40 protein-coding genes, 2 tRNA genes and 1 pseudogene (1 of these 43 only partly in view) are annotated in these 40,891 nt (G+C 68.0%); 19 read left to right on the top strand and 24 right to left on the bottom strand.

What is annotated here, in order from left to right; all coding sequences use genetic code 11:
* Nucleotides 1–120 precede the first annotated feature (120 nt).
* The gene (locus ACFTS5_RS11665; protein ID WP_378629989.1) at nt 121–1,194 is read right to left on the bottom strand and encodes a GNAT family N-acetyltransferase; all 1,074 of its coding nucleotides are present in this window, start codon (nt 1,192–1,194) and stop codon (nt 121–123) included.
* A gap of 180 nt (nt 1,195–1,374) precedes the next feature.
* Between ACFTS5_RS11665 and ACFTS5_RS11660 the strand changes: the two genes are divergently transcribed.
* Complete coding sequence (locus ACFTS5_RS11660; protein WP_378629987.1) at nt 1,375–2,589, top strand: FHA domain-containing protein; 1,215 nt, start codon at nt 1,375–1,377, stop codon at nt 2,587–2,589.
* 74 nt (nt 2,590–2,663) lie between these two features.
* On the opposite strand, the gene mihF is transcribed toward ACFTS5_RS11660, so the two are convergent.
* On the bottom strand, nt 2,664–2,978 hold the full coding sequence (mihF, locus tag ACFTS5_RS11655; protein ID WP_019045768.1) for an integration host factor, actinobacterial type: 315 nt from the start codon (nt 2,976–2,978) through the stop codon (nt 2,664–2,666).
* 474 nt (nt 2,979–3,452) lie between these two features.
* Here mihF and ACFTS5_RS11650 point away from each other — a divergent pair, with 474 nt between their 5' ends.
* The gene (locus ACFTS5_RS11650; RefSeq protein ID WP_378629985.1) at nt 3,453–4,268 is read left to right on the top strand and encodes a hypothetical protein; all 816 of its coding nucleotides are present in this window, start codon (nt 3,453–3,455) and stop codon (nt 4,266–4,268) included.
* A gap of 67 nt (nt 4,269–4,335) precedes the next feature.
* On the opposite strand, the gene clpX is transcribed toward ACFTS5_RS11650, so the two are convergent.
* From clpX to ACFTS5_RS11625, 5 genes are all read right to left on the bottom strand, one after another.
* Entirely contained in the window at nt 4,336–5,616 is a 1,281-nt protein-coding gene (gene clpX / locus ACFTS5_RS11645; RefSeq protein WP_378629984.1) for an ATP-dependent Clp protease ATP-binding subunit ClpX, read from the bottom strand.
* Between the two features lie 242 nt (nt 5,617–5,858).
* Nucleotides 5,859–6,524: an ATP-dependent Clp protease proteolytic subunit gene (locus ACFTS5_RS11640; protein ID WP_101463989.1), complete on the bottom strand. Its 666-nt coding sequence runs from the start codon at nt 6,522–6,524 to the stop codon at nt 5,859–5,861.
* Nucleotides 6,525–6,567: 43 nt separating this feature from the next.
* Nucleotides 6,568–7,143 carry an ATP-dependent Clp protease proteolytic subunit gene (locus ACFTS5_RS11635; RefSeq protein ID WP_056821854.1) on the bottom strand — a complete coding sequence of 192 codons (576 nt, stop codon included), beginning with the start codon at nt 7,141–7,143 and terminating at the stop codon, nt 6,568–6,570.
* Between the two features lie 167 nt (nt 7,144–7,310).
* Nucleotides 7,311–8,675, bottom strand: coding sequence for a trigger factor (gene tig, locus ACFTS5_RS11630; RefSeq protein WP_378629982.1), 1,365 nt, complete (start codon nt 8,673–8,675; stop codon nt 7,311–7,313).
* Between the two features lie 160 nt (nt 8,676–8,835).
* The gene (locus ACFTS5_RS11625) at nt 8,836–9,384 is read right to left on the bottom strand and encodes an FKBP-type peptidyl-prolyl cis-trans isomerase (protein ID WP_378629980.1); all 549 of its coding nucleotides are present in this window, start codon (nt 9,382–9,384) and stop codon (nt 8,836–8,838) included.
* 162 nt (nt 9,385–9,546) lie between these two features.
* Here ACFTS5_RS11625 and ACFTS5_RS11620 point away from each other — a divergent pair, with 162 nt between their 5' ends.
* From ACFTS5_RS11620 to ACFTS5_RS11610, 3 genes are all read left to right on the top strand, one after another.
* Nucleotides 9,547–12,015, top strand: coding sequence for a phosphoketolase (locus ACFTS5_RS11620; protein ID WP_378629978.1), 2,469 nt, complete (start codon nt 9,547–9,549; stop codon nt 12,013–12,015).
* 44 nt (nt 12,016–12,059) lie between these two features.
* Nucleotides 12,060–12,863 (top strand): metallophosphoesterase, encoded by an 804-nt coding sequence (locus tag ACFTS5_RS11615; protein WP_378629976.1) that lies wholly within the window; start codon nt 12,060–12,062, stop codon nt 12,861–12,863.
* Nucleotides 12,864–13,007: 144 nt separating this feature from the next.
* Complete coding sequence (locus ACFTS5_RS11610; protein ID WP_378629973.1) at nt 13,008–13,361, top strand: hypothetical protein; 354 nt, start codon at nt 13,008–13,010, stop codon at nt 13,359–13,361.
* Nucleotides 13,362–13,368: 7 nt separating this feature from the next.
* Here the strand turns inward: ACFTS5_RS11610 and fabG are convergent, their stop codons facing one another.
* From fabG to ACFTS5_RS11595, 3 genes are all read right to left on the bottom strand, one after another.
* On the bottom strand, nt 13,369–14,127 hold the full coding sequence (gene fabG / locus ACFTS5_RS11605) for a 3-oxoacyl-ACP reductase FabG (protein WP_378629972.1): 759 nt from the start codon (nt 14,125–14,127) through the stop codon (nt 13,369–13,371).
* A 35-nt stretch (nt 14,128–14,162) separates the two neighbouring features.
* A tRNA-Pro gene (locus tag ACFTS5_RS11600) sits at nt 14,163–14,239 on the bottom strand.
* A 42-nt stretch (nt 14,240–14,281) separates the two neighbouring features.
* A tRNA-Gly gene (locus ACFTS5_RS11595) sits at nt 14,282–14,352 on the bottom strand.
* Between the two features lie 683 nt (nt 14,353–15,035).
* Between ACFTS5_RS11595 and ACFTS5_RS11590 the strand changes: the two genes are divergently transcribed.
* Nucleotides 15,036–15,992: a diguanylate cyclase domain-containing protein gene (locus ACFTS5_RS11590; RefSeq protein WP_378629970.1), complete on the top strand. Its 957-nt coding sequence runs from the start codon at nt 15,036–15,038 to the stop codon at nt 15,990–15,992.
* Between the two features lie 328 nt (nt 15,993–16,320).
* On the opposite strand, the gene ACFTS5_RS11585 is transcribed toward ACFTS5_RS11590, so the two are convergent.
* Together ACFTS5_RS11585 and ACFTS5_RS11580 are read right to left on the bottom strand one after the other, a co-directional pair.
* Nucleotides 16,321–17,124, bottom strand: a complete 804-nt coding sequence (locus ACFTS5_RS11585) for an Fpg/Nei family DNA glycosylase (protein WP_378629967.1) — start codon at nt 17,122–17,124, stop codon at nt 16,321–16,323.
* Nucleotides 17,125–17,273: 149 nt separating this feature from the next.
* Nucleotides 17,274–17,747, bottom strand: a complete 474-nt coding sequence (locus ACFTS5_RS11580) for a ribose-5-phosphate isomerase (RefSeq protein ID WP_378629965.1) — start codon at nt 17,745–17,747, stop codon at nt 17,274–17,276.
* A 36-nt stretch (nt 17,748–17,783) separates the two neighbouring features.
* Between ACFTS5_RS11580 and ACFTS5_RS11575 the strand changes: the two genes are divergently transcribed.
* Complete coding sequence (locus ACFTS5_RS11575) at nt 17,784–18,986, top strand: M48 family metallopeptidase (RefSeq protein WP_378629964.1); 1,203 nt, start codon at nt 17,784–17,786, stop codon at nt 18,984–18,986.
* 40 nt (nt 18,987–19,026) lie between these two features.
* On the opposite strand, the gene ACFTS5_RS11570 is transcribed toward ACFTS5_RS11575, so the two are convergent.
* On the bottom strand, nt 19,027–19,671 hold the full coding sequence (locus ACFTS5_RS11570) for a DsbA family protein (protein WP_378629962.1): 645 nt from the start codon (nt 19,669–19,671) through the stop codon (nt 19,027–19,029).
* Between the two features lie 150 nt (nt 19,672–19,821).
* On the opposite strand from ACFTS5_RS11570, the gene ACFTS5_RS11565 reads away from it, so the two are divergent.
* The 5 genes from ACFTS5_RS11565 to ACFTS5_RS11545 all read left to right on the top strand — a co-directional run bounded on the left by ACFTS5_RS11565 (nt 19,822) and on the right by ACFTS5_RS11545 (nt 23,786).
* Complete coding sequence (locus ACFTS5_RS11565; protein WP_378629959.1) at nt 19,822–21,042, top strand: NAD(P)/FAD-dependent oxidoreductase; 1,221 nt, start codon at nt 19,822–19,824, stop codon at nt 21,040–21,042.
* Between the two features lie 94 nt (nt 21,043–21,136).
* Nucleotides 21,137–21,535 carry a YciI family protein gene (locus ACFTS5_RS11560; protein ID WP_266298409.1) on the top strand — a complete coding sequence of 133 codons (399 nt, stop codon included), beginning with the start codon at nt 21,137–21,139 and terminating at the stop codon, nt 21,533–21,535.
* 66 nt (nt 21,536–21,601) lie between these two features.
* Nucleotides 21,602–22,750, top strand: a complete 1,149-nt coding sequence (locus tag ACFTS5_RS11555; RefSeq protein WP_378629957.1) for an RNA polymerase sigma factor — start codon at nt 21,602–21,604, stop codon at nt 22,748–22,750.
* Nucleotides 22,751–22,857: 107 nt separating this feature from the next.
* A complete protein-coding gene (locus ACFTS5_RS11550) occupies nt 22,858–23,334 on the top strand; it encodes an NUDIX domain-containing protein (protein WP_378629955.1) in 477 nt (158 codons plus the stop codon).
* Nucleotides 23,335–23,354: 20 nt separating this feature from the next.
* On the top strand, nt 23,355–23,786 hold the full coding sequence (locus ACFTS5_RS11545) for a nitroreductase family deazaflavin-dependent oxidoreductase (protein ID WP_378629953.1): 432 nt from the start codon (nt 23,355–23,357) through the stop codon (nt 23,784–23,786).
* Between the two features lie 50 nt (nt 23,787–23,836).
* Here ACFTS5_RS11545 and ACFTS5_RS11540 read toward each other — a convergent pair whose 3' ends face one another.
* Nucleotides 23,837–24,784 carry an AraC family transcriptional regulator gene (locus ACFTS5_RS11540; protein WP_378629952.1) on the bottom strand — a complete coding sequence of 316 codons (948 nt, stop codon included), beginning with the start codon at nt 24,782–24,784 and terminating at the stop codon, nt 23,837–23,839.
* Nucleotides 24,785–24,852: 68 nt separating this feature from the next.
* Between ACFTS5_RS11540 and ACFTS5_RS11535 the strand changes: the two genes are divergently transcribed.
* Nucleotides 24,853–25,647 (top strand): NAD(P)H oxidoreductase, encoded by a 795-nt coding sequence (locus tag ACFTS5_RS11535; protein WP_378629950.1) that lies wholly within the window; start codon nt 24,853–24,855, stop codon nt 25,645–25,647.
* A gap of 104 nt (nt 25,648–25,751) precedes the next feature.
* Here ACFTS5_RS11535 and ACFTS5_RS11530 read toward each other — a convergent pair whose 3' ends face one another.
* Entirely contained in the window at nt 25,752–26,570 is an 819-nt protein-coding gene (locus ACFTS5_RS11530) for an NAD(P)-dependent oxidoreductase (protein WP_378629949.1), read from the bottom strand.
* A 126-nt stretch (nt 26,571–26,696) separates the two neighbouring features.
* Between ACFTS5_RS11530 and ACFTS5_RS11525 the strand changes: the two genes are divergently transcribed.
* Nucleotides 26,697–27,053: a winged helix-turn-helix transcriptional regulator gene (locus ACFTS5_RS11525; RefSeq protein WP_378629947.1), complete on the top strand. Its 357-nt coding sequence runs from the start codon at nt 26,697–26,699 to the stop codon at nt 27,051–27,053.
* 66 nt (nt 27,054–27,119) lie between these two features.
* On the opposite strand, the gene ACFTS5_RS11520 is transcribed toward ACFTS5_RS11525, so the two are convergent.
* Complete coding sequence (locus tag ACFTS5_RS11520) at nt 27,120–27,956, bottom strand: phosphoribosylaminoimidazolesuccinocarboxamide synthase (protein ID WP_378629945.1); 837 nt, start codon at nt 27,954–27,956, stop codon at nt 27,120–27,122.
* A 185-nt stretch (nt 27,957–28,141) separates the two neighbouring features.
* On the opposite strand from ACFTS5_RS11520, the gene pepN reads away from it, so the two are divergent.
* From pepN to ACFTS5_RS11505, 3 genes are all read left to right on the top strand, one after another.
* Nucleotides 28,142–30,733, top strand: a complete 2,592-nt coding sequence (gene pepN / locus ACFTS5_RS11515) for an aminopeptidase N (protein ID WP_378629944.1) — start codon at nt 28,142–28,144, stop codon at nt 30,731–30,733.
* A 174-nt stretch (nt 30,734–30,907) separates the two neighbouring features.
* Entirely contained in the window at nt 30,908–31,513 is a 606-nt protein-coding gene (locus tag ACFTS5_RS11510; RefSeq protein ID WP_378629942.1) for a ClpP family protease, read from the top strand.
* A gap of 58 nt (nt 31,514–31,571) precedes the next feature.
* Entirely contained in the window at nt 31,572–32,162 is a 591-nt protein-coding gene (locus ACFTS5_RS11505) for a ClpP family protease (RefSeq protein WP_378629940.1), read from the top strand.
* A gap of 129 nt (nt 32,163–32,291) precedes the next feature.
* Here the strand turns inward: ACFTS5_RS11505 and ACFTS5_RS11500 are convergent, their stop codons facing one another.
* The 3 genes and pseudogenes from ACFTS5_RS11500 to ACFTS5_RS11490 form a co-directional block, all read right to left on the bottom strand.
* Nucleotides 32,292–33,125, bottom strand: a complete 834-nt coding sequence (locus ACFTS5_RS11500) for an SDR family oxidoreductase (protein WP_378629938.1) — start codon at nt 33,123–33,125, stop codon at nt 32,292–32,294.
* A gap of 850 nt (nt 33,126–33,975) precedes the next feature.
* A pseudogene (locus ACFTS5_RS11495) lies at nt 33,976–34,635 on the bottom strand (flavin-containing monooxygenase); the annotation flags it as partial.
* A 40-nt stretch (nt 34,636–34,675) separates the two neighbouring features.
* The gene (locus ACFTS5_RS11490) at nt 34,676–35,668 is read right to left on the bottom strand and encodes a patatin-like phospholipase family protein (protein ID WP_378629937.1); all 993 of its coding nucleotides are present in this window, start codon (nt 35,666–35,668) and stop codon (nt 34,676–34,678) included.
* 60 nt (nt 35,669–35,728) lie between these two features.
* On the opposite strand from ACFTS5_RS11490, the gene ACFTS5_RS11485 reads away from it, so the two are divergent.
* Nucleotides 35,729–36,343: a TetR/AcrR family transcriptional regulator gene (locus ACFTS5_RS11485; protein WP_378629935.1), complete on the top strand. Its 615-nt coding sequence runs from the start codon at nt 35,729–35,731 to the stop codon at nt 36,341–36,343.
* 24 nt (nt 36,344–36,367) lie between these two features.
* Here ACFTS5_RS11485 and ACFTS5_RS11480 read toward each other — a convergent pair whose 3' ends face one another.
* The 4 genes from ACFTS5_RS11480 to ACFTS5_RS11465 form a co-directional block, all read right to left on the bottom strand.
* Nucleotides 36,368–36,769, bottom strand: coding sequence for a helix-turn-helix domain-containing protein (locus tag ACFTS5_RS11480; protein ID WP_378629934.1), 402 nt, complete (start codon nt 36,767–36,769; stop codon nt 36,368–36,370).
* 179 nt (nt 36,770–36,948) lie between these two features.
* The gene (locus tag ACFTS5_RS11475; RefSeq protein ID WP_378629932.1) at nt 36,949–38,127 is read right to left on the bottom strand and encodes an alpha/beta hydrolase family protein; all 1,179 of its coding nucleotides are present in this window, start codon (nt 38,125–38,127) and stop codon (nt 36,949–36,951) included.
* A gap of 132 nt (nt 38,128–38,259) precedes the next feature.
* Nucleotides 38,260–39,126 carry an alpha/beta fold hydrolase gene (locus ACFTS5_RS11470; protein ID WP_378630036.1) on the bottom strand — a complete coding sequence of 289 codons (867 nt, stop codon included), beginning with the start codon at nt 39,124–39,126 and terminating at the stop codon, nt 38,260–38,262.
* A 64-nt stretch (nt 39,127–39,190) separates the two neighbouring features.
* Nucleotides 39,191–40,336 (bottom strand): MFS transporter, encoded by a 1,146-nt coding sequence (locus ACFTS5_RS11465; RefSeq protein WP_378629931.1) that lies wholly within the window; start codon nt 40,334–40,336, stop codon nt 39,191–39,193.
* Between the two features lie 50 nt (nt 40,337–40,386).
* Between ACFTS5_RS11465 and ACFTS5_RS11460 the strand changes: the two genes are divergently transcribed.
* Nucleotides 40,387–40,554, top strand: coding sequence for a hypothetical protein (locus tag ACFTS5_RS11460; RefSeq protein ID WP_378629929.1), 168 nt, complete (start codon nt 40,387–40,389; stop codon nt 40,552–40,554).
* Nucleotides 40,555–40,608: 54 nt separating this feature from the next.
* Here ACFTS5_RS11460 and ACFTS5_RS11455 read toward each other — a convergent pair whose 3' ends face one another.
* Nucleotides 40,609–40,891: the 3' portion of a DUF5130 domain-containing protein gene (locus tag ACFTS5_RS11455; RefSeq protein ID WP_378629927.1), read on the bottom strand. 182 nt of this gene lie beyond the right edge of the window; only the last 283 of its 465 coding nucleotides appear in the window; its start codon lies off the right edge, out of view; its stop codon occupies nt 40,609–40,611.

The following is a 40,891-nucleotide window of genomic DNA, read 5'->3' as shown; positions in this document are numbered from 1 at the left end:
TGCGACGAAGGAGCGATTCCGCGGCGCCTGACCGGCGGCCCCTCAGGGCCGCGGACACGCGCGCGCCAGCGCGCCAACAAACACAGCCTCAAACCGTCCTGGGACTACCAGAACCCCTGATCAGTCACTTCTCCAAGCAGCCAGCTCAGCCCCCATACAAGCACGCGGCCATTCATCGAGCCCATGAGCGATCTCGCTGGCACGTATCGCCCGCAAGCCAGGAGTTTCGTCAGCGGGCGGGATGTAACTGAACCCGAGGCGCTCGTAGTACGGACCGTTCCACGGCACCTGCGTGAACGTGGTGAGCGTGATCTCCTCGAGTCCGTTGTCCCTGGCCCACGCGACCGCATGGTCGATCAGCCGCTTGCCGATCCGCGCCCCCGCGTGAGCCGGGTCGACGGAAACCTGATCGATATGAGGCTGCCCGTCGACCAGCCCGAGAACCAGGTAGCCGACCGGCTGATCGTTGTCGTCCGGCCACACCCACGCCCGCCCCTCGACGACGAAGGCCCGCAACACCTCTCGCGACGGCGGCTCGTCCTCGGCAATCGCGGTCATGCCCACCTCGGCGAACGGCGCACCGGCCCGCCGCTCGATCTCCTGCAGCGCCGCGATCTCGTCCTCGCGCGCGAGCCGGGCAGGTCCACCGGCCGTCGGGGTGGCGATGATCCCGTTGAGCAGCGCGCGCAATGCCCAGCGCGCACGCACGTCACCGGCGGTGCGCCGCACGGACTCGGCGGCGATATGCCGGCAGATCAGCTCGACGGCCCAGGTCGCGGTCGCGGGGTCGAGGCCGCCCTCTCGCAGAAGAGTCAGCAACTGCTCGATCAGACCGAGGGCGTGCTCGGTGGTCGGGAATCGGCCGAAGGCGACGAGCGCCAGACCGTCGTGGCGGCCGAGAGCCTCGATCGAGGACTCGACCAGCTGAGTCACCCGGGTACGCCAGGCACCCTCGGTGGGCGCCTGGACCTGGGACAGAACGTGGTCGAGCATGCCGGTCAGCAGGTCGTCGCGATGGGCGACGTAGACGTACAGCGACGCGGCGCCGGTGTCGAGTTCCTTGGCGACCCGGCGCATGGTGAGCGCGGCCGCGCCCTCGGTGTCGAGGATGCGCAGTCCGGTCTCGATCACGAGATCGCGGCTCAACGGGACTTTCGCCGGTCGGGCCCGGCGACTGACGGGTGCGGCGTTCATGCGCCGATCCTACGCGGCCGACGAACATCGTTTGGTACGAACGCCGTTCGAAATTTACCTTCGGACCTTATCCCCGGGCGTCCGTCCATCTATGCTGGCGGCGGAGACCAAGGTCGCGGTCTGCCGCACAGCGGGGTCGGCCGAGGCAGCGGTGAAGGCCAGTCCGACAAGGAGGCGTTGATGCACGCGCATTCGTCCACCGTGGCCATCGTGCCGGGGACCGGGATCGTCGCTCGATTCGGCGATGTCGTCGTCTATCTGGCCGGGGAGACACCGTCGACCGATCGGTTACTCGGTGCGGTGGAAACCGTCGCCAACAACACCGCGGCGAGCGCACCCGGTGCGGCCCTGGCGCAGCGCCTGGCGGGCGTGGTGTTCGGCGGAGCTTCTGCCCCACCGCCTTTCGGCGTGCTCGCCCCGACCGCCGACGGGATGCTGATCCTGTTGCGCGGCGCGGTGATCGCCGAGATCTCCGGCGCGGAGGGCAACCGCCGCCTCGCCGGCGACCGGGCCTTCACCTGGGTCGACGAGATCATCCGCGAACCTGTCCGCCGGATCGCGGTCGGCGCCGAGATGGCCGACCCCACCAGCGCCAATCCCCGCACCGACCTGCGCGCGGGCATCGTCACCGGCAACGGTTTCGTGCTCAACCTGGGCCGGCGCCGCAATCCCCCGCCGCGCCGGGTCGAATCCGTCGACGAGCCCGCACCGACGGAGGCCACCGGCTTCCAAGCCCTGCGCCCACCGACCGCGCGATCCACCGACACCAGCGACGCGCTCCCGGCCACCGCGGGATTCCCGGCGCCGACACCCGACCAGCCCGCGACCTCCGGTTTCCAGCCCGACGCCGGCCGACCCGACAGCGAGACGGTGAGCACGGGCAGCCGACCGGCCACCGGCGATGTCGCAGGCACCGGATCGAGCAACTCCGACGGCGTCACCGTGAGCACCGGTCCGCGCAGCTCACCCGCCGCCAACGCGCCCCGCGCCTGGTCCCAAGCACTCGATGCCGCCAAACGCGCCGAACCGGTCGCGTTGAGCAAGAGCGCGCCGCCCCACAGCGGTTCGCGCGGCGCCCTGGTCACCGAAGACGGGCTGAGCTACCCACTGGATCGGCCCTACGTCCTCGGCCGCAACCCCTCGGGGGAAGAATCGGTTCGCGCTTCCGCGGCGACGCCGATACTGATCGAACGCGATCGGCTCGTCTCGCGGGTCCATGCCTTCGTCGCCCCCGACCGTGGCAAGGTGTTCGTCCGCGAAGCCCCCGCGACCTCCGGAACTTTCTTCGCCGCCCCCGACAGCGAACGCTGGTCTCGCGTCGGCACCCTCCCGATCGAGTTGCAACCGGGATGGCGCCTGCGGATCAACGACTTCCTGCTGACCTACTGCGTGTAAATCACCTACTGCGAAACACAGACCATCCCGACGCCCGTGCATTCAGCTCCACGGGCGTCGGATCGCGAATCGGCTCAGGCCTCGAGGGCGTCGAGCAGGGCCGCGCGCTGACGAGCACCCAGGCCGCCGATACGGCGATCCTCGGGAATCTCGGCCTGGTCCATCAGCTTGGCGGCCTTGACCGGACCAACGCCCGGCAGTGCCTTGATCACGGCAGCGACCTTGGTCTTCTTCACCAGGTCGTCGCTGTCGGCTTTCTTGAGCAGATCGGCGACGGTGACCTTGCCCTCCTTCACCTTGCCGATCAGTTCCGAGCGCGCCTTGCGCACGGCAGCCGCTTTGGCCAACGCCTCGGTGCGCTGTTCGGCGGTCATCGTAGGCAGTGCCATGTCTCCTCCGCTTCCACTCGTCACTCGAACATCTGATTGACGGACCGAGTAAACAGCACGAAATCGGCAGCACCAGTCCGACACACCGCGAGGATACGCCGATGAGTTTTGCGTGCCGAACCCGTCGTATTCAGTGACGGCCCTGCAAGACGGACCAAACGGACGAAAGGACGGGCGGTTCAGGCCGGCGTAACACCGCGGTGACCAGCAGCGAAACATCATCAGAAGCACTTTTACGGGATGAAGGTTCAACGGCGAACCACGGAGGATCAACGACGCTCCTCGGCCCGGGCGCGACCCGTTCTCGAACGGTCGTCACCGTCTCCCGCATCGCTGCACAGACATCTACACAGTTGTGCGCCAGACATTTTCAGCGCCTGCGGGCCGAGCAATTCGGGCCCGCGGGTGTTCTCTCCCCGCTCGATGCGCAACAATGACGCGACCCGGCGAACCCTTTTGCTACCTGGAGTTGCGATGCGCGAGGAACACCCGCTCGACCACGAGGTCACCGCTCTGCCCGTGCGGGTGGAACGGGCCAGGCGTCGCATCGCCTATCAGTCCGACCCCGCACTGACCGACGCGCTGTCCGAAGACGAGTTGCGCGCCGAGCGCGAACTCGCCGAAAAGATCCGTACCTACGAGCGCGATCAGCGCTGGAAGCACATCAAGGCCGCCTCCTCGCACGCCGACCGCTTGCGTGACACCACCGCGGAGCTCGAGCGGGCCGAGATGTCGGACCTGATGCTGGCCCGCAAGGCCATCGCCGCGCAACGTCGCGAGTCCAACCCGCGCGCTCGCCTCGCCTCGCTCTATCAGCACCGCACCTGGTCGCTGCGGGCACTGGCCGGCGTGGTGATCACGGGCATGCTGTGGTCGGCGGTGAACGTCCAGCACAACATCGCCCCCGGCGGACCCACCGACCCGCTCTACTGGGCCAGCTTCGGCCTGGAGGCGATGATCAGCGTGTGCCTGATCATCATCATGATCGGCACCACACGGGTGGCCGAGTGGGGCGTGATGGGCAACCGCAACCAGGTGCTGATCGCCGAGCTGTTCCTGCTCACGCTGACCATCGCCCTCAACACCTATCCACACCTGAGCGCACAGCACTGGTACGACGCCGCTGTGCACGCGGTGGCCCCGGTGATGATCGGTGTCGCCCTGCTCATCCACAATGCCGCCAGCGCCCGCTACAGCACCGCGATCGTCCGTGCCAGCGCGGAGATCCCGGCCGACGACGCCGACGATCCCCTGGCCGCGCCGAGCCTGGGTAATCCGGCCGTCAGCTAGCTTCCACCGACACACAGCGAAGGGCCCCTCCGGATCAGATCCGAAGGGGCCCTTTGCCGTTGGTTTGTTACGCCGACTTCTCGCGACGCTCGGGACGCTGCGCCTTGCGCGGCACGATCGTCGGGAGGACGTTGTCGATGACGGTGTCGGCGTTCACGACCACCTTGGCGACGTCGTCACGGCCGGGGATGTCGTACATCACCGGCAGCAGGACCTCTTCCATGATGGCGCGCAGGCCGCGAGCACCGGTGCCGCGCAGGATCGCCTGATCGGCGATCGCTTCGAGGGCGTCGGCGGTGAACTCGAGGTCGACGCCGTCCATCTCGAACAGGCGAACGTACTGCTTGACCAGTGCGTTCTTCGGCTCGGAGAGAATAGTGACCAGCGATTCCTTGTCCAGGTTCGTCACCGAGGCGACGATGGGCAGGCGGCCGATGAACTCGGGGATCAGACCGAACTTGATCAGATCCTCGGGCATCACGTCGGCGAAGTGGTCGTCGGTGTCGACCTCGGCCTTGGAGCGCACCTCGGCGCCGAAGCCGATGCCGCGGTGACCGGTGCGGTCGGAGATGATCTTCTCCAGGCCCGCGAACGCGCCCGCCACGATGAACAGCACGTTGGTGGTGTCGATCTGGATGAACTCCTGGTGCGGGTGCTTGCGACCGCCCTGCGGCGGCACACTCGCCTGGGTGCCCTCCAGAATCTTCAGCAGCGCCTGCTGCACGCCCTCGCCCGACACATCGCGGGTGATCGACGGGTTCTCGCTCTTGCGGGCGATCTTGTCGACCTCGTCGATGTAGATGATGCCGGTCTCGGCGCGCTTGACGTCGTAGTCGGCGGCCTGGATCAGCTTCAGCAGGATGTTCTCGACATCCTCACCGACATAGCCCGCCTCGGTGAGCGCGGTGGCATCGGCGATGGCGAACGGCACGTTCAGCATCTTGGCCAGGGTCTGCGCGAGGTAGGTCTTGCCGCAACCGGTGGGGCCGAGCATCAGGATGTTCGACTTCATCAGCTCGACGGCCTCACCGCGGCTGTCGCGGCCCTTGTCACCCGCCTGGATGCGCTTGTAGTGGTTGTAGACCGCGACGGCGAGGGTCCGCTTGGCGGTGTCCTGGCCGATCACGTAGTTCTCGAGGAAATCCCGGATCTCCGAAGGCTTGGGCAACTCGTCGAGCTTCACTTCGCTCGACTCGGCCAGCTCTTCTTCGATGATCTCGTTGCACAGGTCGATGCACTCGTCGCAGATATACACCCCAGGGCCCGCGATGAGCTTCTTGACCTGCTTCTGGCTCTTTCCGCAGAACGAGCACTTCAGCAGATCGCCGCCGTCTCCGATGCGCGCCATCTCGTAGGTCCCTACTTCCTTGTCCGAGTGCGACCGTCGTCCCCCGATTGGGCCGGAAATACGTCTCGGTGCCGTCAATCAGAGCAATGGTCCCTGAGTCGACCGTACCTGGTGTGCGCGAGACAGGTCGACAACTCGCGCATGTTCGATGTGAAGGGTTGTGCGGGTCCTCACCATTGTGAGCCACCGCGGGTGAAAAAGCCGGGCCCGCCGCCCAGATCAGGACAGCGGGCCCGGGCGTGTCACTTCTGTCCGCTGAGCTTCCGGTAATCGAAGACCTGGTCGATGATGCCGTATTCCTTGGCTTCCTCGGCGGTCAGGATCTTGTCACGGTCGGTGTCCTTGCGCACCTGCTCTTCGGGCTTGCCGGTGTGGCGCGAGATGGTGACTTCCATCAGGCGACGCATCCGCTCGATCTCGGCCGCGGCGATCTCGAGGTCGGACACCTGACCCTGCACACCGCCGGAGGACGGCTGGTGGATCAGGATGCGCGCGTTGGGCAGCGCGGCACGCTTGCCAGGAGCGCCCGCGGCCAGCAGCACCGCGGCGGCCGAGGCCGCCTGACCCAGGCAGACCGTCACCACGTCGGGGCGCACGTACTGCATGGTGTCGTAGATCGCCATCAGCGCGGTGAACGAACCACCGGGCGAGTTGATGTACATGGTGATGTCGCGGTCGGGGTCCTGGGACTCCAGCACCAGCAGCTGCGCCATGATGTCGTTGGCCGAGACATCGTCGACCTGGTTGCCCAGGAAGATGATGCGCTCCTCGAACAGCTTGTTGTACGGGTCGGAGGTCTTGACGCCGAACGAAGTCTGCTCGGTGAACTGCGGCAGGATGTAGCGCGACTGGGGAAGGCCCGCTGCGGAGCCGCCGTGTCCAGCGCGCGGGTCGAAGAGGTTGGCCATCTTTATCTCCAAGCTTGTCTCGAGTGAGGGGGGACGGCGGCGGTTACTTCGCCTGGTTCGCGTGGGCGACCACGTGGTCGATGAAGCCGTATTCGAGGGCTTCCTTCGCCGTGAACCAGCGGTCGCGGTCCGCGTCCTCGGTCACCTGCTCCACCGACTTGCCGGTGTGCAGCGACTGCAGTTCGTTGAGCTCACGCTTGGTGTGGGCGAACTGCTCGGCCATGATCGCGATATCGGCCGCCGAACCACCGATGCCCGCCGACGGCTGGTGCATCATGATCCGGGTGTGCGGCAGCGCGAAACGCTTGCCCTTGGTACCCGCGGTGAGCAGGAACTGTCCCATCGATGCGGCCAGACCCATCGCGACGGTCTTGATGTCGCACTCGGCGAACTGCATCGTGTCGTAGATGGCCATGCCCGCGGTGACCGAGCCACCGGGCGAGTTGATGTAGAGCGCGATGTCCTTCGTCGCGTCCTCGGCCGAGAGCAGCAGGATCTGCGCGCAGATCTTGTTCGCGATCTCATCGTCGACCTGGGTGCCCAGGAAGATGATGCGCTCGCGAAGCAGCCGTTCGTATACGGAATCACTGAGGTTGAGTCCAGCGGTAGCGGCTGTCATGACCCCTGCCTGGTTGATCGTCACGGATACCTGCCTTCTCTTCTCACCGATTGCTACGGCCATACGAATACGGTTCGTCGTCACAAACACTAACGAAGCAGGGCGGCACCGAACTCCCGGTACCGCCCTTCTTCGCTCACAGCGCAATCAAATCACGCCGCCGAAACCTACTCAGCAGCGGCTTCGTCCAGCTCGATTTCAGCGGAATCCGCAGGGTCACCGAACATTTCGGTGGTGTCGACCACATTGCCGTCGGAATCGGTAACCTTCACCTGACCGACAACTCCGGCCAGCGCCTTGCCGCGTCGCACGTCGGCGAAGACCGCGCCGAGCTGACCCGCCTGCTGGACCTGCTGAATGAACTGCTCCGGCGACATGCCGTAACGCTGCGCCTGGAACAGGATTCGCTCGGTCAGCTCCTGCTGGCCGACCTGAGTGTTCTCGGCCTCGGCGATGGCGTCCAGCAGCAGCTGGGTCTTCACCGACTTCTCGGCGGCTTCCTGGGTGTCCTTGTCGAACTCCTCGCGGGAGGAGCCCTGCGCCTCGAGCGCCTCGGCCAGCTTGGCCTCGTCGTGGTCGAAACCGTGGACGGCGTCGTGGACCACGGCGTCGACCTCGGCCTTGACGACGGCCTCGGGCAGCGGGACCTCGACGGTCTCGAGCAGGGTGTCGAGCACCTTGTCCCGGATGGAACCGGCCTGCTCGACCTTCTTGACACGCTCGACGCGGCCCTTCAGGTCTTCCTTGAGCTCGTCGATGGTGTCGAACTCGCTGGCCAGCTGGGCGAACTCGTCGTCGGCCTCGGGCAGCTCGCGCTCCTTGACCGACTGCACGGTGACGGTGATCACGGCTTCCTTGCCCGCGTGGTCGCCCGCCACCAGGGTGGAGGTGAACTCGGCGGACTCGCCGGCCTTCAGGCCGATGACGGCCTCGTCGAGGCCCTCGATCAGCTGACCCGAACCGACCTCGTGCGACAGCCCGGTGGTGGCCGCCTCGGGGACGTCGTCACCGTCGACGGTGGCCGACAGGTCGATCGACACGAAGTCGCCATCGGCCACGGCACGCTCGACGCCGGTGAGGGTGCCGAAGCGCTGACGCAGCGAGGTGAGCTGCTCCTCGATGTCGTCGTCGGCGATGGTGAAGGAATCGACAGTCACCTCGATGCCCGAGTAGTCGGGCAGGGCGATCTCGGGGCGCACGTCGACCTCGGCGGTGAACGCCAGCTCTTCGCCGTCTTCGATCTTGGTGATCTCGATCTCGGGCTGACCGATGACCTTGACCTCGGTGGCCTGCACGGCCTCGGCGTAGCGGGCGGGCAGCGCGTCGTTGACGACCTGCTCCAGCACGGCGCCGCGGCCGACACGGGTCTCGATCAGCTTGGCCGGAGCCTTGCCGGGACGGAAGCCGGGGATCTTGACCTGCTGCGCCAGCGCCTTGTAGGCCTTGTCGAAGTCGGGCTTCAGCTCCTCGAAGGGCACCTCGACGTTGATCCGGACCCGGGTCGGGCTCAGCTGCTCGACGGTGCTCTTCACGGACATACTCCTTGGTTCGTAGTTCATGGTGGTGTCCCCACAGGGGGCGACGCGCCATAGTCAGGCACGGCTAAGCCAGGTGCGGCGCACAATGCGCATCCCGACCAGGGTAGTTGACCGCCCGCGCGGTCGCGCAATCGGTGTTTGGTTGAGGGTGCCGCTAGCGGCCGACCTGCACGGCGTCGGTCACGAAGACCAACGTCTCCTTCGGCGGCACACCGTTGCCGCCCTCGCCGTAGCCGAGGTTCGGCGGCACGATCAGCAGCCTGCGCGTGCCCTGCTGCACGCCGATCAGCCCCTCGTCCCAGCCCTGGATGACCTGGCCCGCGCCGAGGGTCAGCCCGAACGGCTTGCCGCGCTGGAAGGAGCTGTCGAGTACCTGCTTGTCCGACCAGGTGACCAGCTCGTAGTTCATCGTCAGCGGCTGTCCGGCCACCGCGCCCGGCCCCGTGCCCACCACCAGGTCCTTGGTGATCAGGGTCTTGGGCGGGTCACAGCTGTCGGGGATGGTGATCTTGGGCGCCTCGCCGTAACCACCGCTGACCTTCACGTCGTCGGCGGTGCATTCGCGACCCTTGCTCGCGGAGCTCCCGCCGGCCACGCTCGAGCTCGGCGCGCTGCTCGAATCCGTGTCGGAGCCGCAGGCCGCTGTCGTGATCGCGGCGGCCGCGACGAGTCCGATTCCGATGATCCTGCCGAGAGAATGCATGGCCCGCAGAGTAATCGACCGCCGTTGCGGCGTCGGGAACCGGCACGACGGTAGGCTCGGCGGTGCGTTTCTCCACCGGTGCCGCCGGTCCTCGATCGGCGCCCGTGCAGGCCCCCGCGGCGCGGACGGCGCCGTGACCTCATCGAGTTCGAGGAGTCCGCGATGACCGAAACCACCGTGGACGACACCGCGGCGGACAATGTGGGAGACGGTCAGGGCGAGACCATCGCCCCGAAGCCCTACGTCCTCACCGACGCGCCCGGTCCGCTCTCGCGCGAGGAACTCGTCGCCGTCGACGCGTGGTGGCGGGCGTCGAATTATCTCGCGGTCGGCCAGATCTATCTGATGAGCAATCCGCTGCTGCGCACCCCGCTGGTCCCCGACGACATCAAGCCGCGCCTGCTCGGCCACTTCGGCACCGTGCCCGGCCTGAATCTGGTGTGGGCCCACGCCAATCGGGTGATCCGGGACCGCGGCCTGAACGCGGTCTATGTCGCGGGCCCCGGTCACGGCGGCCCTGGTCCCAACGCCTGCGCGTGGCTGGAGGACGCCTACGCCCAGCTCGAACCGGACATCCCCCGCGACGTCGACGGCATGCGCACATTCTTCCACCGGTTCTCCTTCCCCGGCGGTGTGCCGAGCCACTGCGCGCCGGAGACGCCGGGGTCGTTCCACGAGGGCGGTGAGCTCGGCTACTCCCTGCTGCACGCCTACGGCGCCGCCCTGGACAACCCCGATCTCGTCGTGTTCTGCGTGGTCGGGGACGGCGAAGCCGAGACCGGTCCGCTGGCGGGCAGCTGGCACGCGAACAAATTCCTCAACGCGGGGCGCGACGGCGCGGTGGTGCCGATCCTCGCGCTCAACGAGTACAAGATCGCCAATCCGACGATCCTCGCCCGCATTCCCGAGGCAGAACTGATCGAGCTGCTCCGTGGCTACGGCTACGAACCGCTGATCGTCTCCGGCAACGACCCCGCACCGGTCCACCAGGCGATGGCCGCTGCCATGAACACCTGTATGGACCGGATCGCGCGGTTCCAGCGGGCGGCCCGCGAGGACGGGGACACGAAACGGCCGCGCTGGCCGATGATCGTGATGCACACGCCGAAGGGCTGGACCTGTCCCCCGGTGGTCGACGGCCAACGGGTCGAGGGCACGTTCCGCGCCCATCAGGTGCCGCTGCCGAACGCGCGCACCGACTCCGGGCACCGGCGGGTGCTGGAGCTGTGGTTGCGGTCGTACCGGCCGGAGGAACTGTTCGATCAGGACGGGTCGCCGGTGCGGGCCCTGCTCGAGCAGGTGCCGGCGAATCCGATGAGCCTGAACCCGGTTGCCAACGGCGGCTTGCTGATTCGCGATCTCGACCTACCCGACTGGCGCGACTACTGCGTGGACGTGATGTCGCCAGGTGCGGGTCAGCACGAGGCCACCAGGGTCCTCGGCGGCTGGCTGCGCGATGTCACCGCCCGCAATCCGCACAACTTCCTCACCTTCGCCCCCGACGAATTGGTCAGCAATCGGTTGCAGGACATTCTCGAGGTGACCGGCCGCGACTGGCAGGAAGAAGTCGGGCGCTGGGATGTGGATCTGTCGACGGTCGGGCGCGCGGTCGAAGTGCTGTCGGAGCACATGTGCGAGGGCCTGCTGGAGGGTTATCTGCTGACCGGCCGCCACGGCGTCTTCACCTGCTACGAGGCGTTCATCCACATCGTCGACGCCATGTTCAATCAGCACGCCAAGTGGCTCGATGCCAGCTCGGCGGTGCCGTGGCGGCGCAAGATCCCCAGCCTGAACTACCTGCTCACCTCGCACGTGTGGCGCCAGGACCACAACGGGTTCACCCATCAGGATCCCGGTTTTCTCGACGTGGTGGCGAACAAGAGCCCCGATATCGTCCGCGTGTATCTGCCGCCGGATGCCAACACCCTGCTGTCGACCTACGACCACTGCCTGCGATCGCTGCACTACGCGAACGTGGTGGTGGCGGGCAAACAGCCGGGGCCGGACTGGCTTTCGGCCGAGGAGGCGGGGCTGCACTGCACGCGCGGTCTCGGGATCTGGGAGTGGGCGTGTCACAACGACGACCCCGGCACCACCCCCGATGTCGTGCTCGGGTGCGCGGGCGACGTGCCGACCCTGGAAACGCTGGCCGCGGTGGCGATCCTCCGAGATCGGCTGCCCGACTTGCGGATTCGGTTCATCAATGTCGTCGACCTGATGCGCATGCTGCCCGCAGGCGAGCACCCGCACGGCCTGCCCGACGCCGAGTTCGACGCCCTGTTCACCACCGACCGCCCGGTGATCTTCGCCTTCCACGGCTACCCGTGGCTGGTGCACCGGCTCACCTACAGCCGCACCAACCACGCCAATCTGCACGTGCGCGGCTACAAGGAGAAGGGCACCACCACCACACCCTTCGACATGGTGATGCTCAACGATCTGGACCGCTTCCATCTGGTACTCGATGTGATCGACCGGGTACCCGGGCTGCGCGAGCGGGCGGCGGGTCTGCGCCAGGAGATCGTCGACGCCCGGTTGATCGCGCGCCGCTGGACCCGCGAGCAGGGCGCCGACATTCCGGTCGTGGCCGATTGGGTCTGGCCCGACTCGGCGATCCCCACCGCGCGGTAACGCGGTTGCGGCGCGGGCCCGCCCTGCACGACGATGGAAGGGATATGACCGAATCCCGCCGCACCGAGCTCCTCCCCCGCGATCGCCGCGATCTGACCGGACCGTTCGACGTGATCGGCGACGTCCACGGCTGCCGCTCCGAATTGGAGACCCTGCTCGGCGAACTCGGCTACGTCCTCGACCGTGACCGTCGCGGCCGCCCGATCGGTGCCGCCCACCCCGGCGAGCGCACCGTGATCTTCGTCGGCGACCTCGTCGACCGGGGCCCCGACACCCCCGGCGTGCTGCGCCTGGTGATGGGGATGGTGGCCGGGAGAACCGCCCTGTGCGTCACCGGCAACCACGATCACAAGCTGATGCGCGCCCTCGACGGCCGCAACGTCCGCATCGCGCACGGCCTCGAACAGTCGCTGTCCCAGCTGGCCGACGAAGACCTCGAATTCCGTACGGCCGCACACGCTTTCCTCGCCACCCTGCCGAGCCACTACCTCCTCGACGGCGGCAAGCTGGTCGTGGCCCACGCGGGTCTGCCCGAGAGCCTGCACGGCAGCAGGTCGGCCCGTGCCCGCTCCTTCGCCCTCTACGGCGCCCCCACCGGTGAGCTCGACGAACACGGCTACCCCGTCCGCTACGACTGGGCCCAGGACTATCGAGGCACCGCCACGGTCCTCTACGGCCACACGCCGGTCCACACCTTGAACTGGGTCAACAACACCCTCTGCCTGGACACCGGCGCAGTCTTCGGCGGCACCCTCTCCGCCCTGCGCTACCCCGAGATGACCACGATCTCCGTCCCCGCCGAGCAGGTCTGGAGTGAACGCGCGGGCATCACGCCCGTGCCCGACTGAGCCAGTCGACGGGACACGCAACGCCGGGCGCGGGGATCCGTCGCCGAATCGTCAACGTCGAACCCGGGTGTGACGTGCGGATTTCCATCCTGATGGGCCTACCATCAGCAGCGGACGACCCGACTCATCGACGAGGAGAGGTTCATGCGCCGTACATTTCTCGCTCTGTCTGTACTCGCTCCGCTCATGGTCAGCGGTGTCGCGAGCGCCGATCCAGCACCGCAGGGGACGCTGACGGCGTGGACGTTCACCGGACGGGAGCCGGTTCCGGTGAACCGGGCCGATATCGAGGTGACGCCGTGCGATGCGAAGCAGGTGGTCGCGACGCTGGTCAGCGGGGCCGACGGGCGCGCCACGGTGGCGCTGCCCGCGGGGTGCTACGAGGCGAAGGTGGTGACTGTGCCCGGCGGCTGCGGGTTGGCCGTCACCGAGCCGGTGCGGGTCACCGTGGCCGCGGGCACGGAGGCGCGGGCGGACTTCCGGTTCGGCTGCGCCTGACCGACGTTCAGTCCTTCGGGCCACCGGCCACGTAGATGACCTGCCCCGAGACGAAGCCGGCGCCCTCGCTCACGAAGAACGCGGCGGTGTTGGCGATGTCTTCGGGTGTGCCGACCCGGTTCACCGGGATCTGCGCGGCCGCGGCGGCTTTGAAGGCCTCGAAGTCCGCGCCGACCCGGGCGGCGGTGGCCGCGGTCATCTCGGTTTCGATGAAGCCGGGCGCGATCGCGTTGGCGGTGACGCCGAATTTGCCGAGTTCGAAGGCGAGGGTCTTGGTGAACCCCTGCATGCCCGCCTTGGCCGCGGAGTAGTTGGCCTGGCCGCGATTGCCCAGCGCCGAGGTGCTCGACAGATTGACGATGCGACCGAACTTCGCCTCGACCATGTACTTCTGCACGGCGCGGGTCATCAGGAAGGCACCGCGCAGGTGCACGTTCATGACGGTGTCCCAGTCGTCGGCCGACATCTTGAACAGCAGGTTGTCGCGCAGCACGCCCGCGTTGTTGACCAGTACGGTCGGCGCGCCGAGCTCGGTGGCGATCCGCTCCACCGCGGCGGTGACGGCCGCTTCGTCGGCCACGTCGGCGCCGACCGCGAGGGCGGCGCCCCCGGCGGCCTCGATGGCGGCGACGGTGCCCGCGCACGCGGCTTCGTCGAGATCGAGGACGGCGACGGCGTATCCGTCGGCGGCGAGCTTCGTGGCCACCGCGGCGCCGATGCCACGGGCGGCTCCGGTGACGATCGCGACCTTGCGTTGCGTGGGCATCCGTCTCCTACAAGCCTGAGCTGGGCGAATGGTGATGGTCGGGGTGACAGGATTTGAACCTGCGACCCTCCGCTCCCAAAGCGGATGCGCTACCAAGCTGCGCTACACCCCGATACCTCACCGGCGAGAGCACCGTGGAGGCAATACATGTTTGAGCGGGTGACGGGAATCGAACCCGCACCATCAGCTTGGAAGGCTGAGGTTCTACCATTGAACTACACCCGCAGGCATACGACATCGATGGGATCGCCACGATGTCGTGTGCGCCACGACTGTACCGAACCCCGCGCGAAAAATGCCAATCCGGCCCCTGCCTGCCCGATTGATGCGTGTCGGCTGCCGGTGTACCCCACTCCCCACGCGACCAACCCTCGCTGTGCCCGATTAGGGCCTAATGACCCTATCCCCGAAACCCCCTCCCGGCGACGATGGTTGATGCGCCCATGGGGACCGGCGCCTGCTCCACCGGGGGATTAAATAGGAGAATTTTCCTTAAAAACCCGGCACGTGGGCGGCGAGTAGGCCACCATGAGAGTGCGCGTGACGACTACTGCCACATCGTCACGACTCGCACCCCGTGCCAGGAGGGACCCATGGCGACGCAACGTCCACCGCCCAGCGGAGGGCATCACGCTGCACGTTTCGGCTCCCGAAATTTCTTTTCGGAAAATGTGTAACGCCGGAGACGCTGCAGCGATGTCATACCGAATCGCCATTCGCGAGAGACCAGAGAACGCGTTGCGGAACGTGACTTTTCAGTCTCGGGTGGCTTGCTAGGATCCTTTTTGCCGGACGGGGGTATCTGGAAAGGGGGCGGTGAGCGTGTGCCGAACTCGGTGGACCCAACCGCGTAGCAGTGCGAATGATCGAGGTGGCAAGTTCGTCGCCACCGACCGCCGGTGATGTCGATGACTGTCCACATCGAGCCACCGGTTGCCGCGATGGCCCGCGCCTGGGCCCGCGCGGTATGCGCCGAACCGGGCTCTTCCACGGCGCCGCACCAGTTGGAGCCGGTGCTCGTCGACATCGTCGAGCGGCTGCTGCACCTGGCGCGGACCGAACCGTTCCCGGTTCCACAGGCGCGCAAGCTCGGCGCGCGGTTGGCCGAGGCGCCGTTCGAACGCACCAGGATGCTGGCCCACGCCAGTCGCTGGCTGCTCGGTTTCCCCTCGGGGGTTCCGGGTTCGCTGGTGGCGACCCGCTGGCCGCTGGTGGCCAGCCAGGCCATCGACAGCTACGCACAGGCTCTGCAGGAACGCGCTCTGGCGCAACAGGAACAGAACATCTCGGCGAAAGTGTCACTGCGCGTACAGGAGATCGCCGCGCTGCAGCACCGCTTGCGCCACGAGGCGACCCACGACGCCCTCACCGATCTCGCGAACCGCACGCTGCTGCAAGAACGGGTGCGCGCGTTCGCCGCCGACCCGAGCCGCGGTGTCGGTGTGCTGGTGGTGGACCTGGACCGCTTCAAACAGATCAACGACGGCTACGGACACGCGATCGGCGACGAGGTACTGGTCGAACTGGCCAACCGCTTGCGTGAGGTGTGCCCGCCCGACACGGTGATCTGCCGATACGGCGGCGACGAGTTCGTGGTGGCGGCCAACCCCCGCCGCGACACCCTCGGCGAGTTGGCACACCGCGTGGTCGCCGCACTGCGCGACCCGGTGTGGTCGAGCGCGGGCCCCGTGCCGGTTTCGGCCAGCGTGGGCACCGCTTTCTGCCCACCGGGAAAGACGTGCGATTTCACCGACCTGTTGCGTCGCGCCGACCGCGCGATGTACTCGGCGAAATCGGCGGGCGGGCGGCGTTTCGCGCTCGCTGAATCGGGCGACCCCGAACTGGGAACGGCGGTCGCCGGCTGAGTCGGATCGCGAAGCCTGCACTTCGCGGTCCGGCTCAGCCGATTTCGACCGGTCGACTCGTGACACCGATGGAGTCCGTACTCGGCACCGGGGGCACCGGCCGGCTACGGCTCGTCGACGGCCCGCATCGTGGCCGTGCGCTCAGTGTTCGAGATAGTCGACCGCAGCCTGGCCGGGGGTGTCGACCGCTACGGCAGACCTATCGTCGGCGGTGTCGCATCCGCGCACCACGACGATCAGTGGAGCGCACTGAGCAACGCCGCCGAGCCGAAAAATGGTGCGGTGCTGCCAGAACACTGGCACACCAGCGGGAATCGCTCCGGCGCTGTCAGCGGGGCTGGCAGGTGGGGCACCAGAAGAGGTTTCGGGCTTCCATGACCTTGTGTGCGACGGGGGTGGCGCAGACTCGGCAGGGTTCGCCTTGGCGGCGGTAGACGTAGGTGCGGGGGCGGTCCTTGGTGTAAGACGGTGCGCCGGTGTCGTGTTCGGGGCGGACCACGTGCATGCGGCCGGTGGTGACGCCGACCGGCATGAGGTCGACCAGGTCGGCCCAGAGGGCGTCCCATTCGGTCGGGGTGATCGAGATGCCGGGGCGGAAGGGCGAGATGCCGTGGCGGAACAGGACTTCCGCGCGGTAGACGTTGCCGACGCCGGCGATCAGGGCCTGGTCCATCAGCAGTGCGCCGATCGCCCTGCGGGAGCGCCGGATTCGCGCACCCGCTCGTTCGTGGTCGGCGTCGGCGCGCAACGGATCGGCGCCGAGGCGTGCGGTGAGCGCGTCCACTTCGGGCGGCATCAGCACTTCGCACGCCGTGGGCCCGCGCAGATCGGTGCCGAAATCCGTTGCGGCCCCCAGCATTCGCATACGCACCTGCCCCACCGGCGCCGCCATCGGCAACTCGACCTCGCTGAAAGTGCCGTACAGCCCGAGATGTACATGCACCGTCAACCCGGACGCATAGTGATGCAGCAGATGCTTCCCATAGGCCTCGGCCCGCTCGAGCACCTGCCCGTCCACCAGTGCGGCCCCGTCGGCGAACCGCCCCTGCGGACTCGAAACCCGCACCACCCCACCGGAAAACCGTCGGTGATGGAGCTGCGCTATCCGATGGAGAGTGTGCCCCTCAGGCAAAGAAACACACCCTCCTCAGGCTGCCTCTCCGGGTAGTCGGCCAGACCTCGGTGCGTTCACCGTCGGCGATGCGGCCGACGGTGAAGTGCACGTCGGGTCGGCCCGTACCCGGCGAGTTACCCATGTACTCACGAAATCAGTTGGTGAGCTCAGTACGCGGGGACCTCTGGCGCGATGCCGGTCTTCTCGTAGTCGGCGAGGATGTCGATGCGACGCTGGTGACGCGCCTCGTCCGACCACGCGGCCGCGAGGAACGCGTCGACGATGGCGAGCGCATCGGCGGTGGAGTGCATGCGGCCGCCGATGCCGATCAGGTTGGCGTTGTTGTGTTCGCGGGCCAGCACGGCGGTTTCGACGCTCCAGGCCAGGGCGCAGCGAGCGCCGGCGACCTTGTTGGCGGCGATCTGCTCACCGTTGCCGCTGCCACCGAAGACCAGGCCGAGCGAGCCCGGGTCGGCGACGGTGCGTCGGGCCGCCTCGATGCAGAAGGCGGGGTAGTCGTCGAGAGCGTCGTATTCGAGGGCGCCGCAGTCGACGACCTCCACTCCGGCCTCCTGCAGATGAGCCTTGACGTGATTCTTCAGTTCGAAACCGGCATGGTCGGCACCCAGGTAAACGCGCATGGCTGCGATTGTCGCAGGCCCGCTTAGAGTCGTTTCATGCACCCGCACGAACCGCATTTCCCGCATTCAGCAGGTTCCCCGCCGGAGCACACCGGCCAGCAGCCCGACCGAACACCGTCACTGGACAAAGACACCGCGCCGCCGTCGCCGTGGGCCCAGCCCGATCCACGGACGGGCGGTTTCCCCGCGCAGGACGCCCCACCACAGCCGCAGGCAGGCCCGTATCCGCCGGTCGCCCCTGGCCAGTACGCGCCCGGCTACTACCCGCCGAGCGGTCCGCCCGCACCGCCGCAGCATCGACCGCGCGGACTCATGCCGTGGGATCGCCCCGCCCGGCATCCGTGGGAGATCCCGCTGCTGATCGTCGTCATCATGATCACCGCGGTCGCGTACCTGCTCGCGCTCCTGCTCATGACGGTCGAGCTGTTCGCCGATCCCATCGTCGACGAGCGCGGTGTGGAGCAGACCGGTTCGATCGTCACCAGTCCGTATGTACTGCTGCTGTTGTTCGCGCCGGTGCTGCTGTGGGCCGGACGTGGTCTGAATCTCGCGACCCAGCGCGTGAACGGGGTGAAGATGTCGCCCACCCAGTTCCCCGAGGGCTACCGGCTGGTGCAGGAGGCGGCGGCGCGATTCGGGATGCACAAGGCGCCGGACGCCTACGTCATCCTGGGCAACGGCCAGATCAACGCGTTCGCCTCCGGCCACGGGTTCCGCCGGTTCGTCGTGGTCTACAGCGACCTGTTCGAAATCGGCGGCGCCGCGCGTGAACCCGATGGACTCGCGTTCATCATCGGGCATGAAGTCGGCCATATCGCCGCTGGTCACGTCTCCTATTGGCGCCAGCTGGGCATGTTCGTCGCGCCGTGGCTGCCACTGCTCGGGTCGTCGCTGATCCGTGCCCAGGAGTACACCGCCGACAATCACGGCTTCTGCTTCCGGCCGCACGGCGCGTCCACCGCGATGGCGACGCTCGCTGCCGGCAAGTACCTCAATACCGATGTCGGTGTGGACGAGATGGCCGACCGTGCCGCGCTCGACCGGGGTGGTTTCGTCTGGCTGGTCAACGCGATGGCCAGCCACCCGGTGCTCACCTGGCGGATGTGGGCGCTGCGCGATCGCAGCAGGCCGGGCCCGATGTTCTGGCGTCCGAGTGCACCGCATCCCGGCATGATCCCGCCGCACGGCGGGTATCCGCTGAATTCGACGCCGCCCGCGTTGCCGCCGAAGCCGGTCTGATCGGTCGGGGATGCCGGTGCGGGCACCCCCGACCGCATGATCAGTCGAAGACCGGGTCCTCGGTGCGGGTGCGCTTGAGCTCGAAGAAGTGCGGGTACGAGGCCAGCGCGACCACGCCGTCCCACACCTTGCCCGCGTCCTCGCCGCGCGGGATGCGCGAGAGTACCGGCCCGAAGAAGGCAGTCCCGTTGATGTGGATGGTCGGCGTGCCGACATCGGGGCCGACCTTGTCCATACCCGCGTGATGGCTGGCCCGCAACGCCTCGTCGTATTCGGTGCTGTTCGCGGCCTCGGCGAGTTCGGCGGGCAGGTTCAGTTCGGCGAGCGCGTCGGCGACGACCGCGTCGAAGGTCTCCTGCAGCGTCTCGCGCTCGTACTCGACCTTGCGGTCGTGGATCCGGGTGCCCAGCGCCGTGTAGAGCGGGGACAGGATCTCGTCGCCGTACTTCTGTCCGGCGGCGGTGACGACCCGAACCGGGCCCCACGCGGCGGCCATCATGTCGACATACCGCTCCGGCAGGCCCTCTTTGCCCTCGTTGAGCACCGCCAGGCTCATCACGTGGAAGCGCGCTTCGATATCGCGCACCTTTTCGACTTCCAGGATCCACCGCGAGGTGATCCAGCACCACGGGCACAGCGGGTCGAACCAGAAATCGGCGACATCCTTGGTGGCCTGTTCGCTCACGATGGGTTCCTCTCGGGTCAGCTGTGGTGGGCCGGGTCGCCCCACCGATTGGTGCAACCGCGTCACCGCCGGAATCGTTCCCGTGGGTGAAAACGCGCACTAAGCTCGGGTTGCGAGGAGTCCCGGTCGTCCGCGAGAAGGGGTCCGTTCATGAGCTCGAATCAGCATTTCGTCGTCATCGGTGGAGGTCTGGGCGGAGCGAAAATCGCCGAAGCCCTGCGCGCCAACGATTTCGACGGCCGCGTCACTCTGCTGGCCGCCGAAGAGGAGCTGCCCTACGAGCGTCCGCCACTGTCGAAACAGCACCTGGCGGGCACCCAGCAACTGCCCGATTTCACCGTCGATCCGGCCGCTTGGTACCGCGATCACCACGTCGATCTGCGGCTGGGCACCACCGCGACCGCGTTCGATCCGATCGCCAAGACGGTGACACTGCCCGACGGTTCCACGCTCGACTACGACAAACTGGCTCTGGCCACCGGTTCGCGAGCCCGCACGCTCGACATTCCCGGCGCCGATGCCCCGAACGTCTACACGCTGCGCACGATCGGCGATTCGAACGCGTTGCTCGAGATACTGCGCACGGACCGGCGCCTGGTGATCATCGGGGCCGGGTGGATCGGTCTCGAGGTCGCCGCGCAGGCCCGCGCCAAGGGTGTCGAGGTGACGGTGATCGAGACGGCCGACCTGCCGCTGGTCACGGTGCTCGGCCCGGAGATGGGCGCGTTCTACGCCGACCTGCATCGCGCGCACGGCGTCGACCTGCGCACGAACACCTCCGTCGACGCGATCCTCACCGACGAGGACGAGGCGACCGGCGTGCAGCTCGGCGACGGCACCGTGGTGCCCGCGCAGGCGGTGCTGGTCGCGGTGGGCGCGCAGCCCAATATCGAGGCGGCCACGGCGGCCGGGCTGGCGGTCGACGGCGGCGTGCTGGTGGACGCCGCCCTGCGCACCAGCAACCCCGATGTGGTCGCGGTGGGCGATATCGCCGAACAGGACCATCCGCTGCTGCACCGGCCGATCCGCATCGAACACTGGGCGACCGCGCTGAATCAGCCCGCCGTCGCCGCGAAGACGATGCTGGGCAAAGCGGCTGTCTACGACCGGCTTCCGTATTTCTTCAGCGATCAGTACGACGTCGGGATGGAGTACTCCGGCTATGTCGGACGCGGCGACGACGTGCGGGTGGTGGTGCGCGGCGATCTCGATGAGCGCGAATTCGTCGCGTTCTGGCTGGACGCGCAGAACAGGGTGCGCGCGGGGATGAACGTCAATGTGTGGGATGTGACCGACCGGATCAAGCAGCTGATCGAATCGGCGGAACCCGTCGACCCGGACCGGCTGGCGGACACGAGCATCCCGCTGTGATCCACTTCACGGCGATCGTTGTGTCGAAGACTGCTCATCGGCTCCGACCAACCGTCGAACGCGCCGCAAGGGCGCAGCGAACAGGAGCCGAACCATGAAATTCATGCTGGTCAAGACCTATTCCGAGACCGCCTACTGCGACATCCCGCTGCCGGAGTGGGCACCCGAGGACATCGCCGCCCACATCGACTTCCAGCGGGCACTGGGCGAACAACTCGCCGCCGCGGGCGAACTCGTCGACGCGCAGGGCCTGGCGGCACCCGATCAGGCGATGATCGTGTGCTCCGACGGTCGCTCGGCGCCGGTCGTTACCGACGGGCCGTTCCCGGAGACCAAGGAGTTCCTGGCCGGTTTCTGGGTGGTCGATGTCGATTCTGTCGAGCGCGCGGTCGAGATCGCCGCGCAGGCCTCCGCGGCGCCGGGCCCCGGCGGCAAGCCGATCGGGGAATACATCGAGGTGCGCCAGATCATGAGCGCGCCCGACGTGGCCTGAGGCGAGACACTGACTCCGCGCATCGAGGACCTGCTGCGTGAACTCTCGCCGCAGGTCCTCGGCGTATTGGTCCGCCGCTTCGGCGATTTCGACCTCGCCGAGGATTCGGTGCAGGACGCGCTGCTCGCGGCGGCGACCCAGTGGGATCGCGACGGACTTCCGGACAATCCGCGCGGCTGGCTGATCCAGGTCGCGCAGCGGCGGATGGCCGACGCGGTGCGCGCCGAGGTGGCGCGGCGACGCAGGGAGACCACGGTTTTCGTGCGGGATGTGCCCGTCGAGGCGGTCGGTAGCGATGACACCCTCGACATGTACTTCCTGTGCTGCCATCCCGACTTGCCGCCCGCCGGAGCGGTGGCCCTGACGCTGCGGGCCGTCGGTGGCCTGAGTACCGCCGAGATCGCGGCGGCCTTCCTCGTCCCGGAATCGACGATGGGCCAACGTATCTCGCGGGCGAAGAAGCGTCTGGCCGAATCGGATCGGCCGTTCGCCGACGGCGCGCACGACAGCACCCGGGTGAGTGCGGTGCTGCAGGTGCTGTACGTGATCTTCACGGAGGGGCACACCAGCACCGCCGGAACGGGGTTGCGTCGCGGGGACCTGTCGGCGGAAGCGATCCGGCTCACGCGCGCGCTGCGCACGCTGCTCCCGGAGAACGCGGAGGTCACCGGTCTTCTCGCGCTGATGCTGCTCACCGACGCCCGCCGCGCCGCCCGCTCCGGTCCGCACGGCGAGCTGATCCCGCTCACCGAGCAGGACCGCTCCCGCTGGGACCGCACCCAGATCACCGAGGGTCTTCGCCTGCTCACCGCGACCATGCCCGCCGGGCTGACGGGTCTCTACCAGATGCAGGCCGCCATCGCGGCTCTGCATGCGCAGGCCCGACGCCCCGAGGACACCGACTGGACGCGAATCCTGCAGCTCTACACCATGATCGGACGTCTGACACCCAACCCGATGATCACCCTCAACCGCGCCGTCGCCACCGCGATGGTGCACGGTCCGGCCGCGGGGCTGGCGGTGGCCGACAGTGTCGCCGAACCGCTGGCACGCTCGCACCGCCTCGCCGCCGTGCGCGGGCATCTTCACGAAATGGCAGGCGAGCAGGCCGCGGCCGTGCGCGAATACCAGCGGGCGGCCAGACAGACCGCCAGCGTGCCCGAACGCGACTACCTGTTGCTGCGCGCCGCACGTCTGCGAGCGGGCGACGCGTGACATCAGGAGCTGTCGTCCGACCCCGAATTCGCCGGTGGTACAGCCCGTTTTCGACGTCACCCAGGCTGGCGGCGTCGAGCGAGCCGGCGCCTGGCAGACTCGCTTTGATGACGGACGTTTTCAGTGCGGGCGTGCTGGTGTATCGCCGCGTCGAGGCCGGAATCGAGGTCCTGCTCGGGCATATGGGTGGGCCGCTGTGGGCGAAGAAGGACGCGTCGGCATGGTCGATCCCCAAGGGCGAGTACCTGTCCGAGGAAGAGTCCGCGCGCGACGCCGCCCGGCGGGAGTTCACCGAGGAACTCGGGCTGCCGGTGCCCGAGGGCGAGTGGATCGACCTCGGTGAGGTGAGTTATCGCAGCGGGACCAAGCGCAAGTACCTCACCGTGTGGGCGGTCGAGGGCGACCTCGACCCGGCCGACGTCGTGCCGGGCACCTTCGAGATGGAGTGGCCGCCGCGGTCGGGCAAGGTCGCGGAATTCCCCGAGATCGACCGGGCGGACTGGTTCGACCCCGCCACGGCGCAGGAAAAGCTCGGCAAAGGCCAGCGCCCCTTCCTCGACCGCCTCACCGATCAACTGCACTGAGATCGGGGTAGATTTCAGCTATGCCCAGCGACCTGCAGCTGAAGATCATGAACAGAGTCCACCGCACCCTGCTCACGGTGACCGGCGGACGCATCGGCAACTCGTTCTTCGGAATGCCGTCCCTGCAACTCACCACGATCGGCCGCAAATCCGGCGAGCCGCGCAAGGTCATGCTGACCGCGCCGATCATCGACGGCGACACGATCGTCGTCGTCGCCTCCCGCGGCGGGGACCCCACCCATCCCGCCTGGTTCGTGAACCTGCGCGACAACCCGAACGTCGAGGTGTCACTGCGCAACGGCCCCGTGCGCCCGATGACAGCCCACGTCGCCACCCCCGACGAACGCGCGGCACTGTGGCCCCGGGTCACCGAGGCCTACAAGGGCTACGCCGACTATCAGACGAAAACCACGCGCGAGATCCCCTTGGTCCTGCTCACGCCGAGGAACTGACCCCACCTGCCGGCGGGCACACAGGGCGGGCATCGAACACGATGCCCGTCCTACACCAGCGCGGCCCGGAACTCGGTGGGGCTTGTGCCGCGTAGTCGTTTGAAGGCCGCGCTGAAGCCGAAGGCGTCGGTATAGCCGACCGTGGTGGCCACCTGGGCGACGCTGCGCGCGGGGTCGGCGAGCAGCTCTTCGGCTTCGGCCATGCGCCATTCGGTGAGGTAGGCCAGTGGCGGTTCGCCCATCACCTCGGTGAAGCGCCGAGCGAACAGGGCGCGCGAGACCGCCGCCTCGGTGGCCAGGCTCGCCACCGTCCAGCGGTGGAACGGCCGGTCGTGGATGGCGGTGAGCGCCGGGCCGACGATCGGGTCGGCCATCCCCCGGTACCAGGCGGGCGCGCAATGCTGCTGTTCGGCGAGCCAGGAGCGCAGCGTGCAGACCAGCGCCCAGTCCAGCAGCCGGTCCATCAGCGCCTGCGAGCCCGCGCTGAACCGGACCGCGTCGGCGGCGGATTGTTCCAGCCACAAACACATTTCCGGGTCCTCGTGGACCACCATCACCTGCGGTAGCGCTCGCAACAGCCGTTCGTGGCGTCGCCCCGATGCCCGATAGGCGCCGACGAGCAGCGAAGTCTCGCCTGGCGCACCGGTTGCCGCCGGCGTGACGATCAATTCCGATGTCGCACAACTGATGTCGGTGGGACCGAACCCGTCCGGCACGAAACAGGACAGCTCGTAGCGCTCGTGTGGACGGTCGAGCGCGGCGGGCGTGTCTGCCAGGTGGAAGGGTTCACCCGCCTGCACGAGCGCGGTGTCACCGGCGATCAGACTCGTGCGTGATCCATCAGCGAGCACCAGCGTGCCGCCGCCACGCAGCACTGTCACCATGATCAAGGGCGCACGGTCGGCGAAACGAATCGTCCAGGGTGGTCGCAGGACCGCATGGGCCACGACCGATCCTTCGGCACGAATGCCGCTCAGCAACGAACTCAACGGGTCCACGCCACCAGCGTAGACGAATTCCTATCGACTGGAGATGATCACCCATAGATCGTCCACACGATCCACGGTTGACTGAAGCGACCGGGCCGACCAGCCCGCACCCGATCGAACAGGAGCTCACCGTGACCCAGTCCGCCGCCACCACGACTGCCACCGCCGAACTGACCACCACCGGATCGAGCGCCACCGATACCTCGGCGCCGGGCCCCACCGCGCTCGTGGTCCTGGGCCACCATCGCTCCGACTCGCTGTCCGCCCATGTCGCCGACCGCGCCGTCGGCCGCCTCACCGCCGCCGGGTACACGGTCGATTTCCTCGACCTGCACGCCGAGAACTTCGACCCGCGGATGACCGTGGCCGACCAGCCCGAGTGGGGCAATCGCGACAAGGTCTACTCCCCCACCGCCGAGGCGCACATGCGGCGCATGCTGGCCGCCGACGCGGTGGTCGTGGTGTTCCCGGTGTACTGGCAGAGCGTGCCCGCCCTGCTCAAGGGCTGGATCGACGCCGTATGGAACTACGGTTTCGCCTACGGCCGCAGCAAGCCGCGGCTGGCAGGCAAGCGCATCCTGTGGCTCGGATTGGCCGGCGCGACCGCCGATGACGCGATCATCCCCGGCATGCAGCAACTGCTGGAAGCCCAGCTCAACGAGGGCTTGGCCTACTACAGCGGTTTCGCGGACTCCCGCGTCGGGCTGCTGCCCGATGCCGAGGAGCAGCCCCAAAGTCTCGACGCCGAAGGCAATCTCGTGATCGGCGAGGCGATCAGCGGCGATGCGCGAACCACTCACTACGCCGCCTTCGACGCGAAAGCCGAGAGCTTCGTCGACGACTTGCTCGCCGCTGCCCTGGTCAGCGCCTGACCAGCGAAGTGCCGCGCCGTCGCGCGGTGACCATCTCGCCGGTCACCGCGCGTTCGGCCGGTGGCCCGAACGCGGCTCCCGGTCCAACCGCATACAACGACAATTCACAGGCCGGTGAGAGCCCCGCGCAGGACTGCGTAGAGCTCTGTGGGGTTGCCGGATTCAGCGGCGGACTTGTCGATCAGGTCGATAGCGGCGGCGGTGAACTCGTCGCTTTGCTGCTGCACATAGTCCGCCGGGTTGTCGATGCCGGGCGCGTACCCCTCGAGCAAGCTCGCCATCGCCTGCAGGAAGGGTCCCATCAACGCGGCCAAGCGAGCCGCCGAGCCGCCGGTGGAGCGAACCATCGCGCCGCCCTGCCGGAATGCGGCGAACATGGCGTACATGCCGCCGAGGACCGAGACGTCGTACATGGCGGCGGCGCCGAGATCCGTGCCGACGAATTCGGCGCGACCGAACAACTCCAGCACCGCGCGGAAGCGCTCGAACCCGGCGGACGCACCGCTGTAGAGCACGAATGCCGCGGGTCCGCCGATCATCTCGGGTACCGCCATGATGCCGCCGTCGATCAGCTCCACCTGCTGAGCCGCGGCCCAGCGGCCCAGCGCGCGAGCCTGCTCCGGCGAGGTGGTGGTGAGGTTTACCACCACCTTGCCCCACACCTGTGCCGCCGCCGGTTCGAGGTGCTCGCGCACGGCGGCATCGTCGAGCACGCACAGGATCACCAGATCCGCCGCCGCCATCGCCTCGGCCGAGCTCGCCGCCACCTTCGCGCCGTAGGCCGCCAACGCTTCGGCCCGCGCCGAGGTGCGGTTCCAGACAGTCACCTCATGACCGCCCGCCAGCAATGCCTTGGCCAGCGCGGTGCCCATAGCACCGAGGCCGATCACCGAAACCCGTTGCACCACTCTCATGTTGGTCATGATTTCCCTCGTTCGAAGAGCGTTCGATGCCGGTCGGCAACGCTCTTCCAGATTCGTGGGTTACGCTTGACTTCACAAGTACCGACTATGAAGTGCAATACCTACCAAAAAGTAAGTTAGGCGAGCATGAAGCAGCGAGAGCGTCCGTATTCCTGCGGTATCGATGCCGCGCTCGACGTCGTCGGCGGCAAGTGGAAATCGCTGATCCTGTGGGCCCTGTCCACCGGCACCCAGCGCTTCGGCGACCTGAAACGCCTGGTCCCCGGCGTCACCGAGAAGATGCTGATCCAGCAGCTACGCGAACTCGAGCACGACGGCATCATCGCCCGCCAGGTCTACGCGCAGGTGCCCCCGAAGGTCGAGTACTCACTCACCGACCGCGGAGTGTCGTTGAACGCGGCGCTGGTCACCCTCGGGGCCTGGGGCAACGAGAACATGGAACACATCTGCGCGGTCAAAGGTGTCGGCACACCCGCGCACTGACGTGCTCCGCCACCGCACCCGCGCGGCCTGCGGCGTCCTCCCAGCCGGGACGCGCCCCGCCTCGGGTCAGGCCTGGATCCCTGCCCATTTCTGCCCGGTGATCCGCTCGTAGGCCTCTTCGTACTTGCGGCGAGTGCCTTCGACGACGTCGGCGGGGATCTCGGGGCCCGGGTATTCCTTGTTCCAGCCCGTCGAGGTCGACCAGTCGCGCACGAACTGCTTGTCGAAGGAGCGCTGGGCACGGCCCGGCTCCCACTCGTCGGCGGGCCAGAAGCGCGAGGAGTCCGAGGTCAGCACCTCGTCACCGAGGGTGAGAACGTCACCGTCCCAACCGAATTCGACCTTCGTATCGGCCACGATCACGCCGGCCTTCGCCGCGTGCTCGGCCCCGCGCGAGTAGATCTCGAGGGTCAGATCGCGCAGCTTCTCGGCGACCGCACGGCCCTCCTGGTTCACCACGTCGGCGAAACTGATCGCCTCGTCGTGTCCCTCGGACGCCTTCGTCGACGGCGTGAAGATCGGCTCCGGCAGCTTGTCCCCGTCACGCAATCCCGCGGGCAGCGCGATCCCCGACACGGTCCCCGACCGCTGGTATTCCTCGAGGCCGGACCCGGTCAGATACCCCCGTGCGATGCACTCGACAGCCAGCATCTTCAACGGCTTCACCCGGATCCCGCGCCCGGCGAACTCCGCGGGCACGTCGGTCGCCGAGACCACGTGATTCGGGATTCCGGTGAAGTACTCGAACCACCAGTTCGACAGCTGCGTCAGCAGCGCGCCCTTGTCCGGAATCGGCGTCGGCAGCACCACGTCGTAGACCGAAACCCGGTCCGACGCGACGAGCAGCAGGGTGTCGCCGTCCTCGTAGAGGTCACGAACTTTCCCGGCGTGCACATGCTTCAACGTCGAGCCTCCGAATCTCCGGTGCGGTACCTGCGGGTTTCCCCGAACTCTACCGGCCCGCCCGGAACCGGTATCAGGCCTACCCGGCCCACCCGTCGGCGGAAACTCGTGAGCGGGCGCCGACGGCAAGTGGCATTGTGGACGCCGAACTACCGTGCCGTGTTCGTCGACGACGAAGGAGATCAATGTCCGCCCCGAATCTCACCCGCGACCAGGCGGTCGAACGCGCGGCCGTAGTGGCCGTGCAGAACTACCGGATCGAACTCGACCTCACCGATCAGCCGCGCGGAGCGGGGTCCGAGGTGTCCGACACCTTCGGGTCGAAGACCACTGTCAGCTTCACCGCCACCCCCGGTGCCGCCACCTACATCGACCTGGTCGCGCCGCGCGTGCGATCGGCGGTGCTCAACGGCGTCGCGCTCGATGTGAGCTCCTATGACGAGTCGACCGGGATCGCGTTGCCGGAGCTGGCCGAGAACAACGAGCTGGTGGTCGAGGCCGACTGCGAGTACTCGCACACCGGCGAGGGTCTGCACCGCTTCGTGGATCCGACCGACGACAACGTGTATCTGTACTCGCAGTTCGAGACCGCCGATGCCAAGCGGATGTTCGCCTGCTTCGATCAGCCCGATCTCAAGGCCACCTTCGACATCGTCGCCACCGCGCCCGAGGACTGGGTGGTCATCTCCAACGGCGCCGACATCGAACAGCACAAGGTCGGCGCGGTTGTGCGCCACACGTTCGCCACCACCCCGCGGATGAGCACCTACCTGGTCGCCATGATCGCGGGTCCGTACGCGAAGTGGTCCGACACCTTCACCGACGCGAGCGGCGAGATCCCGCTCGGCCTGTACTGCCGTGCGTCGCTGGCCGACCACATGGACGCCGAGCGGCTGTTCACCGAGACCAAACAGGGTTTCGAGTTCTACCACAACAACTTCGGCGTGCCGTACGCCTTCGGCAAGTACGACCAGCTGTTCGTGCCGGAGTTCAACGCGGGCGCGATGGAGAACGCGGGCGCTGTCACCTTCCTCGAGGACTACGTGTTCCGGTCCAAGGTGACCCGCGCGTCCTATGAGCGTCGCGCCGAGACCGTGCTGCACGAGATGGCGCACATGTGGTTCGGCGACCTCGTCACCATGAAGTGGTGGGACGACCTGTGGCTGAACGAGTCGTTCGCGACCTTCGCCTCGGTGCTGTGCCAGGCCGAGGCCACCGAATACACCAGCGCCTGGACCACCTTCGCGAATGTGGAGAAGTCCTGGGCCTACCGCCAGGACCAGCTGCCCTCGACCCACCCGATCGCCGCCGACATCCCCGACCTGCACGCGGTCGAGGTCAACTTCGACGGAATCACCTATGCCAAGGGCGCTTCGGTGCTCAAGCAGCTCGTCGCCTATGTGGGACTCCAGCCGTTCCTGGCGGGCCTGCGTGACTACTTCGCCGAGCATGCCTACGGCAACGCCACGTTCGACGATCTGCTCGCGGCGCTGGAGAAGGCGTCGGGTCGTGACCTGTCGGACTGGGGTGCGCAGTGGCTCAAGACCACCGGCCTCAACATCCTTCGCCCCGATTTCGTCGTCGCGGCGGACGGCACGTTCTCGAGCTTCGCGGTCGTGCAGGAAGGTGCCGCGCCCGGTGCGGGCGAGTACCGCGTGCACCGCATCGCGATCGGTGTCTACGACGATGTCGACGGCAGGCTGGTGCGCACCGACCGGGTCGAACTCGACCTCGACGCCACCGGGCGCACCGAGGTGCCCGAGCTGGTCGGCGTGCCGCGCGGTGCGCTGGTGCTGGTCAACGACGACGACCTCACCTACTGCTCGCTGCGTCTGGACGCCGATTCGCTCGACGTGGTCGTGCAGCGCGTCGGTGACATCGCCGACTCGCTGCCGCGCACGCTGGCCTGGTCGGCCGCCTGGGAGATGACCCGTCAGGCCGAGATGAAGGCCCGCGATTTCGTGGCACTCGTGCAGCGCGGGATCGGCTCCGAATCCGAGATCGGGGTGGTGCAGCGGCTGCTCATGCAGGCCAACACCGCCATCTCGAGCTACGCCGATCCGGCGTGGGCCGAGCAGGAAGGCTGGGCGGCCTACGCCGATCGGCTGCTCGAGCTGGCCCGCGCCGCCGAGGCGGGTTCGGACCATCAGCTCGCCTTCGTCAACGCGCTGACCGGGGCGAAGCTGGAATCGCGCCACGTCGAGGTGCTGGCACAGCTCCTCGACGCCGACCCGGCGGTGGCCGGTCTGCCCGGTCTCACCGTCGACACCGACCTGCGCTGGCGCGTCATCACCGCGCTGGCCGCCGCGGGCCGGATCGACGCCGACGGTCCGGCCTCCCCGACCATCGACGCCGAACTGCAAGGCGACCCGACCGCGGCGGGCAAGCGCCAGGCGGCCACCGCGGCCACCGCACGCCCGATCCCCGAGGTCAAGGCGCAGGCCTGGGACACGGTGATGGGCGACGACTCGGTGCCCAACATCACCGCCCGCGCGATCGTCGGCGGGTTCGCTCCCGCCGGCCAGGGTGAAGTGCTCGCACCGTACGTGGACAAGTACTTCGCCGAGATCCCCGCCGTCTGGGACCGCCGCTCGAGCGAGGTCGCCCAGACCGTCGTGATCGGCCTGTACCCGCACTGGGCGATCAGCGAGGAAGCCGTCACCAAGGCCGACGAGTTCCTGGCAGGCGACCACCCACCCGCCCTGTACCGCCTGGTCTCCGAGGGCCGAGCGGGCATCGAACGCTCCCTGCGCGCACGGGAATTCGACGCCAAGTAGTTCGACCGAAGGGCCCGGTGGCGCGATTTCGCCACCGGGCCCTTTCCCTGTCCGGAGCCTTCCGAGGCCCGTGCCTGCAGTGGAGCTTCGGGCGGCCGGCCTTGCTGCTGTGAGCGGATCTGCTGGGGGCAGCAACGGCGGCGCGCGGGGGTGTGCGCGAGGCACCGTGGACCCATGGCACACGACGACAAGACCCCGATGTTCAGCTGGCGAGCCCGCGAACAACTGTTCGGCCGCCGGATCCTCGTCCTCGACGGCCCGCTCGACGACGACAACGGCACCCTGCTCATCACGCAACTACTCACCCTCGGCGCCCAGAGCCCCGAGGCCGGGATCTCGCTGTGGATCCACTCTCCCGGCGGCTCGGTGCCGTCGATGCTGGCGATCCGCGACGTGATGCGGCTCGTTCCGTGCGAGGTGTCCACCCTGGCGCTCGGATTGGCCTGCAGCGCAGGGCAATTCCTGCTCTCATCCGGTGCACCGGGAAAGCGGTACGCCCTGCCGCACGCCCGCGTCCTCATGCACCAGGGATCGGCGGGCATCGGCGGTAGTGCGGTGGAAGTGGAGGTGCAAGCCGATGACCTGCGCTACACCGTCGATACCGTGCTCGGCCTCATCGCCGACGACACCGGCCAGCCTTTCGACCGCGTCTACGAGGACTCGCTGCACGACCGCTGGTTCACCGCACCCCAGGCCCTCGAGTACGGGTTCATCGACCACATCGTCGAATCCTTCGATCAGGTCGTCCCGAACCGCCACCGCATCGGCATCACCGCATGAGAGTTGTTGCCGCGCGGCCCCATTCCACCTCGTTCCGCACCGTCCGGAAGGCACTCTCATGACCTATACGATTCCCAATGTCGTGTCCCAGCATCGCGGCGGCGGCGAGCGGATCACCGACATCTACTCGCACCTGCTCAGCGAACGCATCGTCTACCTGGGCACCCCCATCGACTCCGGCGTCGCCAACGCGCTCATCGCCCAGCTGCTCCACCTGGAATCCGACAGTCCCGGCCAGGCGATCAGCCTCTACATCAACTGCGAAGGCGGCGACCTGTCCGCCATGCTCGCCGTCTACGACACCATGCGATTCATCAAGGCGCCGGTGCACACCACCTGCGTGGGCCAGGCGATCGCGGTCGGCGCGGTTCTCCTCGCGGGTGGCACGGCCGGTCATCGGGCGATGCTCCCGCACACCCGAATCGTGTTGCACCAGCCCGCGACTCGCGGCCAGGGCACCATTCCCGACCTGATCCTGCAGGCCGACGAGATCGTCCGGATGCGCGCGGCGATCGAGGCGATCCTGTCCAGGCACACCGGCCAGACTCCGGAAACCCTGCGCCGCGATACCGACCGGGACCGGGTCTTCACCGCCGAGACCGCGCTCGAATACGGTCTGGTCGACCAGGTCCTGCACGAGCGCGAGTGATCGCCCGCTCCCGCTTCGCCGACCACGCTGGACAATCACTGTCGACCGGATCCGATCCGAATCCCGACCAGTGATGGTCCAGCGTGGCAGTTCCGGTTCGCCCCGCCGGACACCCGAGTGGTGGTTATCTCACTGCTTTTCGATGCGGTCCAGGTACACCCGACGGGCGTTGTCGTCGACGCGGGTGATGGCGGCGTCGTCGTTGGCCACCTTGCGCAAAGCCCGCATCACCGGCTCCGGCACGAGACCGGACGCGTTGGCCAGCGCGCCGACATACCCGGGCACCGCGGTCTCGGCCGCGCGGGTCCGGACCGTGCGGACCACGGCGGCGGCGATGTCTTCGGGGTCGACGGCGGGCAGGATGCCGTAGTCGATACCGGAGCTGAGTTCGGTGCGCACCGCCGACGGAAGGACCGCGCTCACACTGACTCCGGTGGCGTCCATCTCCAGCCTGGTGGCGGCGGTCAGGCCGACCACCGCGTACTTGCTGGCGTTGTACACGGCCAGCCCCTTGATCGGGAACTTGCCCGCCAGCGAAGCCACGTTCACGATGTGGCCGTAGCCCCGCGCGACCATCGCGGGCAGGGCAAGGCGCATGCCGTGGATGACGCCGTAGACGTTGACGTCCATCGTGAGCTGGTCGATGCGGTCGGACTGGTCGAGGAACGGGCCGTTGGGCATCACGCCGGCGTTGTTCACCAGCACGTCCAGCGGGCCGCGCCACTGGGCAGTCGCATCGAGAAACGCCGCGTAGGAGGCCTTGTCGGTGACATCGAGCGCGTGGCCGATCGCGTGGTCACCGATCTCGGCGGCGGCCTGCACGGCCAGCGCTTCGTCGAGGTCACCGAGCGCCACGTAGGCGCCCTGCTCGACAAAGGCTTTGGCCGTGGCGAGTCCGATGCCGCGCGCGGCGCCGGTGATCGCGATAGTGGCGCCATCGAGGTCGATCCGTGGGTAGCTCATGTCGTGGCCTCTCGTCGGTTGTTCGCGCGGTCGCTCATGCGGGCACTGTCGCGTCGTGGGTGATGGTGAAGTCGGCCGGGTCGAACGCACTGACCCGAGTGGTGAGCTCCCCGGTGGACCAGGGCCAGCTGAAACTGTTGCGGCCGTTGGCATCCATGTAATAGCTGTGGCAACCGCCCGCGTTGTAGACGGTGCTCGCCAGCGCGGTTTGCACCTGGTCGACGTAGCGCGCCTGCACCTCGGGACGCACGTCCAGCCCCGCCCAACCTTCGCGGCGGGCCCGCTCGATCGCCGAGACGAGGAAGGCGACCTGGGCTTCGAGAATGGCGAACGCCGACGAGTGGCCGGTGCCGAGGCTGGGGCCGAGCACGGTGAAGGCATTCGGGAAACCGGTGGTGACGGTGCCGAGGTAGGCCTCGGGCGAGCCCTTCCAGTGCTCGGCCAACGTGCGGCCGTCGGCGCCACGCACGATGTCGGCCAGCGGGGTGTCGAGGATGTGGAAGCCGGTGCCGAGGATGACGGCGTCGACCTCGGCGGTGGTGCCGTCGGCGCCGACCACGGTGTTGCCACGGAATTCGGCGACCCCGGTGGCGTGTACGTCGACATTGCTCTTGGTCAGCGACTGGAGATAGCTGTTGGAGAACAGGATTCGCTTGCAGCCGAGCAGATAGTCCGGCCGCAGCTTCGCCCGCAGTGCCGGATCACGCACCACGGCACGCAGATACGCCGAACCCACGGCCTGCACGGTCTGCATCAGCGGCCGCGGATGCCGGAACGCCACCCCGAGTCCTTCCATCAGCGCGTACTCGGTCGCGCGCAAGGCCTTGTGCGCGAACGGGAATCGGCGCATCACCTTCTTCTCGAAGCCGGGCACGCGGTGATCGAGTTTCGGCAGCACCCACTGCGCGGTGCGCTGGAACAGGTGCAGTTCGGCGACCTCGGGCTGGATCGCGGGCACGAACTGCACCGCGGACGCACCGGACCCGACCACCGCGACCCGCTTGCCACGCAGGTCGTAGTCGTGGTTCCAGCGCGCGGAATGGAAGACCTCGCCGGGGAATTCGGCCAGACCCGCAATCTCGGGCAGGCGTGGTTCGTTCCACGGACCCGCGGCCGACACGACGAAACGCGCACTCAGCGGGCCCTCGCTGGTTTCCAGCCGCCACAGCTGCGCCGTCTCATCGAACCGCGAACCGACCACTTCCACCCCGAAGCGGGTGTGTTCGGCCAGCCCGTGCTCGCGCGCCACCCGGTCGACGTAGTCGAGGATCTCGGGCTGGGTCGCGAACAGCCGCGACCACTCGCTGTTCGGCGCGAAGGAGAACGAGTACAGGCCGGACGGAACATCGCACGCGCACCCGGGATAGGTGTTGGCCCGCCAGGTGCCGCCGAAGGTTTCGGCCTTCTCGACGATCACCACGTCCTCGACCCCGGCCTCGATCAACTTGATCGCCGCACAGATCCCGGAAACCCCCGCTCCGATCACAACAACCTCGTGATGGCGGCTCATACGACTTCTCCTTCGAACGAAAACTGGTGCGCCGGGCGGATCATGTGGGTCGGCCCGCGAGGGTGGAGACGCGCAGCGCCTCGGTGACTCGGGCCGCGACGCCGCGACGGGCGGCGGCGACGGTGGCCGGTCGGCGGGCCGAGTCCATGAAGTTCGGGCCCATGGCGGCGAGTTCCTCGGGACCTGGCTCGACGCGGATCACGCGGGTGCCCGCCGCGCGAAGCAGAGCGACTTCGCGATCCAGGCCGCGGGTCATCTGCGTGCGGAGCAGGCGTTCGACCCGGTTCAGGCCGGTGGCCGGTGCACCGCCCTCGGACGTCATCGGGGCGATGACCACCACCTCGTCGAGGTCCAGCGGCACCAGCAGATCGGCCGACACCGACGACACCGAACCGCCGTCGACGTAATTCTTGCCGCCTATCCGCACGGGCGGGAACCAACCGGGGATGGCCCAGGACGCGGCGATCGCATCACCCAGATCGACCGCCTGCGTACCGGCGGCGACCGATCCGGCGGCCGTCGCGATGCGAGTGTCACCCGCTCCGAATGCAACTCGCGCACCCGTTGCCGCGTCGGCGCCGACTATCCAGGTCGCGGGGTGGCGCACCCAGCCGCTCGGGCCGGCCAGCGCATGACCGAAGGAACGCAACCAGTCGGCGTCGCCGCCGCCGCGCGGCAGGAGTCCGGCCAGCGCGGTGTAGGGCGAACGAGCGCGCAGACCGGCGCCGACCAGGCCGAAGCCGGGGAATCCGAGCCCCGGGAGCGGGGGAAATCTGCCGGGGTCGACGGCGACGTGCGCGGCCAGAATCGGGTCGGCATCCGGGGACGCGTCGAGTGCGGCGAGCAGGTCGGCGGGGGCGCGCCCGGAGCCGAGGGCAGCTACCAGTTCCGCGCCCGCGGAGGTGCCGATCAAAACATCGGCGGTGCGAATGTCCCAGTTCAGCGCGCGTTCGACGGCGTCGAGGGCTACGGCGGTCCAGGCGAAGCCGAGCAGGCCACCGCAGCCGATCGCTACGCCACGTCGTGTAGTCATATTTCGAATACTAACGGTATTTGAATTCCAGCGGTAGCCCATTTTGCTAAACTCCTGCACATGGCCAGGATGACGCGCAAGGAGTCGCACGCTCTCACGCGTGAACGACTGGTCGAGACCGCCAAGCGGCTGTTCATGGCCGACGGCTACAACGTGACCCCCTTGGAGAAGGTGGCTACCGAGGCCGGATTCTCCAAGGGCGCGGTGTACTCCAACTTCGCCACCAAGCACGAATTGGGCCTGGCCGTGCTCGACGTCGTCCACGTGGAGCGCGCCCAGTCGCTCGTGGACGCGATGCTGACGCACGACACCATGGCGGAGCGGATCGAAGGATTCGCGCGATGGGCCGACGAGAACATCGGCGATGTCGGCTGGACCGCGCTGGAAGTCGAGTTCGCGACGAGCACCCGGCACATGCCCGAGATCCGCACCGAACTCGCCGAGCGCCGACGCACTCTGACGGCGATGCTCGCCTCGGTGATCCAGACGCAGGCCGATCAACTCGGCCTCGAACTCCCACTTCCCGCCGAAGATGCGGCGCTGCAACTACTCTCGCTCGGTATCGGCCTCGGCGTGCAGCGCGCGATCGACCCCGAACTTCCCGTCAGCGCGATCGTCGACCTACTCCGCAGCCAGATCGCCGCCGGCCGCACGAGCGCGGCAGTGGACGGCTGATCACCACGCCCCGGTGCGGGCCGATCAGGCGGCGAGCAGAACGGCGTTCGGGGCCAGCGCGAGAGGAGCGGAACTCGAGGGGGCGATCTGGCGTTGCCCGCCCAGCACGACCGCGCGCGTCGGAACGAGGGCGTGCCTGCGCATGGATTCGGCTACCTGCGCGACGAGATCCCCCAGCGAAGTACCGAGGGCGCCGGCCAGGGCCGCGATCATCTCGCTCGACGGCTCCTTGCGACCGCGCTCGACCTCGGAGAGGTACTGCGGCGAGATGCCCGCCCGCCCCGCGGTGTAGACAAGGGTGGAGCGCTGTTCCAGGCGCAGCGCGCGCAGCCGTTCACCCAGCGCCTCACGCCAGAGTGGTTCCGGCCGCGACTGCTGTTCGCCGCGTCCGCCTGGAATCACCCGCAACCCGCTGTGCTCGCCCATACTCCGAGCGTAGGGACCCCCGGACCGAAACACCCGGCTCTTCTGCTCTGGGCGTAACCAACGCACAAGGGGCCCGCCCTGATCTGGACTGAGTGGAGGGTGCGACGAAGGAGTACCCGGAGGGAGGGAAGATCAGGGGCCCGAAGGGCCCCGCTCGAGCGCGCCAGCGCTCCAACAATTCAGCGGGTGATGCCGAAGCGGGTGTCTGCCCAGCCGAGCGCGTCGGCAAAGGACGCGGAGACGATCTCGCTGTGGTCGACGTCGTCGTATTTGCGGTAATCGACCGACTCGCCTCGCCCCTGCTGTTCGGCGACCATCGCGTCTGTCGCTTGCAACGGGACAGTGAGGTCGGAACGACCTTGGAGGACGAGAACCGGAACGGTGAATCGCAGGCCGCTCGGGTCGTTGTCGTCGAGGACTCGCAGCAGCCCGGAGACGTCGCCGTCGGCGGTGAACACGTCCTTCGCCGACAGACCGCCCCACTTGCTCTTGTCGCGCAGCCCGCCGGTGCATTCGGAGTCGGCGACCGGCAGCAGTGACTGCGCCCGGCCGGTGAGGAATCGGGCGGGGTCCACATCGGTCACCGTCTGAGCGCCGCGCACCAGCAGCGGCAGGTACACCGACACCTCGCCCGTACCCAGCTTGCCCAGCGGATTCGACGCCGCCCACTTCGCCATCCGCACCTGTTCGCCCAGGTGTGAGGCGGGCGCCAGTGCGATGGCGCCGAGCAGCGGCGTGTTCGGCGTCCACCCCGCGGCGTCGACGGCGGCGAACAGGGCCGCGTGGCCACCTTGCGAATGCCCCATCGCCACCCAGCGTGAACCGACCGTCTTGTCGATTTCCCTTGCCGCCGTGGCGATATCGGCCATCGCACGTTGTTCGGTCTCGCCGATCATGTACCCGTGACCGCCCGGCGTCCCCAAGCCCTGATAGTCGGTCCTGGCCACGGCGTACCCCTTGGCCACCCAGCGAGCCTGTTCGTCCCGGCTCGGCGAGGAGCCTTCGGATCGCGAGGCCGCGCACACGTCGGCGACCCCGGTGCTTCCCGGCCCCCAGGAGATCAGCGGCCAACCACCCGCGGGCGCGACGCCCTCGGGTACCGCGAGTGTTCCCGATACCGCGACGGGTTTCTCCTGCGCGTCCAGCGACCGGTACAGCGTCAGGAAATTGCGGGCGCCGGGCACCGCCTGCGCACCGGTGAGCGGCTGCGCGCGGATCACCGAACCACGCTGTCCCGGAATCGATTCCGCGCTGGGGTTGTAGAACGCGGAAAGCGGTGCGGCCGCGGCGAATTCGGCAGGTCTGCTGTCCTGGCCGCAGGCCGATGCGGTCAGCGCCAGGCAACCCGCTGCGATCACCCGAGCAATACGTGCGTGCAAGTTTCCCCCGATACGCCGACGGCCCATGACGTGGCCGATAAACCGCCGACCAGGTTACTCGATGCCGCCCGGACGGCTGGGCGCCCCACGACCCCCAGCCGTCCACCGGACTCAGCCCAGTACCCGGCCGAGGAAGTCGCGAATCAGCGCGGCGATCTCGGGTCCGTGCGTCTCCAGCGCGAAATGGCCCGCGTCGAGCAGGTGCAGTTCGGCGTCGGGCAGGTCACGCAGATACGCGCGGGCACCGTCGGCGCCGAAGATCTCGTCGTGGGCACCCCAGGCGATGAGCGTCGGTGGGCGGTGCTCGGCGAAATACTGCTGGAAGGCCGGGTAACCGTCGAGGTTGTTCTTGTAGTCGAAGAACAGTTGCAGCTGGATCTCCTTGTTGCCGGGGCGGTCGAGGTAGGCCTGATCGAGGGTCCAGCTGTCCGGGCTGACGAGTGCGAGCCGGTCGGCTGGAACACCGTGCGTGTACTGCCATTTCGTCGCGTCGAGCTCGAGCAGCTTGCGCACTTCGGGCTCGTGGGTCGCGCGGTCGTTCGCATGCGCGAACAACACTTCCCAGAACGGAGTGAAGCCGTCGAGGTAGGCGTTACCGCTTTGGGTGATGATCGCGGTGACCCGCTCCGGATTGCGCGAGGCGATGCGCAGGCCGATGGGGGCGCCGTAGTCCTGGATGTAGAGCGCGAAACGGTCGATGCCGAGGGTGTCGAGCAGTTCCAGGGTGATCTCGGTGAGCGTGTCGAAGCTGTAGTCGAATTCGTCGACCGACGGCATCGCCGACTGGCCGAAGCCGAGGTGATCGGGCGCGATCACGTGGTAGTCGTCGGCCAGCGCGGGAATCAGGGTGCGAAACATGGCCGAGCTGGACGGGAAGCCGTGCAGCAGAAGCAGAGTCGGCTTGGCCGAGTCGCCGGCTTCGCGGTAGAAGACCGACCGGCCCTGGATCTCGACGGTGTGGTGGCTTACCTGGTTCATCATGGATCTCTTTCTGTGTGGGTGATACTCGCGCCGAGCCCGGGAGGCTCGGCCGGGGCGGCATTCAGACGGTGACCGGTGCGCGACGGCGAACCGGGGCGATCAGGCCGACGGCAACGACGGTGAATACCAGGCCGAGAGCGAAGTAGCCGCGATAGCTGTCGGTGAGGGCGTGCACGACGGTGGCCACGCCGAGCCCGGTGGCGGCGGCGAGCTGGTGGATCACCCACGCGGGCGCCAGCGTGCGGCCCATCCGCGCGGGGTCGAGACCACGCGACAGGATGGCCATGGTCAGCGGGATGACGGGGAACGAGGCGATACCGAACAACACCGCGACCGCGACCAGCACCCCAGGCCCCGGCACGAGCACCGCGGGCAGCAACGCGGCGAGGCGCACCGAATACAGCACCCGCAGTAGTGATTCCGGTGGGTAGTGCCGCAGCAGCCGCACCATCGCGGCCGAGGTCAGTCCGGCCGCCAGCGCGGCCAGCGCCACGAGCCTGCCCGCACCGGCCACCGACCAGCCCTGCTCCACCGCGTGTTCGGGCAGCATCAAGACGACCACGTACAGGGTGGCCGCGTGGAAACCGAAGGACACCAGCACTTTCCACCGATCAGCCAGCGATTCGCCGGCGCCGCCGCTGGTCGTCGCCCGCTGATCGGCGGGCAGCACCAGCCACAGCACAGCGGTAGCGCCCAGACCGACCGCGCCGAGCAGCGCGAAGGCGCCGCGCACACCGATCGGGTCGAACAGCGCGGTCGCCGCCCAGGGCGTGATCAGCTGGCCGAGGTTGATGCCGATCGCGGCGCGTGCCATGGCCGGGCCCACCTGCGGACCGTGTGCCCGCCCGAGCAGGGTGGTCACGGCGAGGGTCGACGACGACGCGAACCCCAATCCGCCGAGCACCATGTAGGCCGCGACGAACTGCCAGGTCTCGGTCACCGTGGCCAGCACCAGATAGCTGCTCGAGATCAGCGTGAGGCCGCCGATCAGCACGAGCTTGGGCCCGAGGAGATCGAGCAGCCTGCCGATGCCCTGCTGCGCCAGGCCGGTGACCGTGGTGCCCAGCGCGGCGGCCACGGCCAGCGCCGTCGCCGACACCCCGTACGACGCGGCCGTAGGCGCGAAGAACACACCCATCGTGAAGTTGAGCCCGAACGAGACGGTCATCGCCGTCAGCCCCGCCCAGGCAAGATGCTCACGTCGCATGCTCACCACCCCTAACCGTCTATCGTTATTTGAACGGTTACAACAGGCAGATGTCCGGCCCCATTCCCTTCTCGGGAAGTTCAGTCGTCGGGAATCGATTCGCCGCGGGCCCGGATCCGGCGGGTATCGCCGACGGTCCGGCTCGCATCGTCACGGAATCGACGTGGCGCTGGAACGACCAGTCCCCCGGCATCTTTCGCCGCGCGTCCGGCGCGTGACACACGAACGGCGCGTTCACCAAGAGGTGAACGCGCCGTTCGGACGAGAACGAACTAGCGGCCGATCGCGGCGGCCATCACGCGGGTGGCCGAGATCAGGCCGTCGATCAGGTTGCCCTGACGGAACGAGGCCAGTGCGGCGGTGACGCCGAGCTGGCAGATGCGGTCGTTGGCGCGCTCGGCCACGTTCGCACCGGAACGGACCTCGATCGCACCCTGGTTCGGGGACACGGCGATGAGCACCGAATCGGCCGACTCCGGGGTGTTCGGCAGGATCGCGTCGGCACCGGCCGCCGGATCGGAGCCTAGGTCGCCGAGGTAGATGTTGAAGCGGACC

The sequence above is a fragment of the Nocardia sp. NPDC056952 genome, from assembly GCF_042674185.1.
GTDB lineage: Bacteria > Actinomycetota > Actinomycetes > Mycobacteriales > Mycobacteriaceae > Nocardia.
Note: the sequence above shows the minus strand (reverse complement) of the source record. Positions and strands in the feature narration are given on the sequence as shown.

Bases quoted from the DNA above. Each gene is read 5' to 3' on its own strand.
- ACFTS5_RS11665 (WP_378629989.1), bottom strand. From the start codon at position 1,194: ATGAACGCCGCACCCGTCAGTCGCCGGGCCCGACCGGCGAAAGTCCCG.
- ACFTS5_RS11660 (WP_378629987.1), top strand. From the start codon at position 1,375: ATGCACGCGCATTCGTCCACCGTGGCCATCGTGCCGGGGACCGGGATC.
- mihF (WP_019045768.1), bottom strand. From the start codon at position 2,978: ATGGCACTGCCTACGATGACCGCCGAACAGCGCACCGAGGCGTTGGCC.
- ACFTS5_RS11650 (WP_378629985.1), top strand. From the start codon at position 3,453: ATGCGCGAGGAACACCCGCTCGACCACGAGGTCACCGCTCTGCCCGTG.
- clpX (WP_378629984.1), bottom strand. From the start codon at position 5,616: ATGGCGCGCATCGGAGACGGCGGCGATCTGCTGAAGTGCTCGTTCTGC.
- ACFTS5_RS11640 (WP_101463989.1), bottom strand. From the start codon at position 6,524: ATGGCCAACCTCTTCGACCCGCGCGCTGGACACGGCGGCTCCGCAGCG.
- ACFTS5_RS11635 (WP_056821854.1), bottom strand. From the start codon at position 7,143: ATGACAGCCGCTACCGCTGGACTCAACCTCAGTGATTCCGTATACGAA.
- ACFTS5_RS11625 (WP_378629980.1), bottom strand. From the start codon at position 9,384: ATGCATTCTCTCGGCAGGATCATCGGAATCGGACTCGTCGCGGCCGCC.
- ACFTS5_RS11620 (WP_378629978.1), top strand. From the start codon at position 9,547: ATGACCGAAACCACCGTGGACGACACCGCGGCGGACAATGTGGGAGAC.
- ACFTS5_RS11615 (WP_378629976.1), top strand. From the start codon at position 12,060: ATGACCGAATCCCGCCGCACCGAGCTCCTCCCCCGCGATCGCCGCGAT.
- ACFTS5_RS11610 (WP_378629973.1), top strand. From the start codon at position 13,008: ATGCGCCGTACATTTCTCGCTCTGTCTGTACTCGCTCCGCTCATGGTC.
- fabG (WP_378629972.1), bottom strand. From the start codon at position 14,127: ATGCCCACGCAACGCAAGGTCGCGATCGTCACCGGAGCCGCCCGTGGC.
- ACFTS5_RS11590 (WP_378629970.1), top strand. From the start codon at position 15,036: ATGACTGTCCACATCGAGCCACCGGTTGCCGCGATGGCCCGCGCCTGG.
- ACFTS5_RS11580 (WP_378629965.1), bottom strand. From the start codon at position 17,747: ATGCGCGTTTACCTGGGTGCCGACCATGCCGGTTTCGAACTGAAGAAT.
- ACFTS5_RS11575 (WP_378629964.1), top strand. From the start codon at position 17,784: ATGCACCCGCACGAACCGCATTTCCCGCATTCAGCAGGTTCCCCGCCG.
- ACFTS5_RS11565 (WP_378629959.1), top strand. From the start codon at position 19,822: ATGAGCTCGAATCAGCATTTCGTCGTCATCGGTGGAGGTCTGGGCGGA.
- ACFTS5_RS11560 (WP_266298409.1), top strand. From the start codon at position 21,137: ATGAAATTCATGCTGGTCAAGACCTATTCCGAGACCGCCTACTGCGAC.
- ACFTS5_RS11550 (WP_378629955.1), top strand. From the start codon at position 22,858: ATGACGGACGTTTTCAGTGCGGGCGTGCTGGTGTATCGCCGCGTCGAG.
- ACFTS5_RS11545 (WP_378629953.1), top strand. From the start codon at position 23,355: ATGCCCAGCGACCTGCAGCTGAAGATCATGAACAGAGTCCACCGCACC.
- ACFTS5_RS11530 (WP_378629949.1), bottom strand. From the start codon at position 26,570: ATGACCAACATGAGAGTGGTGCAACGGGTTTCGGTGATCGGCCTCGGT.
- ACFTS5_RS11525 (WP_378629947.1), top strand. From the start codon at position 26,697: ATGAAGCAGCGAGAGCGTCCGTATTCCTGCGGTATCGATGCCGCGCTC.
- pepN (WP_378629944.1), top strand. From the start codon at position 28,142: ATGTCCGCCCCGAATCTCACCCGCGACCAGGCGGTCGAACGCGCGGCC.
- ACFTS5_RS11510 (WP_378629942.1), top strand. From the start codon at position 30,908: ATGGCACACGACGACAAGACCCCGATGTTCAGCTGGCGAGCCCGCGAA.
- ACFTS5_RS11505 (WP_378629940.1), top strand. From the start codon at position 31,572: ATGACCTATACGATTCCCAATGTCGTGTCCCAGCATCGCGGCGGCGGC.
- ACFTS5_RS11500 (WP_378629938.1), bottom strand. From the start codon at position 33,125: ATGAGCTACCCACGGATCGACCTCGATGGCGCCACTATCGCGATCACC.
- ACFTS5_RS11490 (WP_378629937.1), bottom strand. From the start codon at position 35,668: ATGACTACACGACGTGGCGTAGCGATCGGCTGCGGTGGCCTGCTCGGC.
- ACFTS5_RS11485 (WP_378629935.1), top strand. From the start codon at position 35,729: ATGGCCAGGATGACGCGCAAGGAGTCGCACGCTCTCACGCGTGAACGA.
- ACFTS5_RS11480 (WP_378629934.1), bottom strand. From the start codon at position 36,769: ATGGGCGAGCACAGCGGGTTGCGGGTGATTCCAGGCGGACGCGGCGAA.
- ACFTS5_RS11470 (WP_378630036.1), bottom strand. From the start codon at position 39,126: ATGAACCAGGTAAGCCACCACACCGTCGAGATCCAGGGCCGGTCGGTC.
- ACFTS5_RS11465 (WP_378629931.1), bottom strand. From the start codon at position 40,336: ATGCGACGTGAGCATCTTGCCTGGGCGGGGCTGACGGCGATGACCGTC.
- ACFTS5_RS11460 (WP_378629929.1), top strand. From the start codon at position 40,387: ATGTCCGGCCCCATTCCCTTCTCGGGAAGTTCAGTCGTCGGGAATCGA.